The 42,087-nt window shown below is 69.5% G+C and carries 49 protein-coding genes and 1 rRNA gene; 29 read left to right on the top strand and 21 right to left on the bottom strand.

Annotated features, from left to right (window positions below):
- Positions 1–121 (bottom strand): 16S ribosomal RNA (locus tag ABZS51_RS32400); the annotation flags it as partial.
- Here ABZS51_RS32400 and ABZS51_RS32395 point away from each other — a divergent pair.
- Together ABZS51_RS32395 and ABZS51_RS32390 are read left to right on the top strand one after the other, a co-directional pair.
- Positions 113–358, top strand: a complete 246-nt coding sequence (locus ABZS51_RS32395; RefSeq protein ID WP_355449030.1) for a hypothetical protein — start codon at positions 113–115, stop codon at positions 356–358. The two genes, ABZS51_RS32400 and ABZS51_RS32395, sit on opposite strands and share 9 nt — an antisense overlap.
- Positions 359–453: 95 nt before the next feature.
- A complete protein-coding gene (locus ABZS51_RS32390; protein ID WP_355449027.1) occupies positions 454–1,338 on the top strand; it encodes a hypothetical protein in 885 nt (294 codons plus the stop codon).
- Between the two features lie 21 nt (positions 1,339–1,359).
- Here ABZS51_RS32390 and ABZS51_RS32385 read toward each other — a convergent pair whose 3' ends face one another.
- On the bottom strand, positions 1,360–2,334 hold the full coding sequence (locus ABZS51_RS32385; protein ID WP_355449024.1) for a WYL domain-containing protein: 975 nt from the start codon (positions 2,332–2,334) through the stop codon (positions 1,360–1,362).
- Between the two features lie 136 nt (positions 2,335–2,470).
- Between ABZS51_RS32385 and ABZS51_RS32380 the strand changes: the two genes are divergently transcribed.
- The 3 genes from ABZS51_RS32380 to ABZS51_RS32370 all read left to right on the top strand — a co-directional run bounded on the left by ABZS51_RS32380 (position 2,471) and on the right by ABZS51_RS32370 (position 4,728).
- Entirely contained in the window at positions 2,471–2,866 is a 396-nt protein-coding gene (locus ABZS51_RS32380; RefSeq protein ID WP_310711515.1) for a RidA family protein, read from the top strand.
- 125 nt (positions 2,867–2,991) lie between these two features.
- A complete protein-coding gene (locus ABZS51_RS32375) occupies positions 2,992–3,966 on the top strand; it encodes a helix-turn-helix domain-containing protein (protein ID WP_355449021.1) in 975 nt (324 codons plus the stop codon).
- 141 nt (positions 3,967–4,107) lie between these two features.
- On the top strand, positions 4,108–4,728 hold the full coding sequence (locus ABZS51_RS32370; RefSeq protein ID WP_355449019.1) for a cysteine hydrolase family protein: 621 nt from the start codon (positions 4,108–4,110) through the stop codon (positions 4,726–4,728).
- 92 nt (positions 4,729–4,820) lie between these two features.
- Here ABZS51_RS32370 and ABZS51_RS32365 read toward each other — a convergent pair whose 3' ends face one another.
- Positions 4,821–5,288, bottom strand: coding sequence for a cupin domain-containing protein (locus tag ABZS51_RS32365; protein ID WP_310711401.1), 468 nt, complete (start codon positions 5,286–5,288; stop codon positions 4,821–4,823).
- A gap of 61 nt (positions 5,289–5,349) precedes the next feature.
- On the opposite strand from ABZS51_RS32365, the gene ABZS51_RS32360 reads away from it, so the two are divergent.
- From ABZS51_RS32360 to ABZS51_RS32350, 3 genes are all read left to right on the top strand, one after another.
- Positions 5,350–5,868: a DinB family protein gene (locus ABZS51_RS32360; protein WP_355449016.1), complete on the top strand. Its 519-nt coding sequence runs from the start codon at positions 5,350–5,352 to the stop codon at positions 5,866–5,868.
- Positions 5,869–6,230: 362 nt separating this feature from the next.
- Positions 6,231–6,839: an NAD(P)H:quinone oxidoreductase gene (gene wrbA / locus ABZS51_RS32355; protein WP_355449013.1), complete on the top strand. Its 609-nt coding sequence runs from the start codon at positions 6,231–6,233 to the stop codon at positions 6,837–6,839.
- Positions 6,840–6,961: 122 nt separating this feature from the next.
- Positions 6,962–7,390, top strand: coding sequence for a nuclear transport factor 2 family protein (locus ABZS51_RS32350; RefSeq protein ID WP_355449010.1), 429 nt, complete (start codon positions 6,962–6,964; stop codon positions 7,388–7,390).
- 245 nt (positions 7,391–7,635) lie between these two features.
- Here ABZS51_RS32350 and bla read toward each other — a convergent pair whose 3' ends face one another.
- Positions 7,636–8,658: a class A beta-lactamase gene (gene bla, locus ABZS51_RS32345; protein ID WP_355449007.1), complete on the bottom strand. Its 1,023-nt coding sequence runs from the start codon at positions 8,656–8,658 to the stop codon at positions 7,636–7,638.
- A gap of 348 nt (positions 8,659–9,006) precedes the next feature.
- Here bla and ABZS51_RS32340 point away from each other — a divergent pair, with 348 nt between their 5' ends.
- A complete protein-coding gene (locus ABZS51_RS32340) occupies positions 9,007–10,362 on the top strand; it encodes an FAD-dependent oxidoreductase (protein ID WP_355449004.1) in 1,356 nt (451 codons plus the stop codon).
- Between the two features lie 33 nt (positions 10,363–10,395).
- On the opposite strand, the gene ABZS51_RS32335 is transcribed toward ABZS51_RS32340, so the two are convergent.
- On the bottom strand, positions 10,396–11,847 hold the full coding sequence (locus tag ABZS51_RS32335) for a PLP-dependent aminotransferase family protein (protein WP_355449002.1): 1,452 nt from the start codon (positions 11,845–11,847) through the stop codon (positions 10,396–10,398).
- 197 nt (positions 11,848–12,044) lie between these two features.
- Between ABZS51_RS32335 and ABZS51_RS32330 the strand changes: the two genes are divergently transcribed.
- Complete coding sequence (locus ABZS51_RS32330) at positions 12,045–12,197, top strand: hypothetical protein (RefSeq protein WP_355448999.1); 153 nt, start codon at positions 12,045–12,047, stop codon at positions 12,195–12,197.
- Entirely contained in the window at positions 12,169–12,363 is a 195-nt protein-coding gene (locus ABZS51_RS32325) for a dihydrofolate reductase family protein (protein WP_355448996.1), read from the top strand. The genes ABZS51_RS32330 and ABZS51_RS32325 overlap by 29 nt, the downstream gene beginning before the upstream one ends.
- Positions 12,364–12,586: 223 nt before the next feature.
- On the opposite strand, the gene ABZS51_RS32320 is transcribed toward ABZS51_RS32325, so the two are convergent.
- Positions 12,587–12,886, bottom strand: a complete 300-nt coding sequence (locus ABZS51_RS32320; protein WP_355448993.1) for a helix-turn-helix domain-containing protein — start codon at positions 12,884–12,886, stop codon at positions 12,587–12,589.
- Between the two features lie 120 nt (positions 12,887–13,006).
- Between ABZS51_RS32320 and ABZS51_RS32315 the strand changes: the two genes are divergently transcribed.
- Positions 13,007–13,615 (top strand): NAD(P)H-binding protein, encoded by a 609-nt coding sequence (locus tag ABZS51_RS32315; RefSeq protein ID WP_355448990.1) that lies wholly within the window; start codon positions 13,007–13,009, stop codon positions 13,613–13,615.
- Positions 13,616–13,768: 153 nt separating this feature from the next.
- Here ABZS51_RS32315 and ABZS51_RS32310 read toward each other — a convergent pair whose 3' ends face one another.
- Positions 13,769–13,897, bottom strand: coding sequence for a hypothetical protein (locus ABZS51_RS32310; protein WP_355448987.1), 129 nt, complete (start codon positions 13,895–13,897; stop codon positions 13,769–13,771).
- 244 nt (positions 13,898–14,141) lie between these two features.
- On the opposite strand from ABZS51_RS32310, the gene ABZS51_RS32305 reads away from it, so the two are divergent.
- On the top strand, positions 14,142–14,324 hold the full coding sequence (locus ABZS51_RS32305) for a hypothetical protein (protein ID WP_355448984.1): 183 nt from the start codon (positions 14,142–14,144) through the stop codon (positions 14,322–14,324).
- A gap of 202 nt (positions 14,325–14,526) precedes the next feature.
- The gene (locus ABZS51_RS32300; RefSeq protein WP_355448981.1) at positions 14,527–15,075 is read left to right on the top strand and encodes an Ig-like domain-containing protein; all 549 of its coding nucleotides are present in this window, start codon (positions 14,527–14,529) and stop codon (positions 15,073–15,075) included.
- 583 nt (positions 15,076–15,658) lie between these two features.
- Here the strand turns inward: ABZS51_RS32300 and ABZS51_RS32295 are convergent.
- Positions 15,659–16,987 carry an alpha/beta hydrolase gene (locus tag ABZS51_RS32295; RefSeq protein WP_355448978.1) on the bottom strand — a complete coding sequence of 443 codons (1,329 nt, stop codon included), beginning with the start codon at positions 16,985–16,987 and terminating at the stop codon, positions 15,659–15,661.
- Positions 16,988–17,053: 66 nt separating this feature from the next.
- On the opposite strand from ABZS51_RS32295, the gene ABZS51_RS32290 reads away from it, so the two are divergent.
- The 3 genes from ABZS51_RS32290 to ABZS51_RS32280 all read left to right on the top strand — a co-directional run bounded on the left by ABZS51_RS32290 (position 17,054) and on the right by ABZS51_RS32280 (position 18,280).
- Complete coding sequence (locus ABZS51_RS32290; RefSeq protein WP_355448975.1) at positions 17,054–17,629, top strand: TetR-like C-terminal domain-containing protein; 576 nt, start codon at positions 17,054–17,056, stop codon at positions 17,627–17,629.
- Between the two features lie 84 nt (positions 17,630–17,713).
- Complete coding sequence (locus ABZS51_RS32285; protein ID WP_355448973.1) at positions 17,714–18,106, top strand: FCD domain-containing protein; 393 nt, start codon at positions 17,714–17,716, stop codon at positions 18,104–18,106.
- 45 nt (positions 18,107–18,151) lie between these two features.
- Positions 18,152–18,280: a hypothetical protein gene (locus ABZS51_RS32280; protein WP_355448970.1), complete on the top strand. Its 129-nt coding sequence runs from the start codon at positions 18,152–18,154 to the stop codon at positions 18,278–18,280.
- A gap of 179 nt (positions 18,281–18,459) precedes the next feature.
- Here the strand turns inward: ABZS51_RS32280 and ABZS51_RS32275 are convergent, their stop codons facing one another.
- Complete coding sequence (locus ABZS51_RS32275; RefSeq protein WP_355448967.1) at positions 18,460–18,954, bottom strand: DUF418 domain-containing protein; 495 nt, start codon at positions 18,952–18,954, stop codon at positions 18,460–18,462.
- 386 nt (positions 18,955–19,340) lie between these two features.
- Here ABZS51_RS32275 and ABZS51_RS32270 point away from each other — a divergent pair, with 386 nt between their 5' ends.
- Positions 19,341–20,039 carry a hypothetical protein gene (locus ABZS51_RS32270; protein ID WP_355448964.1) on the top strand — a complete coding sequence of 233 codons (699 nt, stop codon included), beginning with the start codon at positions 19,341–19,343 and terminating at the stop codon, positions 20,037–20,039.
- A 184-nt stretch (positions 20,040–20,223) separates the two neighbouring features.
- Positions 20,224–20,664 (top strand): hypothetical protein, encoded by a 441-nt coding sequence (locus ABZS51_RS32265; protein WP_355448961.1) that lies wholly within the window; start codon positions 20,224–20,226, stop codon positions 20,662–20,664.
- 436 nt (positions 20,665–21,100) lie between these two features.
- Here ABZS51_RS32265 and ABZS51_RS32260 read toward each other — a convergent pair whose 3' ends face one another.
- Positions 21,101–21,463, bottom strand: coding sequence for a hypothetical protein (locus ABZS51_RS32260; protein WP_355448958.1), 363 nt, complete (start codon positions 21,461–21,463; stop codon positions 21,101–21,103).
- A 360-nt stretch (positions 21,464–21,823) separates the two neighbouring features.
- On the opposite strand from ABZS51_RS32260, the gene ABZS51_RS32255 reads away from it, so the two are divergent.
- From ABZS51_RS32255 to ABZS51_RS32235, 5 genes are all read left to right on the top strand, one after another.
- Positions 21,824–22,063 (top strand): hypothetical protein, encoded by a 240-nt coding sequence (locus tag ABZS51_RS32255; protein WP_355448955.1) that lies wholly within the window; start codon positions 21,824–21,826, stop codon positions 22,061–22,063.
- A 279-nt stretch (positions 22,064–22,342) separates the two neighbouring features.
- Positions 22,343–23,146 (top strand): carbon-nitrogen hydrolase family protein, encoded by an 804-nt coding sequence (locus tag ABZS51_RS32250; protein WP_355448952.1) that lies wholly within the window; start codon positions 22,343–22,345, stop codon positions 23,144–23,146.
- Complete coding sequence (locus ABZS51_RS32245) at positions 23,143–23,868, top strand: HAD family hydrolase (RefSeq protein WP_355448949.1); 726 nt, start codon at positions 23,143–23,145, stop codon at positions 23,866–23,868. The genes ABZS51_RS32250 and ABZS51_RS32245 overlap by 4 nt, the downstream gene beginning before the upstream one ends.
- Before the next feature lie 20 nt (positions 23,869–23,888).
- A complete protein-coding gene (locus ABZS51_RS32240) occupies positions 23,889–24,368 on the top strand; it encodes an NUDIX domain-containing protein (protein ID WP_355448946.1) in 480 nt (159 codons plus the stop codon).
- A 457-nt stretch (positions 24,369–24,825) separates the two neighbouring features.
- On the top strand, positions 24,826–25,587 hold the full coding sequence (locus ABZS51_RS32235) for a Tn3 family transposase (RefSeq protein WP_355449033.1): 762 nt from the start codon (positions 24,826–24,828) through the stop codon (positions 25,585–25,587).
- A gap of 73 nt (positions 25,588–25,660) precedes the next feature.
- On the opposite strand, the gene ABZS51_RS32230 is transcribed toward ABZS51_RS32235, so the two are convergent.
- Positions 25,661–27,157, bottom strand: coding sequence for an AMP-binding protein (locus ABZS51_RS32230; RefSeq protein WP_355448943.1), 1,497 nt, complete (start codon positions 27,155–27,157; stop codon positions 25,661–25,663).
- Between the two features lie 137 nt (positions 27,158–27,294).
- Between ABZS51_RS32230 and ABZS51_RS32225 the strand changes: the two genes are divergently transcribed.
- Positions 27,295–27,936, top strand: coding sequence for a TetR/AcrR family transcriptional regulator (locus tag ABZS51_RS32225; protein WP_355448940.1), 642 nt, complete (start codon positions 27,295–27,297; stop codon positions 27,934–27,936).
- Between the two features lie 217 nt (positions 27,937–28,153).
- On the top strand, positions 28,154–29,083 hold the full coding sequence (locus ABZS51_RS32220) for a recombinase family protein (RefSeq protein WP_355448936.1): 930 nt from the start codon (positions 28,154–28,156) through the stop codon (positions 29,081–29,083).
- 139 nt (positions 29,084–29,222) lie between these two features.
- On the opposite strand, the gene ABZS51_RS32215 is transcribed toward ABZS51_RS32220, so the two are convergent.
- The 3 genes from ABZS51_RS32215 to ABZS51_RS32205 form a co-directional block, all read right to left on the bottom strand.
- Entirely contained in the window at positions 29,223–29,771 is a 549-nt protein-coding gene (locus tag ABZS51_RS32215) for a hypothetical protein (protein ID WP_355448933.1), read from the bottom strand.
- Positions 29,772–30,127: 356 nt separating this feature from the next.
- Positions 30,128–30,541: a hypothetical protein gene (locus ABZS51_RS32210; RefSeq protein ID WP_355448930.1), complete on the bottom strand. Its 414-nt coding sequence runs from the start codon at positions 30,539–30,541 to the stop codon at positions 30,128–30,130.
- Positions 30,542–30,821: 280 nt separating this feature from the next.
- Entirely contained in the window at positions 30,822–31,442 is a 621-nt protein-coding gene (locus ABZS51_RS32205; protein ID WP_355448928.1) for a transcriptional regulator, read from the bottom strand.
- Between the two features lie 354 nt (positions 31,443–31,796).
- On the opposite strand from ABZS51_RS32205, the gene ABZS51_RS32200 reads away from it, so the two are divergent.
- Positions 31,797–32,837: an aldo/keto reductase gene (locus ABZS51_RS32200; protein ID WP_355448925.1), complete on the top strand. Its 1,041-nt coding sequence runs from the start codon at positions 31,797–31,799 to the stop codon at positions 32,835–32,837.
- Positions 32,838–32,850: 13 nt separating this feature from the next.
- On the top strand, positions 32,851–33,141 hold the full coding sequence (locus ABZS51_RS32195) for a putative quinol monooxygenase (RefSeq protein ID WP_355448922.1): 291 nt from the start codon (positions 32,851–32,853) through the stop codon (positions 33,139–33,141).
- Between the two features lie 398 nt (positions 33,142–33,539).
- On the opposite strand, the gene ABZS51_RS32190 is transcribed toward ABZS51_RS32195, so the two are convergent.
- The 5 genes from ABZS51_RS32190 to ABZS51_RS32170 form a co-directional block, all read right to left on the bottom strand.
- Positions 33,540–34,103, bottom strand: coding sequence for a DinB family protein (locus ABZS51_RS32190; protein ID WP_355448919.1), 564 nt, complete (start codon positions 34,101–34,103; stop codon positions 33,540–33,542).
- Positions 34,104–34,192: 89 nt separating this feature from the next.
- The gene (locus tag ABZS51_RS32185) at positions 34,193–35,797 is read right to left on the bottom strand and encodes a glycogen debranching protein (protein WP_355448916.1); all 1,605 of its coding nucleotides are present in this window, start codon (positions 35,795–35,797) and stop codon (positions 34,193–34,195) included.
- Complete coding sequence (locus ABZS51_RS32180; RefSeq protein WP_355448913.1) at positions 35,794–36,615, bottom strand: carbohydrate ABC transporter permease; 822 nt, start codon at positions 36,613–36,615, stop codon at positions 35,794–35,796. The genes ABZS51_RS32185 and ABZS51_RS32180 overlap by 4 nt, the downstream gene beginning before the upstream one ends.
- 10 nt (positions 36,616–36,625) lie before the next feature.
- Positions 36,626–37,555, bottom strand: a complete 930-nt coding sequence (locus tag ABZS51_RS32175; protein WP_355448910.1) for a sugar ABC transporter permease — start codon at positions 37,553–37,555, stop codon at positions 36,626–36,628.
- Between the two features lie 4 nt (positions 37,556–37,559).
- On the bottom strand, positions 37,560–38,843 hold the full coding sequence (locus tag ABZS51_RS32170; protein ID WP_355448907.1) for a sugar ABC transporter substrate-binding protein: 1,284 nt from the start codon (positions 38,841–38,843) through the stop codon (positions 37,560–37,562).
- A gap of 122 nt (positions 38,844–38,965) precedes the next feature.
- On the opposite strand from ABZS51_RS32170, the gene ABZS51_RS32165 reads away from it, so the two are divergent.
- Positions 38,966–40,168 carry an RNA-guided endonuclease TnpB family protein gene (locus ABZS51_RS32165; RefSeq protein WP_355448904.1) on the top strand — a complete coding sequence of 401 codons (1,203 nt, stop codon included), beginning with the start codon at positions 38,966–38,968 and terminating at the stop codon, positions 40,166–40,168.
- Positions 40,169–40,218: 50 nt separating this feature from the next.
- Here ABZS51_RS32165 and ABZS51_RS32160 read toward each other — a convergent pair whose 3' ends face one another.
- Both ABZS51_RS32160 and ABZS51_RS32155 read right to left on the bottom strand, forming a co-directional pair.
- A complete protein-coding gene (locus ABZS51_RS32160) occupies positions 40,219–40,980 on the bottom strand; it encodes an SDR family NAD(P)-dependent oxidoreductase (RefSeq protein WP_355448901.1) in 762 nt (253 codons plus the stop codon).
- The coding region (locus tag ABZS51_RS32155; RefSeq protein ID WP_355448898.1) for an NAD(+)/NADH kinase at positions 40,977–42,087 on the bottom strand (1,111 nt) is incomplete at its 5' end. The genes ABZS51_RS32155 and ABZS51_RS32160, both read right to left, overlap by 4 nt.

Below are 42,087 nucleotides of genomic sequence, written 5' to 3'. Positions count from 1 at the left end.
CCCAGCAAGCCGCCTTCGCCACCGGTGTTCCTCCTGATATCTGCGCATTTCACCGCTACACCAGGAATTCCACTTGCCCCTACCTACCTCTAGCCAGGCGACGGCGGGCCGCGTGCCCGGCGAAGGGCCGATCGTGCTGGCGGGCGGCGTGCTGACCGCCGACGGCCCGGTCCGCACGGCGGTCATGGCGCTGCTGGGCGAGCGCGAGGTGGTCACCGCGCGGGACGGGGCGGGCGGGGCGAGCTGGCTGGCCGCGCTCGACCGGCTGGGCGACCTCGGTACGCACGCGCGCTTCACCGGTCCTGGTCAACACGCGCAGAGTGCCCGGGGCCGGGCCGTGGGTCGCGCCTGCCGTTGATCACCCACCTGGGTATGGATGATGAACCGACCGAGCCGTGTTCTTCTCGAAGGCCGTCGCCGCGCCGGCAGTGAACCCGCCCCCGAAGGAGAGACATGACATCGTCGAGCATCGTCGAGCGCATCACCACCGTGGCGTCCTTCGACTTCGGCGCCGGTGAGACACCGGAGAACATCGTCGTCCTGACGGACGGCACCATCTGCACGACGCTGCTGACGGGCGGGACGGTCTGGCGTTCGACGACCGGTGCGGAGCATGTCGCCGGGCCGGGCGCGGGCGCGATGGCGGTGGGCATCGCCTCGGACGCCGATGATCGCCTCTACGTCGCCGTGCGCAGCGAGGACGCGAACGTGGCGGGGATCTGGAGGTGCGACGCCACCGGCCGCTGGGCCCGGTTCGCCGCCGCCGGCATCCGCACCGGGCTCAACGGGATCACCTTCGACGAGGCGGGCACCCTGTTCGCGGCGGATTCCGTCAACGGGGAGATCCTCTTCCTGCCGCCCGGCGACGACACACTGCGGCCCTGGCTGGACGACGACCGGATGAAACCGACGTCGCCGCACGACCCCGTCTCGTCGACGGGAGTGAACGGCCTGAAGGTCTGGGACGACGGCCTCTACGTGACGAACACGGCGCAGGCCACCGTGCTCCGCGTCGACATCCAGGACGGCCGGCCGGGCAGGGTCACCGAGGTGCATGCGAACATCCCGGTGGATGATCTCGCCTTCGACGCCGCCGGCACTCTCTATCTCGCTGTGCACCCGGAGAACACCGTGCGGCGCATCGCCCCCGACGGAACCACGACTGTCCTGGCGACGGCCGACGACGGACTCGACGGCCCCACGGCCATCGCCGTCGTCGAAGACGGACTTCTCGTGACGAACCTCGGCATGCTGGGGACTCGGCACACGCCCAGCCTGCTCCGGCTCACCATGGAAGTCGGCGCGCCCGCGCTGCCCAGGCCGGCGCTGCCCCTCTGACCGCCGGCGCGCTCACAGCTCTCAGGATGACGCTCCGTAGCGGGTGGCGATGGCGGCGGCGCGGTTGCGCAGGGAGGTGCGCAACCACTGCGGGGCGAGAGCTTCCGCGCTGGTGCTGAGCTGCCACAGCGCCCATTCGGCGTGTCTCGTGTCCTGGAAGGTCACCTCCAGCCGTAGCCAGCCGTCTGAGTCGGGTTCCTCGGCGAGGACGGCCAGCGCGGTGCCCACCAGGTCCTCCCGTCGTGCCGGGTGCAGCCGTACCAGCACGGTGACCTGGTCGCCGCCGGTCCGGAACCGCTTGCTGCGTTCCTGCCAGGCCCGGTCCAGATCGACCCGGTCCGGTCGCTGTGCGGGTTCGGGGAGTTCCTTGGCGGCCAGGACCCGGGACAGCCGGTAGGTGCGGTCCGCGCCGGACCTCGTGGCGAGCAGGTAGCCCCGGTCACGGATGGTGACCAGGCCGATCGGGTCCACCGTGCGCCACTTCGGGGGCTGATCCACAGCCGCGTAGTGGATCTGCAGTTTGTGTCCGGCGAACACCGCGCGCAGGATCTCGGCCGCTATGGCGTCGGGCACCTCCTCATCGACCAGCCGGCGCGAGAGCAGGTCGGTCTCCGGGTCGATGAGCAATCGCTCGGCCGCTCCGGCCGCGGTGGCCCGATAGCTGTCGGGCAGCGCGTCGACCACCTTGAGCATCGCCGAAGCGAGCGCCGAGCCGAGGCCGAAGGCCTGCGCGCCGCGCCGCGATCCGGCGACCAGCAGGGCAAGGGCCTCGTCGGCGTTCAGTCCGGTGAGCTCGGTCCGGAAACCGGGCAACAGCGCGAAACCGCCGTGCCGGCCCCGTTCGGCGTAGACCGGGACGCCGGCCGCGGACAGCGCCTCGATGTCGCGCAGCACGGTGCGGGTGGACACCTCCAGCTCGCGGGCCAGCGCGGCCGCGGACAGCCGACCGTGCCGCCGCAACAGCAGCACCAGCGAGACCAACCGGTCGGCGCGCACACGAAAACCCTATCGAAATACACGACACAGGATGTCGTGATTCGTTGGGAGGCTCGGCGACGCGACGTCGAAGATGGCGGCCACCGAGCCGATCGACGTACGTACTCCCAAGGAATCGAATGGAGCCGATATGGCGATGGAACGAACGGCGGTCAACCCGTGGGCGTGGTCGACGGAGCTGGGGTACAACCAGGGTGAGCTCGTCTCCGGGCACACCCGGACCTTGTACGTCTCCGGGCAGACCGCGATGAGCGGCGACGGCAAGCCCCAGCATGACGACGACATGGCGGCGCAGTTGGCGCTGAGCCTCGACAACCTGGAGGCCGTGCTCGGCGAGGCCGGCATGTCTCTCGCGCATCTCGTCCGGCTCAACGTCTACACCACCGACGTCGATCGGCTCTTCGAGCACTACGGCGTGCTGGCGTCGCGGTTGGGCGCCGCCGGGGTGGCACCGTCCACCACGATGCTCGGGGTGACCCGCCTGGCGATCCCCACCCTGATGGTCGAGCTTGAGGGAACCGCCGTCGCGTGATGCGACCTCGCCGCCTCCGGCAGGGCTGCCGGAGGCGGCACTCGCGCCGGCGGCCACCGGCGGTGTCCGGATCTGCCAGAAGACCGTCATGGCGGACATAAGGCGACACCGGGGACAATGAGCGCATGCCCGCTCCGCACCGTGTTGTTGTCGCCGTGTTCCCCGACGTCGATCTCCTTGATGTCACCGGGCCTGCGGAGGTGTTCGCGGTCGCGAACCGGGAGATGTCCGGACAGACGCCCTACCAGGTGCTCCTGGCGGGAGCCGACGGCGGCCAGGTGCGCACCAGTGCCGGGGTCCGGCTCGCCACCGACCTGCCGTTCGACCAGGTCGGCGAGCGAGTGGACACCCTCGTGGTGCCCGGTGCGGTCGACGCCCGCGGCATGCCGGTGATCGATCCGGCCCTGGTCGACTGGATCGCCGAGACATCCCGGCATGCCCGCCGGGTGGCCTCGGTGTGCGTCGGCGCGCACCTGCTGGCCGCCGCGGGGCTGCTGTCGGGCCGGACGGCGACCACGCACTGGGCCACCGCCGGCCTGCTGGCCGCCGAGCACCGCGACGTCACCGTGGACCCCGACCCGATCTACATCCGCTCGGGGAACGTGTGGACGGGCGCGGGCATCACCGCGTGCATGGACCTCGCGCTCGCTCTGGTCGCCGAGGACCACGGCGAACGGCTCGCCCTGGCGGTCGCCCGGCAACTGGTGATGTACCTCAAGCGGCCGGGCGGGCAGAGCCAGTTCAGCGTCCCGCTGTGGCAGGCCCCGACGGAGCGGCGTGACATCGACGAGCTGCGGGCGTGGATCGCCACGAACCTCCTCGCCGACCTGTCGGCGGCGGCGCTCGCCGAACGGATGTGCCTCAGCGAGCGGCACTTCGCCCGCGTCTTCCGTAAGGAGAGCGGCCTCACCCCGGCCGCCTACGTGGAGGCGGCACGGGTGGAGGCCGCGCGGCGGTTGCTGGAGGGCACCGACGAGCCGCTCGACCAGGTGGCCGCCGCGTGTGGCCTGGGCTCGGTGGAGACGCTCCACCGGGCGTTCCGCCGGCGGCTCGGCACCACCCCGGCGGCCTACCGGCGACGGTTCCGGACCGCCGCCTGACCTGACCTGTCTCCCCGTGTTCCGGCCTGCCCCGCGCGGCCGGTGACTCACCCTGCCGGCTTTGCCCGCGCCCGGCCGCAAACCCCGGGTCGGGCTCCTGGAAGCCCCGGCCGGATGCCCCGAAGATCCCAGGAGGATGAAATGACCACTGTTTCGACGACACCTGTTTCGACGACGCTGCGCGACGTGATCGGCCTGGACGGCGCGTTGCCTGCGCTGTCCACCGGCACCCTGATCATGATCGACTTCCAGAACACCTACCGCACCGGAGTGATGGCGCTCCCGGACGCCGCCCGTGCTCTGGACGCCGCCGCCCACCTGCTGAGCCGGGCCCGCGCTGCGGGGATCCCTGTGGTGCACGTCGTCAACGACGGTGGCGAAGGCAGCCCGTACGACATCCGCGCTGAGATCGGGCAGATCGCCGCGGAGGTCGCGCCGCGGGACGGCGAGCCGGTCGTGGTGAAGCGCTTCCCGAACTCCTTCCACGAGACCGAACTGCTGGAGACGTTGCGCCGGCTGGACGCGGGCCCGGACCTGGTGCTGGCCGGCTTCATGACCCACATGTGCGTCCAGTTCACCGCCCAGGGCGCGTTCAACCTCGGCTACCGGCCCACCGTCGTGGCCGAGGCGTGCGCGACCCGGCCCCTGGCGGGCCCGGACGGCACGCCGATCCCGGCTGACATGCTGCACGCCGCCGCGCTGACCGCGATCGGTGACTTGTTCGGCCGCATCGCCGCCCGCGTGGCCGACCTGCCCGCCTGACCCACCCCCGGGCCTGAGCCGTGCCACGCGCATCCGCCGCGGCCCGCGCGGGACCCTCAACGTCCTGCGCGGGCTTCGCCGGTCGGCACCGGCTAGAGGGAGGTCGTGCGGTGGCGGGCGCGGAACTCCGCCAGGAGCTCGTCGGTCACCTCCGCGCCGGCCGCCACGGCCGCATGCACCTCGCGGAAGTAGCCCTCGTACCCGGCCGGCGTGTAAAGGCACAAGGCGCGGACCGGCTCCGTCCCGGCGTTGCGGAAGCCGTGCGGGGTTCCGCGCACCGCGGCGAGCAGGTGCCCGGGGCCGACCGTCACCTCCCCGTCGCCGTGGTGCAGGCTCAGATCACCCTGCAGGACGTAGAAATACTCGTCGTGCCCGTGATGTATGTGCGGACGGGCCCCCACCATGCCCCCGGCCAGGGTGAACTCCTCGAACGCGAAGCGGCCGCCCGTGTGCTCACCCGTCAGGCGGAAGAAGTGGGCCACTCCCGCCACGTCGATCAGCTCGCCGTCCTCGGGACGGCGCAGTAGGGGGCGCGGCCCCGGCATCTGCTTGTCGATCATCTCGGCATTATCGATGCTCCGTCCTCACAACCCATCCCGCCGCCCGTGGGATCATGTCCGGATGACCTGGACCGCTCCCGAAGTGACCCGCCCCGAAGGGTCGCTCGTCGCACCCGAGGCCGAGCTGCTGCGCGGCCTGCTCGACTGGCATCGCTCGACCCTGCTGCACAAGTGCGCCGGACTCACCGGCGAGCAGCTCGCCGTCGCGCCCGTCCCCGGCTCCAACCTGTCGCTGCTGGGCCTCGTACGGCACCTGGCGAAGGTGGAGCGCATCTGGTTCCGACAGCACTTCCGCGGCGAGGACGTACCGAAGCTGTACTCCACGCCCGAGCGGCCCGACGCCGACTTCGAGGACCTCGACCCCGCCCGCGCCGAGGCCGACTACGCGCGGTTGCTGGAGGAGCAGGAGCTGGCCCGGCAGGCGTCGGCCGGGGCCTCGCTGGACACCACGTTCGAGGTGCCGAACTGGGGTGCGGTCTCGCTCCGTCTCGTGTTCAACCACATGATCGGCGAGTACGCCCGGCACAACGGCCACGCCGACCTGATCCGGCAGGGCGTGGACGGCGTCACCGGCGCCTGAGGGCCTTCGGGGAGGATCGAACCGGATCTTGGCGTTGTGCAGCCGCCCGAGGTCGGCCGGACCCGGTCAGGCTGGGTCCCTGCCCGGAGCGCGCGCTACGTGGGGCACTGGGCGCAGGCGACCGGGCGGCAGGAAGGCCGACCGGCCCAGGCCATCCTGGTCGGCTCGCTGCAGCGCGTGTACGACCCGAGCGGGCACCGGGGCCGCGCTGTTCGCGTTCTTCGCCGGGATCGCCGAGTCCGAACGCGCGTACATCCGGGAGAAGTCGCCGGCGGGCCAGGCATATCCGGACAGAGTGCCTGACATTCCGGAGAGCTGTGTCGTCGTACTGCCGAGACGGACCCTATGGAAGGCAGTCGATCATGGAACCCGTGAACGTCGCGATCATCTACTACAGTGCCACAGGCACCGTGCATGCCTTGGCGCAAGCCGCCGCCGAGGGCGCGGAAAAGGCCGGCGCGCACGTGCGACTGCGCAAGGTCGCCGAACTGGCCCCACCGGAGGCGATCAGCGCCAACCCGGCCTGGGTCCAGCACCGCCAGGACACCGCCGACGTCGCCGAGGCCGGCCACGACGACCTGGACTGGGCCGACGCGGTGCTGTTCGGGACCCCCACCCGCTTCGGCAACCCGGCCGGCGCGCTCAGGGCGTTCATCGACACCACCGGCCCCCTGTGGTTCCAGGGCAAGCTCGCCGACAAGGTGTACTCGGCCTTCGCCGCCTCCAACACCGCCCACGGCGGACAGGAATCCACCATCCTGGCGCTGGGGAACACGTTCTACCACTGGGGCGGCATCATCGTGCCTCCCGGCTACACCGATCCCGTCCAGTTCCGGTCGGGCAACCCCTACGGCACCTCCCACGTGGCCGGCGACGGCCCGCCCGGCGACGTGTCCTTGGAGGCGGCTCGCCACCAGGCCCGTCGCGTGGTTGAAACCACCGCCGCACTCAAGGCCGGCCGCGCCGCCTGAACGGCCGCTCCGAAGGCGGCCCCACCTCACATTCCAGGCGGCTGCGTCGTCGGAGCACTTAACCCACAGGGACCGTGGTCAGGCGAACTGGTTGCGGTCGAATTCTTGACCGGAGGGATGCGATGACTTCTAAGGATGCCGAAGTTGCAGCGTTCTTGAGCAGTCGAGTCGATGCCTGCCAGCAGAAGGACATTGATCGACTCATGTCCCATTACTCATCCGACATCGTCTATTACGATGCCGTTCCCCCTCTTCAGTTCGCGGGGCCCGAAGAAGTCCGTCGCAACTTCTTGCGATGGTTCGACGGATACGACGGCCCCATCGGCTTGGAGACGCACGACCTCAAGATCGCGACGAGCACCGACGTCGCGTTCGCTCACATGCTGCACCTGGACTCCGGAACGCGCAAGGACGGACTCCAGAGCGCGGTATGGGTGCGATCGACCGTTTGTTGCCGACGGTCGAACGGCAAGTGGTCGATCACGCACGAACATATCTCCATGCCGATCAACCCCGAGAACCTGCAAGCCTGGTTTCCACCGGAGCTGTAAGCCGGCCGGATCGGCCCATATTCCTGTCTGGGGTTGGAGGAGGAAGTCCGGCGCCTCGTCCAACCCCAGACGCGAAAACCGTCAGCAATGCGATCGGCCAACAGGTTCGGCTCCGGCCCGGCCGAGTGCTGCGCCCTCCGCCGGCAGCTCTCGTCAGGCAGAACGTCAGGAAGCCGGTGGCCAGGCCGGAGCCCACCGTGGCGATCGCCCGGACGAGGACGACCGCGTCTCGACCCGATGGCCCGTCACAACCTGCCGAGGGCCTTGGCCAGCGCAGCTGCGGTGGAGGCGATCACCTTGTCGTCGTTCGGCGTGTTGGTGTTGTTGCGGTTGGTGAACACCGACAGGATGATCGGCGCCTTCGATCCGGGTGTCCAGACGATCGCCAGGTCGTTGGCGGTGCCGTAGTTGCTCGCGCCGCCGCTGCCGGTCTTGTCGCCGATCGTCCAGTCCTTGGGGAGTCCCGCCCGGATCCGGTTGGCGCCGGTGCGGTTGGCCTTCAGCCAGCCGACCAGCAGCGCTCGGTCGAGGGTGTGAAGAGTCTTACCGGTGGTGAGCTTGGTGAAGGTCTGCGCGGCCGCCGCGGGAGTGGTGGTGTCGCGCTCCTCGCCGGGCTTCCACTCGATCAGCCCGGGCTCCGGTCGGTCCAGGCGACTCGTCCGATCACCGGTGGCGCGGAAGAACTCGGTCAGCCCGCGCGGCCCGCCGATCTGCTTCAGCAGCATGTTGCCCGCGAAGCCGTCGGACTTGGTGATCCCGGCGCGGCACAGCTGCGCAGGTGTCATGCCGGTGTCGGTGTATTCGGTGGTCTCCGGGGAGTTCGCGGTCAACTCGGCCATCTCAGCAGGCTGCCAGCGAATCACCCTGTCCATCAGTCCTGGGTCGTCGGTGCGCGCTTTGTGCAGTACTGCCGAGCACGCGAACACCTTGAACATGGAGTTGAACGGGAAGCGCTCGTCCGCCCGGTAGCCGACCGTTCTACCGGTCCCCAGGTCGATGCCCACCGCGCCGATGCGCCCGTCGTAGGACTTCTCGAGCTCCTGCAGCGTCTTGGTCAGGTCGGCGCCGGAGGGGGTGTCGCTTTCCATCCGGGCGGCGAGGCTGGAGGTGCTCGCCCCGCCGGTGGCGGCATCTGCCACGTAGGCGGGAGCGCCCAGCAGCGCGGAAGTGGTCAAGGTGATGACCGCTGAGCGCAGTCGGAGATGTCGTGTCATGCCGAAGAGAAGATCAGAAGTTGCGCAGAGATGTCCAATATCGATATGAACCATTCCTTCATATAGATATAGATATCGATAGCCGGCAGGGGATCACGCGTGAGAGCATCCCGGCCGGGAGGGGTCAGCGTCTCGCTCCGCCGGCGTGGCACGTCCCATCCCACGGGCGGCTCCGCCGTCTTGTCGATGCCTGCTTTTCGCGCCGCCGCCGCCCGCGCGCGTGGACGGCCTGGAACTCCTATGGCTACGGCCGGCCGCCACCCGGTGATCAACGAGTGCGGCGGCGAGGTGCCAAGACCTTGGTGACCTTGGCGATGGCTTCAACCCACCCTGAATTGGTCCTCAATTGGCCTACGGGATCGGACCATAAAGTGTGTACCGATTCCTGTCAGGCTGAGTGGCATGACAACCACAGCGACCCGCTTCGACGGCCAGGTGCTCACTCCTGGCGACGCCGGCTACGACACCGCCCGCACCGTCTGGAACGCCATGGTCGACCGGCGTCCTCGCATGATCGTCCGCGCGGCCGGCGTCGCCGATGTGGTCGCCGCCGTGCGGATGGCCCGCGAACTGGACCTGGAGATCGGCGTGCGCTGCGGCGGCCACAACGCCGCCGGCTTGGCCGTGCCTGACGGTGGTCTCATGATCGACCTGACGCCCATGGGTGGCGTGCGGATCGACCCGGCCCGTCGCCGCGCCCGGGTGCAGGGCGGCGCGCTGCTCGGCGCGTTGGACCGGGCGTCCCAGGCGTACGGCCTGGCCACCACCGCCGGCAACGTCTCCCACACCGGCGTCGGCGGGCTCACGCTCGGCGGTGGCATGGGCTGGCTGGCCCGCCAGTACGGCCTGGCCTGCGACAACGTCGTCTCCTGCACGATGGTCACCGCCGAGGGGACCGTGGTGACCGCGAGCCGTACCGACAACCCCGACCTGTTCTGGGGCCTGCGCGGCGGTGGCGGCAACTTCGGCGTCGTCACCGAGTTCGAGTTCCAGTTGCATCACACCGGCACGCGGACGCTGGTCGCCGAGTTCGACTTCCGAGCCGAGGACGCCGTGCCGGTCATCGAGGGCTGGCGCGACCTGAACGCCGTCGCGCCCCGGCAGGCGACGTTCACCGCCAGTGTCGGCAGCGCTCCCGCCGGGCCGATCGCCACGCTGGGGTTCGTGTGGGTCGGCGACCCGGCCGAGGGCCGCCGACTGCTGCCCGCGATGCGGGCGCTCGGGCGCCCCGTCGCCTCCCGCGTCACCACACCGTCCTACCTCGAACTGCAGCAACGCGAGGACTCCGCCGGCGGCCACGCCTACCGCCGCTATGCCAAGGGGCAATACCTGCGGAGCCTTCCCGCCGCGGCGATCGAGGCGTTCCTGCTGCGCGGCGGCACCGACCTGAGCGCGAGCCCGGACCTGCCGGGCGTCGGCCTGCAGGCGCACGGCGGCGCGATCGCCGACGTCCCGGAAACGGACGCGGCTTTCAGCCACCGCGGCACGATGTTCGAGTTCGGTGCCGGCTCGCGCTGGACCGACCCGGCCCAGGACAACGCCAGGATGGGCGCCGCCCGCGCCGCCGGCGCGTCGCTCGAGCCGTACGCGAGTGGTGTGTACGTCAACTCGTTGACGGCCGACGAACTGGCCGATGGGCAGCGCGGCGTGCGGCGGGCGTACTCTGCCGAGAAGCTGGCCAGGCTGACCGCGGTGAAGACCGCCTACGACCCGGCGAACGTGTTCCACCTGAACCAGAACATCCGCCCGGCGCGGTGATGCACGTGTCCTGGATGTGCCGACGGCGCGGGATCAGCGTCCCCGTACCTCCCGGATGGCCGTCGCCAGCAGCGCGACGCCCTCGGCGATGGCGCTCTCGCTGAGGCTGGCGTAGCCGAAGATCAGGCCACCGGGCCCGGCGCCGGCGATCCGGAACGGCCCGACGCCCTGGATGACGAGCCCGTGCCGGCCGGCCGCCGCCACCACCGCCTCCTCCTCCAGGCCGGGCGGGAGCCAGGCGAGCACGTGCTGCCCGGCGGCGATCCCGGCCGGTCGCAGATCCGGCAGATGAGTGCGCAGCGCGGCCAGCAGCGCGTCGCGGCGGCGCCGGTACACCGGACGCATCCGGCGCAGGTGACGGTCGAACTCGCCGCGGCCGAGAAAGTCGGCGAACGTCAGCTGGTCGATGACCGGCGAACCGCGGTCGGCGAGCAGCTTGGCCGCGACGACGTCGCTCACCAGATGGGCAGGCAGCACCATCCAGCCGAGCCGCAACCCCGGGGCGAGCGTCTTGCTGGCCGTACCGCAATAGACGACATGATCGGGCGCCAGGCCCTGCATGGCGCCCACCGGAGACCGGTCGTAGCGGTACTCCGCGTCGTAGTCGTCCTCGATCACGATCGCGCCGCGGCGTCCCGCCCAGCGGATCACCTCGGCCCTCGCCGCCGCCGGCAGCACCCCGCCGGTTGGCCACTGGTGCGACGGCGTGAGGACCAGCGCGTCGGCGTCGGCCAGGTCGAGGGCGCCGACCTGAACGCCGTCCGGACCCACCGGGATGCCGACCACGTCCAGTCCCGCGGCCCTGGCCAGCACCCGGGCATCGTCGTCGGACGACGGGTCCTCCAGGGCGATCCGTCTGGCGCCGCGCCGCGCGAGCACCTGGATCAGCAGCGAGATGGCCTGCCCGTAGCCGTTGCAGATGACCACGTTGCCGGGGACGGCCAGCGTGCCGCGTACCCGGTTGAGGTAGTCGCACAGGGCCTGGTGCAGTTCCGGCACGCCGCGCCCGTCGAGGTAGGCGAACCGGTCGTTGGGTGTGGTGGTGAGCACGGTACGAACCGAGCGCAGCCAGGCGGCCCGCGGGAACTGCGACACGTCGGTGCGCCCGTACCCGAAGTCGACCCTGAAGCCGACGCTGAGCGCAGCCGGCCGCGCCGTCGAAGCCGCCGAGCCCGCGCCGGCCGCAGCGGTGGCGGCAGCCGGCGGCATCGACGCGGCGACCTGGGTGTAACCGCCCGATCGGCTGGCAAGATAGCCCTCGGCCACGAGCTGCTGGTAGGCCTCCACGACCACCCCGCGGGAAACCCCCAGCCCGGCCGCGAGGGTGCGGGTGGGCGGCAGCGACGCACCCGCTCGCAACCGGCCGGCCCGGATGCTCGCGCGGATGGACCCCTCGATCTGCCGGTGCAGCGGCACGCCGGCGTCGCGGTCCAGCTCGATGAGCAAGTCCTCGGCCAGCCTGGAATTGGTCCTCAAACGGTCCACAGAATCGGACCTTACTGACGGGTACCAATTCCTGCCAAGCCGAGTGACCAACCGGGTTCACCAGCAGAACTGTTCACCGGGGCGGCACGGCGGCAAGGTGGACTTCATCGGAGACATCAAGATCCAGCCCTCCCAGGGTGCAGGGGTGCAAGGCCGCCAGCGGGCGGTTGCCCTGCGCCGGCAAGGAAGGAAACCGTATGGCGAAGTCCGTGCTGTACATGTCGATGTCGCTCGACGGGTTCATCGCCGGCCCGGGCAACGGCCCGGGCGACGGGCTCGGGATCGGCGGCATCCGGCTGCACGAGTGGCTGGGTTCACTACGTGCCCGACGTCGCAACGGCGATGCGTGAGGCCAAGGCGGCCGCCGGCGACAAGGACGTGATGGTGCACGGTGCCGGACTCGCGCAGTCGCTGCTGCGCGAGGGCCTGCTCGACGAGCTGGAGATCCACCTGGTCCCGGTCATGCTCGGTGACGGGCGGCGGCTGTTCGGCGCCGACCGCATCGAGCTGAGTTGACCCGGGTGCTCGACGCGCCCGGTGTCGCGCACCTGCGCTACCGGGTGAGCTCAAGTGCCGGCCGGTGACCACGGCGGCCAGCGCCATCGCCTCACACCGGACACCTACCGCGACGGACGGAGAATCGAGATGGACACCTCCAGCGTGGCCCTTCTCCCCATAACCATGCCCGAACTCCGCGTGGTCGATTGATTACCGATAGATGCGGGAAGCGCTCGTCGTGTCACCGCGGGGCGTCTCCGGAGCGTTCTAGGTCGAGGGCGACTGCTCGGACCGCATCCACGATCGGCAGCAGTTTTTCCCCGAATGGTGTCAGGGCGTAGACGGTCGACTGTTTGCCGCGTGACTCGACGGTCCGGCTGACGATGCCGGCCTCTTCCAGCTTCTTGAGTCGGCTGGTCAGCGTCACCGCGTTCACCCGTGGGATCGCCCGCTGCAGCTCGTTGAACCGCATCTCCGACTTCTGCAGCGTCATCACGACGGCAAGCGTCCACAGATCGCCGATGACGGACAGGATCTGCATGCACCGCGCTACCTGTGGATCACTCACTTGCTCCATGTTGACATCCATCCTAGACCGCTATAATTTCTTTACCACTAAAGATCATGTAGTAGTTGGTGCTTGGACGGACAGGAGAACACCTTGAGGATCACATTGTTCGGGGCCACCGGCCGGACGGGGCACTTGCTGGTACGCCAGGCTCTCGACGCCGGCCATACCATCACCGCCTACGCCCGCAACCCCGAACGGCTCACCATTGAGCACCCGAACCTGGCAGTCGTAGCCGGACAACTCGACAACGACGAGGCCATTCTCGCCGCCGTCCAGGACGCCGACGCGGTGATCGAAGGGGTCGGCGCGGTCAGCGACGGCACCCGCCGCATCATCGCAGCGATCGACAAGAGCGCTGTCCGGCGGCTCGTGGTCGTCTCCACGTGCAGCGTCCCGGACCCGCAGGACCTCCCCGACGCCAAGTTCAAAGCCCTCGTCCAGTTCGTCAAAACCGCCGCACCCACCGCCTACCAGGAGGTACGCCGTGCGGCCGAGATCGTACGCGCTTCCGACACGGACTGGACGCTTGTCCGCGTGGCCAAACTCAACAACAAGAACGCAACCGGCAAGATCAAGGTCGGGCACTACGGACACGGTATCGTCGGGCTGTCCATCACCCGCGCCGACATGGGCACCTTCCTGCTTGATCAGGTCGCGGACCTCACGTACCTGCGCCAGGCGCCCGCTATCAGCAACTGATGAGCAGCTCCAGCAGCGTGCTCTTCCTCGACGCCGTGACGATCGCCGCTGTTCGTCCCACGTCAAGATCGTTCGTCCTCGCTTCGTTGACCCGCTCCTTCCAGCGGCGCGGACCTGCTCGATCGGCAGACAGTTGAGGTCCGTGCAGAACGCTCACGCCAAGGCCATGGACAGATCTCTCGTGCCCTTGAAGCGGTCACGCGCGAGATCGAACGACGCGCCATGCTGCCAGAGCACAAGCGTGAGGCCGAGCAGGCCGTCCGGGTCGAACACCTTGAACATCAAGATCACGACGCGGCCCGTCGAGATGCTCCTCGAACAGGAGCTGATCGAGGCCACCAACGCAGTCGCTCTATAGCCCACCGACCAGCACCCGAACGTCACCGCGATGACCCCGATCGTGCCCGCGACACCAGCTGATCCGCACGCCTGCGGGCCGCGGGCACGGCGCTCAGCACGGCACCTCAGGTGGACGGAGCGGTAAGGGGGACGCCCAGCTCAGGCTGCACGCGTCGATCAGGCGGAGGTGCGGTTTGATGCACGCCTGGCGGCCCTGGCCGCCGAGCTCGGCGCCGACGCGCCACTGACCGCGCTGGAGGGCAAGGCCGGCGCCGACAGCCTGGCCACCTCGTTCACCGGCCGCTGGGGCGGCGCGGCTGCGGCCACCTTCAACGCCCGCCTGGACGCGCTCGGCTCCGCCTGCGCCTGATGGCGCGACCAGGACTGGCTGACTGGCGACCCGATCCGCCGCGCCCGCACTCCGGACCGCACCAAGGCCCTCGACCGCGCCCTCATCGAGGCCCTGCTCACCCGGCAGACCCCTGCAGCTGCGCGAGCGGACACTCTTTCGGCTGCTGTACGAATCGGCGGCCCGGGCCGAAGAGGTCCTCCGCTCGACGTTCCGCGGCAACGTGCTGGCCAACAACGCGGCCACGGTCGGCTCTGGCGCCGCGGTCACCGGCCGGGTCTTCGCCCTGACCAACAATGTCACCCTCCAGGGCACCACCTCGGGCCCGCACACCCGCGCCTCTCTACCGGATGCGCTGCCGTCGCAGACGACGCTGACCGTCTCTCCCTCCGGCTCCTCGATCGAAGGGCAGCAGGTCACGCTGTCCGCCACGGTCAGCGTGGAGCCTCCCCTGGTCGATCCGCAGGGGGAGGTCGCCTTCAAGGACGGCACCACGCTGCTCGGCACAGACTCCATCGACGAGAACGGCGGCGCCCAGCTCCAGACTTCAGCGCTGAGCGGCGGCAACCACCGGCTCACGGCCGTCTTCCTGGACGGCCAGGCCTTCGACAGCGAAGCCCTGGTGACACTCGCCCCCAGCACCTCACCCGGGGTGAACCATGTGGTCACCAACACCTTGTGGCCCAGCTCGGCGACCCCCGCAGTGCCAACCATCCCGACAACGACGCGGTCACGCTGGGCGTCAGGTTTAAATCATCCACATCCTGTATGAGTCCGGCGCGATGAGCTTGCGGGAGATCGCGGCCGAGACCGGTCTGAACCGGCGAACGGTCGCCGAGTACCTGTCGGGCCAGGTCCCGGTGGCACCGCCGAAGAGAGCGCCCCAACAATCGGCCGCCGCAGCGGGTGGTGGACGAGGTCGGGCCGTTGATCGACGCCATGTCGGGGTCGAGACCGAACATCTCCGCGCCGCGGATCGAGTCGAGATCCGTTGGAGACGCGTTCGCGTCCGAGGCCGCCACCCAGTCCGCGTCCTTAGGCTCCGAAGCCTCATGGTCGGGTTACTTTGTGCTTGGGGCCACCGCGCACAGATAGGTCGATTCGTCAGCAGTTGCGCGGTGAGCCTGACCTCGGTCAGATTCTCAGCCAGTGCGAAGGCAGCCCCAGTGCGAGCCGCTACATCTTCAGGGAAGAAGATCTTCCCGATTGGACGCCGCACTCGGCCACACCCAGGTACGGCTGGATGTGGCCACGCGCTACCGCTCGGCAGCGCCGTGAAGGCTTCAGAAGCGGGCAACCCGGCGTAGCTTCACGATCGGTGGCGGCCCTGAGGTCCGGTCGGCCCGCTGTGGACCTCACCTGTGGTCGCGGAGGAAGGCGGAGATGTCGGCGCGGGTCGGATAGCTCCGCAAAGGCGGCGGCTCGCCCTGGAGGAACGCCGTGATGACGGCGGCGGCGCGCTCGTTGTTGTCGTCGAGGCCGTTCCACATGTGGTGTCCGACACTGGGCATGTATTGGGTTCGCTCGATGGCGGGGTCGGCGGCGAGGACGGCGGTCGCCCATTGACGCACCTGTGAGGAGCATTCGGCGATCATCAGCATCGCGGGGGTGCGGGAGCGGCCCAGCTCGGGGGCGATGGAGGGTGAGTCCTTGATCGTCTGCTGGATGCGCAGGCTCGCGGCGGCGCTGAAGGAGAAGTTCTCCGCGGTGTCCTCGGCAGGGATGCGGCCGGCGTCCTGCGCGCAGTAGGCGGAGGCGGTGTCGCTGCCGAGATCGGCGGCCTTGAACGCGTTGACGCCTTCGGCCTGCGTGATCAGGCCCGTGTCGGGCGGGAGGAGCCCGAGTTGGATGAGGCCGAGCGCGACGGCGTACCGGGGGACGCGCGTCGCCTGCGGTCCGGTCGGGGCCGGCGCGAGACCGCGCGCGGACGGCCGTCCCTGTTGCCCGCTGATCAGCGCGGTCGGGCCGTCCATGGGGCCGGGCTCGGCGATGATCGCCCGGTGCACGCGGACGGCCACGCTCGGGGTGGTCAGGGCCCGGGTGAGCACGACCGCGCCAGCGGAGAATCCGAGGACGTCGACCGGACCCTTGTCCAGGCGATCGATGAAGGCGGCGAGGTCGCGTACGGACCTGGAGATCGTGTACTGCTCCATGGGCAGCAGGTCACTCCGTCCGCCGCCGGGCTGCTCGTAGGCGTACACGTCGTAGCCCTGCCCGGCCAGGAGCCGCAGGAATCGGTGGTCGAGCACGGAGATGCCGCGGACGGGCCCGCCGTGGAGGTACACCAACGGGGTGGGGCGCCGGGGGGCGCCGGCGGCGGGGGGATAGTGGTAGGTCGCGACCCGGCTTCCCGTGCTCAAGCTCCAGTGCCCCGTGGCCACGAACGGCAGGTCGGGCGGATACTGCCGGGTCGTGGGAACGGTGGGGACGCAGACCGACGCCGTGAGCGCCGCGGCGACGACCACCGGCGCGAACGGCCACAGCCGACCCGGCCACCTACGGCCACGGCCTCGCCACAGTGCGACGAGGATTCCGGCTCCGAGGGTGGTCAGCCAGGCGGCGAGCCCGGAGCGCGCGCCGTCCGTCAGGACGATCAGGGTGAGGAACAGCCCGGCCAGCCCCACAACGGCGAGCACGGCCAGGATCAGACGGCCGATGAGGCGGAGAGGAACGGGGAGAGACATAGTTTTTCCAAACGTTGTTTCAGAACAATGTTTGGATACAATAGCAGCTCGGCTAGGCTGGTCGTCGTGGGAAGGCCGAGAACGAACGACGACACCGTGAAGGACCGCCTCATCGAGTCCGCGACCGAGATGTTCGCGACCCGTCCACGGGAGTCGATCACCATCCGTGCCCTGGCCGCCGCCGCCGGGACCGCGACCGCCGCGGTCTACTCGCTGTTCGGCGGCAAGGACGGGCTGATCTCCGAAGTGCGCGACAGGGCGGTCGCCGGGCTGTTCCAGGACCTGTCGGCGGTACCGACCTCCGACGACCCCCTCGCCGACCTCTACGCGCTCGCGGTCGCGTACCGGCGATGGGGACGCGAGCACCGCCACCTCTACACGGTGCTGTTCGGCGGCGTGCAGAGCTTCGACCCGTCCGGCGAAGTGAGTGCCGCAGATCCCGTCAGGCCGCTCATCGAGGCGATTGACCGCGCTCGGTCGGCCTCCGCGCTCTCGGGCGACGCGACCTCCATCGCGCTCTCCCTCTGGGTGACCCTGCACGGTCTGGTGACTCTCGAATTGGCCGGGGCCCTCGACACCGCCACGGCCGAGACCACGTTCCGCTCGACGATCCCCGCCGCGCTGCGCGGCTGGGCGGCTTGACTTCGCAGCGTCAGCCTACGCAGCGCTCTCAGACTGTTACTCGCCTGACCGAGCTACGCGGGCGTCGCCCGGCGGGGACGATTCGTGGCGCTCGTTGATGAGGTCTTGGCCGCCATTACGCGGCCAAGACCCGGCGCCCTCGTTGCAAGAACTTTTGATCGCAGGAAATCGCTGGTCTGCTCGACCAGCCCAAGTAGCTCGGAGTACCAGCGGCTACTGTTCGCGTTCTCAGACATTGGGATAGCGAGCATTTCCCTTGCCGACGTAGTAGGCGATCAGGGGCAACGCTGTTGCTCCCTAAGCTGCGCCGCCAAGTCCAGCAGGTGGTTGTGCGCCGAACATGACCGGCTCTACGAGGCGATCGCATCCGGCGATCCGGCAGCAGCTGGTGCCGTCGCCGTCGAGCACGTCAACAACAGTCGAGCAACCGCGCTACGCGTGCTGTTCGACGACAACGCCGCAGCCGCCACCGAATAGGGCCTCCCGCTGTCCAAGAGATGAGGCGGTCAAGCGCTCGGGCCGGTGATCGCTGTGGTGGTGACCGCCGCCGGCGTGCACGACAGCGCCATCGGAGCGGTCCCGCTGGACAGGGTCGATGCCGACAACCCCAACGTGACCAAGGCGGGCTGGACACCGGGTTCAAGAACATGATCGCTGTGGACGGCACCGACGTGGAGGGGGTGCACCGCGACCTACGGACGACCGGATTCGTGCCGCTGCCCAAGCGCTGGGTGGCCGGGCAGGTTGAGGGAGGCGACGCACGATCTCGAGTCCTACAGGTCCGTACGGAGGCCTCTCGATTCAGCCGGCTCCTGGTCATCGTCCGATTGTCATGGGATGAGCTCAGCTCGTGGGATGCGCAGGGTGGGGCGGCGGGCCCAGGTGGCCCAGCGCCAGAGCCACTCCATGGGGCCCTGGCGATAGCGGCGCAGCCAGAGGGCGGAAAACAGCCACTGAGCCATGAGGATGACTCCCGCAGCCTGGAACGCGGCCGAGGACGACTGGCCGATCGGCAGGCCGAGGAGGTGACTGGCCGCCAGAACGAGGAGTGTGGCGGTCAGATAATTGGTCAGCGCCATCCGGCCCAGTGGCGCGAAGACGAACCGCAGCGCCGGTCGCAGCGGCGCTCTGAGCAGGACCAGCAGGGCGCACACGTAGATACCGGCGAGCAGCAGATCGGCCAGGGTGGTCGTGGCAGGCAGGTACGTCGTGGCCCCCACGGCCCGCATGCTGGCCTGAACCCAGAGGGCAGCGGCCAGCCCCGCCGCGAAGGCCAGGCCCAGCAGGAGCGGCCCTCGGGTGGAGCGCTCGATCTTCTCGATCACCCCGTAGCGGACCAGTGCCGAGCCCAGCAGGAACAGCCCGGCGATTGCGCGGCTTTTCCAGCGAGACGTACGTGCGGCGGGTGCGCGAGCGCCTGGCGGCCGACGCCCGGCTGGCGGTGCTGGCTTACGTCGTTCTCCCGGGCGCACAAGAGTGTCGTGGGACGTTGCATTCCGTGTGTTGACCTGGGGTTCTGCTACGCATCTCTGAGGCTGTCACTTTCTGTAGTGGCATGTTGCGTACGAGAGCGGAGTGGAACTTGCGGGTTTTCCCTGTTCGGCTACCGTCTGGGGTCGGGTACTGGACGGTGCTGGATGACGAGTTGGTGGTGGTGCCGGAGGCGGATGCTTTCCTTCGGCATGTACGGTTCGGCCGAGACCAGGCAGAGTTGACGACCCACGCGTACGCCGGGCACATCGCGTTGTACCTGCGCTGGTGCGTCCGGACGGGCCGGGACTGGCGTACGGCGGCCGCCGAGCTGGCGCTGTTCGTGACCTGGCTGAGGTACGGGTCGAAGGAGACCACGGGCATCGAGCCGCCGTCGGGGCTGGTGCTGGCCGGGCCCGGCGCCGAGCACGTCCGCGGGGCGGCCCGGATCGAGAACGTGCTGACCGGCGTACGGCAGTTCCTCTGCCATGGGATCACGAACAAGACCGTCCCGGGAGAAGTACTGGCCCAGCTGTATGAGGTGGCCGAGGGCAGGGACCTGCCGCTTGAGGCCCGCAGCGCGGGGATGGGGTATCGGATGAAGGCCCGGCACCGGGTCAAGGTGCCGCGCAAGCCCCGCGACCGCGCGAGCGACGCCGAGATCGTGGCGCTGTTCAGCGCGTGCCGGTCGGCCCGGGACCGGTTCATCGTGCTGCTGCTGGCCCGGGTGGGCCTGCGGCGGGGCGCGGCGGCCGGGCTGCGTCGCGAGGACCTGCACTTCATGCCGGACTCCACCGCGCTGGGCTGCGCCGTGGCGGGCTCGCACCTGCACGTCCTGCGGCGGGAAAACGTCAACGGGGGTGGGCCAAGCGCCAAGTGGGGGCGGGCCCGGGCAAGCCGGTCGACTTCCTCGTGGTCCAGGCCTACGACCAGTACGTGATCGAGCTGCGAACCGCCCCCTCCGGCAGCTACGGCGCGGAGATCAGCTTCCGAGGACTGCCGGACCTGGTCGTCGTGCAGTTGCTGTTCGGGCTGAAGGTCCGCTGAAGAAGGGCGCGCGGACCGATCTGGGCAATCTGCGGGCGCTGATCGACCGGACGATCCGGCCCACGGCCTTCGCCGGCGTGACCCGGCTGGAAGAGGTCCCCCAGCCCGAGCGCAACCAGGAGACCGTTCAACTGCTCAACGGCACCCGGGCCGCGGCCGTCCGGGCCTGTAAGACGCCCGAAAGCGAGTACGCCAACGACGTCTGGGACTTGGCGCCGTTCGGACACCGCGGCAACCTGACGTTCACCAAGATCGGCCAGCCTTGGCTGCGGGAAGCGGCCAAGCGGTGGGCCCACGACTACCTGTCCACGGTCCGCTCGCGCAGCACCAACTCCTACGTCCAGCAGCACCTGCACGGTCTGGCCATCTTGTCGAGCCGCCCACCATGGCAGGCGACCGGGGCCCGGCCGTCTCCCGTGCCTCGCTCCAAGCCGACCTGCTGGCCGCCGACGCCCGCAACGCCCGTCTCGCGGCACAGTCCGCCAACTGGAGAAACGCCTCAGCGAAGCCCTCGGTGAGCAGGTCTACCGCCAGGCCGGGATCGGCGGAGGCGACGACATCGACCAGCTCAAAGCCCGCATCACCACCCTGGAACAGCGCAACGTCGACCTGCAGCTCCAGCTCGCCGACCGCGACGACGAACTGGAAGCAGCCCGCGCGGCCAACCGCGAACTCATGGCCCAGCTCAACCGTGGCCGCGACACGCCTACCAGCTAAAACAGCAGGTCGATGGTTATCTGGGATTCTCAAGCGAACATGCTGGTCAGCCGCAGGAGGTCTGTCAGGCACGTCAGGCATGTAAATCCCAAAGCGCCGAGCATGGCCGGCCCGGCGCGAAGGTACGAGCGCGTGAAGAAGCGGTTGACCAGCGAACCAAGGTTCACTCAGGGTGAGTTCTGCATGTTCTGAGGGCCTATCAAGGACGTCAGCGTCCAGTGGGTTCGGGAGGGTAGTTCAGCCGACGGAGCCGCTAAGGCTACTGGTGCCGCCGCCGCTTGATCCTGAGCCTGCGGTCTGAGTGATGAACTGGCCGTCAACGTAGGCAACGGCACTCACCGAGCCGGCGCCCAGGTGCCGTATGGAAAGGCTCCAGGTGTCCTCGCCCTGTCCGGCGAGGGTGATGTCCTTCCTCCAGGGAGGCCTCACCTGGGGCTCGGTCGTGGAGCGGCCGTTAATGACGTACGTGATGGCGAAACTTCCTTCGCCCGTGACATCGAAGGTGAGCGTGTGCGGATCGTCAGAGGAGCAGGCGGGGGCGATCAGCACAGTGGCGGTGAGCGCCGCCAGCGAGCGTGTCCATCTGCCTGATGCGATCATCCGATAACTAAACCACAGCAGAACCCATGATCTAAGGCGGTCACGTCCCCCTCTGGGGCCGTGCTCGGCGGGCTCGGTGTGCTGCGCGGCGGCGGTGGCCTGCGGCCAGGAGCAGTGCGGCGGCGGTGAGGGGTCAGGTGGCGGATTATGACCGGCGAATCGGGCAACGCCGTGACCTGTCGGCCAGCTACGACGCCGTCGTGTTCGGGCCTCGACGCCCTGCCGGTGACCTGGTGATTCCGCGAGCACATCCCCGCGAATGCGACAGACGCAGCTCGGTCGGTCGGCCGAGCGTCGGCCACAGTCGGCAGCGACTCACACCACCGGACGGGGGCGGCTGTCCTATCCCGAGCCGAGTACTTGTTCAAGACCACCCCCACCGAGCTCGACCCGCACCACCAGGGATGGACGGGTCTACTGGTCCGGGCCGGTCACCGCGCGTTCTTGCAGGAGCTGAAGGAAGACCCGGGGCCGCTGCAGTTGGAGACGCTGCTGGCCGAGATCGTGAAGCTGGAGCGGGTCAAGGCGATCGGGCTGCCCGCCGCGTTGTTCGAGGGGGTCTCGGAGAAGGTCGTGGCGGGCTGGCGGGGGCGCCGTTGATCCGGACGTCGAGAACGGTGTCGGCCATCGTGTGGGCGAACACCCCCCGCCGACGCCGGCTCGGGCGTGGTAGCCCACGAACATCACCGCCTGGGGAACCTGCGGCCGCTGCGCGATGCGACGGCCGAAGACGACAAACAGGACTGACCGCGGCGGCGATCCAGGCCGCTGGCAGGAACAGCGCCCCAGTGGTGCTGGCGGCGGCCGCGACTAGACTACAGCGCGGCCAGGAGCAGCCCCGGAAGACGCGTTCCGAAGGCCGGTCGATAGCATGCCGCGGTGCCTTCAGAAACCTTGATCGTGGCGGTCGCCCAGATTTCCCCCGAGCCAGGGGATGTGCGGTCGAACGCCCGTTCGGCGGCGGCTTTGATGACCGGATCTGCTGAGGCTGGCGCGAAGCTGCTCATGTTCCCCCAGCTGTCACTTGTGGGCTACGACCTGGAGCTTTTCGCCGACCCGTCGGCTTGGGTGACCGAGGACGACCCGAGGCTCGACGTCATCCGCCAGGCCAGTGCGGAGTGCGGCGTGACCGCTGTGGTCGGCGCCGCGTACCGCAGGCCGGGCAACACGGCCTGGATCGCCTCGCTGGCGATCCGCCCCGACGGGGAGATCCAGGTCTACGGCAAGCAGCACCTGCACGGCGTGGAGCGCGACCTGTTTCAGCCCGGCGACAAGATCCAGTTCCTTGACATCGACGGTTGGCGCGTCGCGCTCGCCATCTGTTACGACGCCGCGGTGCCGGCGCACGCGGAGCAAGCGGCTCGCCAGGGCGCCGAGATCTACGCTGTGTCCGCCCTGTACACGCAGGAGCAGGCGCGACGCATCGACGTCCACGCCGCAGCCCGGGCCATGGACAACCGCATGTACTCGGTCGTCGCGAACCTCGCCGGCCGGGGACCGGGGTGGGAATCGTGCGGCGGCAGCGGCACCTGGCACCCGGACGGCACACGGCTGAGCCAGGCCGGGACCGATCAGGGTGTGTTCACCATGGCGTTGTCGCGCAGTGAGCTGCAGGCGTTGCGCGACAAGGACATGCTGGCTGGATACCCGCGGACCGCTCTCAGCGCAGAGGCACGGACGTGACGGCGCCCGCCCAGGCTGAGCCGCACGGCGGCTCCCTCACGGGACAGGTGCTGATCTTCGACGCGGATGACACGCTGTGGGAGAACAATGTCCTCTTCGAGCGCGCCGTCGACGACTTCGTGCGCTGGCTGGACCATCCGACCCTCGATGAGACCGCGATCCGCGCCGTCCTCAACAGCATCCAGGCGGCGAACGTGGCCGCACACGGATACGGCGGCAAGATGTTCTTGCGCAGCCTGAAGGAGTGCCTGGAGCGAATCCGCGAGCGTCCGGCAAGCGCAGCAGAGCTGCGCCATGTCGACGGGTTGGCGGCCGCCGTCCTGGAAGGACGCGTAGAACCCGTCCCGGGTGTCGTCGAGACACTCACAGTTCTCGGCGGCCGGCACGAGTTGCTCCTGCTCACCAAGGGTGATACCGAAGAGCAGCAGCGCAAACTGAATCTGTCCGGGCTCGCGCACCACTTTCGCGGCATCCATATCGTGGCCGAGAAGGACGTCGACACCTACCGGCGGCTCACTCGCGACCTCGACCTGGCGCCGGCGACGACCTGGATGATCGGCAACTCACCGAAGTCGGACATCATGCCCGCCCGGCAGGCGGGCATGAACGCTGTCTTCATTCCGAACGACAACACCTGGGTGCTTGAGCACAGTGAGCTCGATGACGACGATGAAGGAGTGCTGCGGCTACGGGCGTTCTCCGAGCTACAGCATCACTTCTGAAAGTGAAAAGGAATCTGCCGTTGAGCAACGACCCGATTGCGAACTTTCTGGCCGGGCCGCTCCAGCCGGTCGCCGAACAGGTGCGTAGGACTCCCAGCGTCTCGTGCGTGTTCATCTGCCACGACGGCGACGGCCGGGTGTTGCTGGCCCGACGCGGCGCCGGTGCACGTGACGAGCCTGGCACCTGGGATTGTGGGGCCGGAGCGCTGGAGTACGGGGAGTCGTTCGAGACGGCTGTCGCTCGGGAGGTCGGTGAGGAATACACGACCCGGCCGCTGACGATCGAGACCATCGGTGTTCGCAACGTCCTGCGGGAGGAGCCGGCCTCTCACTGGGTCGCGGTGATCTTCGCGGTCAGGGTCGATCCCGCCGAAGCCGCTATCGGCGAGCCTCACAAGTTCGACGAGTTGGGCTGGTTCTCCCTGGACTCGCTGCCGTACCCGATGCACTCGCAACTCGCCGAGAGCATCAGGTTGTTCCGTGCATGGCAAGGGGTGTAACGCGAACACCACCGCTTCATCGCCACACCAGAGGGGACCATTCTGTGGACCTCCGGAGCGCTGACCCCGACCTCGGTGATGACGCCGGCTTGCTGTAAGGAGTTGGCCTACCGGTAGGAGTGGAACGGTGAACCGGGTTTGGCGTCACATCTGTTGACACTGTGCGGGATGATGATCGGCGGCGGCCCCGTCGTGATCTCTGGCGGGAGCCACTGACCAGCCGATATCTCTACAGGAGAGGTGCCTGATGGCCCTGTCGGCGATGGAGCGGCGTGCGTTGGCGAAGGCGGCCGAGGCGCGTACGGCGCGTCGGGCGCTGCTGGCGTAGGTGGCCTCCGGCGCGGTGAGTGTGGCGGAGGTGTTCGAGCGCAGCGGGCAGGATCTGGTCGGCAGGACCCGGGTGGTTCAGGTCCTACGGGCCGTTGCCGGGTATGGGCCGGCCAGGGTCGCGGCGGTGATGGCCACCTGCGGGATGGCGACTATCGGAGCTCCGCGTCCGGGTGAGGTTGGCACTGCAGGCGATGGCGAAGTTCGGCCTCGACCACCTGCTGGGCATGCAGTATCGCCCCGCGCTGGCCGATATCCCCGATCAGAAGGGCTGGCGCATCCAGGACGCCGACTACGGCAGCCTATCTCGGTTCGTCCGCGGAAGATCGACCTGGAAAAGATCAAGCGGCATTGGAGTGACATCCTGCGCGTCGTGGCGTCGATCTACACCGGTGAGATCCGCGCCTACGACGTGATGCGCATGATCCAGAGGGACGGCAACCCGACCCCGTTCGCAGACGCGATCGCCCACTACGGGCGGATTTTCAAGATCCTCACCTACGCCGTTGAGGAGCCTCACCGGCGTGACATCAAGGGCGTGCGCAACCTGCAAGAATCCCGCCATGCGCTGGCGGGAAAATCTTCCACGGCCGGAAAGGCGAGATCTACCAGCGCTTACTACAAGGGCATGGAAGACCAGCTCGGCGCGCTCGGCCTGGTGCTCAACTGCGTCACGCTGTGGAACACCTTCTACATGGACAAGGCTTTGGACCAGCTCCAGGCCGAGAGCTACCCACTGGCGGAGAAGGACGTCGCGCGGCTGTCGCCCTTCGTCCGCCAGCACATCAACGTGATCGGCACCTACTCTTTCGCCCAGCCCGACCTGGGTCCTGCCGGCGTCCGGCAGCTCCGCAATCCCGATGAGCCACATTGGGAAGAGGACATTTTCTAGCCTCTCGAGGGGGTGTCGGCGTACGGCTACCAGTGCGCGTCATGACCGTGGGCGTCTGCACCCACGCCTGCTGTTACCTGTGCGGGATAGCGCTGCGCAGCTTTGTTGCTTGTTCCCGCAGGGCCTTCTTGTCGGGTTTGCCCTGTGGGGTGGTCGGAATGGCGTTGATGAAGGTGAACGTGGCAGGGACCGCCTCCGGGGTGAGTCGGTCCTCGGCCCATGCTCGTAGCTGGGCAGCGTTGACGGCTTGGGCGACGACGAACGCGTGGATCGCTTCGCCCGTGCGGTCGTCAGGGCATCCGACGACCGCTACTTCCCGGACTGCTGGGTGGCTGGCCAGGGTGTCTTCTATCGGGCCGGCGTAGTGGTTGTAGCCGTTGACGATGATGATGTCCTTGAGCCGGCCCACGAGGTAGAGGTAGCCGTCGGTGTCGAAGCGACCGAGGTCGCCGGTGTGCAGCCAGCCGTCGCGTAGCGTGGCGGCCGTCAACTCCGGTTGGTTCCAGTAACCGGGCATGACCGAGGCGGCGTTCACGCACACCTCGCCGACGTCGCCGACGGAAACCGGGGTGTCGTCGTCCGCGCGAAGTTCGACGGTGACTCCCGGCAGAGGCTTGCCCACCGAGGCCAGCAGTTCGGGTCGATCACTCATCGCGGCGGCGTGATCGGAAACGTCGAGTATCGCGATGGCGGGCGCCTCGGTGGTCGCGTAGGTCTGCATCAGTCGCGGGCCGAACCGTTCCAGCGCTTGACGCAGCCGGGCGGGTGTGATCGGGGAGCTTCCGTAGCTGAGGAACTGCAGTGCGCTGAGATCGGCATCGGTGTGATCGAGCAACCGGTAGAGCCAGGACGGGTAGAGGTAGGTCACCGCTGCTGGGGATCGCGCAATCGCCGCAGCGAAGTCGACGGTGTCGAAGCCGTCGAAGATCTCAACCGTGGCGCCGAACCGGAGCATGTTCACCGCCGCGTCGCCAGAGCCGTGGGCAAATGGTGTGACGAGCAGGAACCGCGTGCCCGCCGGCATGTCGACGGCGCCGGATCCCCACGAGCGGGTGGACGCCCCCAGCGCCGCGTAGCTGCTCGGCACGCCCTTGGGCCGGCCTGTGGTGCCGCTGGTGTAGAGCACCCGCGCGATGTCCTGCTCTCGCGCGGCCACCGGCAGCGGGTCGTCCGGTTCGGCCTGTGCCGCCGCGGTCACTTCGTCGAGCGTCAGCGCCAGTTGGACATCGGCGTCTTCCGGGGCCGCGCCGATCAGTGCGGCGGCACCCGAGTCGTCGGCCACGTAGCGCAGGTCCGTCAGCCCGGGCACCAACGGGGTGAGGCGCAACCCGAGCAGGAACGCCGCGAACCGGATTGTGAACGCCTCGGGACGGTTGCCGGCGACGATCAGCAAGCCGTCGCCGCGTCGCAGGCCGAACCGGCGCAGCGCCCGCGCAGTCCGGTACACGGCCGCGAGCAGCTCGGAATAGCCCAGGTCACGACCGTGGTAGGACAGCGCGATCTTTCCCTCATGCGCCTCCAGCGCCTCGATTGCGCTGCTGACGTACCAGGCGGGAACGTTTTCCGGCATCTTCACTCCTCCATAATCTAATGCCATTAGATTAATGCTAGAGCATAAGATCGCGGTGACGCTCACAAGGAGGTGTGATGCCGCCCCGTCGAGGCCGGCCACCGGCCACGGAACCCAAGCTGCGGCCGGATGCCATCATGGCCGCAGCCCTGGCCACGTTGCAGGCCGAGGGACTGGACGGGCTCACCATGGGACGGGTCGCCGAACGTCTCGAGGTTCGCACGCCCTCGCTGTACTGGCACGTCCGCAACAAGGAGGAACTGCTCGACCTGCTCGTCGACGCGATCGCCGCGGCACAGGATCTGTCCCAGTACGCCGATCCGGACGACTGGCGGGCCGGCCTCGTCGCGATCATGCGCGCGATGCGGCGGCACATGCTCAGCTACCGCGACTCGTCCCGGCTTTTCGCCGGGCGCTTCACCACCGGCCCCGGCCAGTTGCGCACGATTGAGACGATCCTCGGCGTGCTGTGCGGCGCCGGGCTGTCCAACCGCGATGCCGCCTACATGGCGTTCCTGCTGTGGACCTTCCTGATCGGGTTCGTCGGCGGGGAGCAGTCTCCGCTGTCAGCGGCGGTCGGTGCCGGCCATTCTGCACGGTCCTACCTGGATGAACTCGGTGGCCGCCTGGCGGCCCTGCCTGCCGAATCCTTTCCGCACATCGTCGAACTGGCCCCGGATCTGATCTCGCCGAACCTGGACAGCCGGTTCGAGTTCGCTCTCAGCCGTCTGCTGGACGGTGTCGAGGCCCTCAGAGGTGGCGGGCCCTTGACCGGATGAGGCGGAGGGATGCCTGTCGAATGACAGAGGGGGCTGAGTCGGTCGATTGCGCCCCACAGGCGGATCCAATCAGAACTCCGTGTCCGACCTGGCGAAACAGGCCGTCGATCCAATCGGATCCGATCCCAGCTTCCGCCTCCCCTTTTCGCCCCCTAAGATGGCCGCCAGAGCCGCCTAACGGCCGCCCCGGCGGCCTGGGGAAGGGACCTGATCGGGCATGGCCGACCGCGTCTATCTGCGGCACTCCACCGACAAGCAGATCGACGCCCGCCAGCGCCACGCCCTGGCCGCCCTGCTCGCCGCCGGAGCCCCCGCCTATGAGGACCCTGCCACCTCCAGCCGCCAGCTCTCCCTGGACCGCGCCGGATTCACCCGGTTGCTTCACGAGGCCGCCGTCGGCGACACCATCCGCATCGCCGACGCCGCCCGCCTGTTCCGCTCGGTCGCCGACATCCTCGCCCTGCGCCCGGTACTCATCCGCCGGGGCCTGCACCTGCGCGTCGAGTCCGGCCTGCTGTCGGGGATCGACCTGGCCAGCGACGACCCCGGAACCAAGATGATGGTCTCCGTCCTGGCCGCCGTGCTGGAGTTCCAGCGCGACATGATCAGCGAGAACACCCGCGAGGGTGTCGCTGCCGCCGGGGCGGCCGGCAAGACCCTGGGCCGCCCCGCCGCCCTCGACCCGAGCACGGCGACCGCCATCGTGGCGGCCTACCGCCAGGGCGCCGCCGTCAAGGCCCTGGCCCGGCAGCACCGCGTCGCCCCCAAGACCATCCGCCGCGTTCTCGACGCCGCCGGCGCCCGCTACCTTTCTGGCCCGCTCGACATGCCCCCAATCGGCCCCGACGAGTTGGACGATGTGCTCGCCCCACAAGTGGACGTGGCCCTCGACGTGCCCGGACGACTCGCCGATCTCCTGCGCATCGCTGGAGACGAGGTCGTCCGCCTGGCCCTCGTCTCAGGACGGAACATCCGCCGCGGCCCCGGCTATTCGGTCCGCATAGTGGCCCCGCTTGCACTTCACCGCGCCATGCTGGAGCAAAGTGCTGCCACCGCCGACAGCGCCGGCCCGGCTGAGCGCAAGGCGCACCGGGTGTACGCCGCTCGCGTTGCAGCCGTCGAGGCCACCCAGCCACATAGGCCGTGACCTCGGAAAACCCTTCGGCAAAACACATCCGAACGGAAAGTCACGGCAAGCCGCTCAACTCCGCTCTGCAAACGGGACTTTTCGTTCGGATGCTCGTCATGCCCCATCCTGCCCGCGGCGCTCGAACACCTCCGCCACACTAACCGCACCGGAGGACACCTCCGCCAACAGCGCCCGACGCGCCGTTCGCGCCTCGGCCGCCCTCTCCAACGCTTTCGCACGCTGCTCCGCCGTCATCGCCGGCAGGGCCATCAGGCAGTTCCCGGGTGGGCGCGTCGTCGGCCAGCCCGACCAGCGCGTGCACGCCGGCCAGCCGCACCGCGGGCGAGTCGTGGCCGAGCTGGCCGGCCGCGGTGGCGAAGCGGTCGTTGTGCAACTTGGTGGCCTCGCGTGCCTCGGCCCGGTGGGCACGCTCTTCGCCCTGCCGGGCCAGGACGTGCGTGGCCTCGGCGAGCTTCTGCGCCGCCTTGGCGACCTTCTGCCGCCGGTAGGTCACCACCAGCGCCACCAGACCGCCCAGCCCGGCCACCACCGCAAAAGCGATCTTCAGCAGGTCGAACAGGGTGGCCGCGCTGACCTGCGCCTCCGGCTTCAGCCCTTCCGCGCCCAGCAGTACCAGCCCGCCGACGATCACGGTCGTGAGCAGTACCACCGCGGCGCCGGCCACCAGGGCGAGCGCGGGGCCCACCGGCATCAACCTCAGCCCCGGGAGATCCTCCCCCGTCTCTCGCCGTGGCGCCGGCTTCCCGCTCCCATCCGGCTTCTCCATTTCTCCCACATAGGACCATATATGCAGGTAGACAGGCCGTTACGCCCGCCAGGTTCTTGTCAGCGGCACGGGGCCGAGATCCGATCCCCACGCTGTCCTGTCCCTGCTGCCTGAGTCCGCCGCTTCCATACGGTTCCTTCGCGGGGGTCAGCCTTGCTGCTGCCACGCGTCACCGCCGTCATGGCACGAGGCACCCGGTGACGGCTCGGCAGTGCGCACGAAGAATCCAGGCGGCAGCCCACCAGGCCCTCGAATGATGCTCAACACCAAGTCGTTCAGAGGGGTGACCATCCGCCGAAGCCGACCTCGGCGTGGTAAGCCTCCACGAACGCTGCCGGGTCGCCGTTGAGCAGGTGCACGGTCTGGCAGAGCCGACCGGTGCGGTCGGCCAGTTCCCCGACGCGGTGCATGACCTCACGCTGGCACTGTTCCAGCGTGGAGCCGAGGACGAGCGCCGCCGGCTCAGTGATCTCCTCATCGAGGATCACCTCGGCCTTCCACCCGGTCGCGGTGCGCGTGTAAGCCGCCTGGATCTCCAGAACCCGAGCCGGGCTACGGCCTCGGTCCGCCGTCTTGTCGCCTTCTCGGGCGCGCCGCGCCTTGATTCTCTTCCCCTTGCCCATTGCCCCGACCTCCGAAGCGATCATGCGCCAGGCCCCAGGGGTTCGGATCCCGGTCACGGTCGCCATGGTGGCGCACGATGAGCGTCACTGACACGAGTTTTCGCCCAAGCGTGCAGGTCGAGGTCGTCGACGTACAGGCCTCAGACTTCGGCGGCGCGGCGCAGACGTAGAGGGGCCGCGCAGCCGGTCACCGACGCCGTGATCATTAAGCAATTGACGATCGGTTCCTCTGAGCTGATGCGAGGCCAGATGCGGCATCACCGCACCTGCGCCCCGACGTGCACTTCAAACCCAGCCGCGCCGAGCTCAGCCAGGCCGTACGCGCCGGGCTGGACCAGTTGGCAGCCTACGGGTCTTGCCGGATCAGGATGCGGAGTGCTTCCTGGGAGGGGGATCCCTCCTCGGCGGTGTGGACGACCATGGCGAGATCGGGGTGGCCTGGCAGGCGGAGGGTCTCGTAGGTCAATTCGAGCTCGCCGACCAGCGGATGCCTGTAGAGGTGGCTTCCGCGCTCCGGGGCCTTGATGTGGTGCTCCGCCCAGATCTGGCGGAACTCCGGGCTGGCGGACGACAGCTCCTCGATCAGAGCCTGCGTGGCCGGGGAGACGGGCGGGCGCGCCGCGTCCAGCCGGAGGAAGGCCACCACGTCGCGGGCTCGCGCCCACCAGTCGACGTACAGGTCGCGCACGCCGTCGTCGAGGAAGACCAGCCTGGTCATGTTGCGCTCCGCGACGGGGAGCTCGCCGAAGTCGATGAAGAACGCCGCGGCGAGCCGGTTCCATGCCCGCACGTCGGTCCTGCGGTCGACCACGTAGGCAGGGGCCCCGCTGATCGCCGAGAGCAGGCTGTGTACGCCGGGACGCAGCGGCGGGCTGTCCGTGTGCTCCTCGGCCGCTGCCGGAGCGGGGCGCGCCAGCCGGTGCAGATGCTCGCGTTCCGCCGGGTCCAGACGCAGAGCCCTGGCCACCGCGTCCAGGACCTCCGCCGAGAAGAGCAGGCTGCGCCCCTGCTCAAGGCGGACGTAGTGATCGATGCTGATCCGGCCAGTTGCGCCAGTTCTTCGCGGCGCAGCCCCGGAACCCGGCGCTGCCGTCCGTAAGAGGTCAGGCCGACCTCCTCGGGACGAAGCCTGGCGCGTCGCGATCGGAGGAATTCACCCAGCTCGGCACGCCGATCGAAGACCATATGTCACATTATTGCGGTTTTGGGTGGTCATCGCGTGCCTAGGGAGCGCCCGGCCCTGCCTGAACTCGCGTGAAACGCCGAGAGTTGGTCCCGCCGGAACGGTTCCGGCTTTCCGATTCACAGGAGCAAATCACTCATGACTGTCACGCTTGGCCGTACCGGCATGGAGATCACCCGGTTGGGGTTCGGTTCGTGGGCGGTGTCGGGCTCGGGCTGGCGCTTCGGCTGGGGCGCCACCGACGACGCCGAGTCGGTCGCCGCGATCCGCCACGCGCTCGACGAGGGCGTCAACTGGATCGACACCGCCGCGGTATACGGCCTGGGCCACTCGGAGGAACTGGTCGGCAAGGCCATCGCCGACCTGCCCCAAGCCGACCGCCCGTACATCTTCACCAAGGTCGGCCTGGTCTGGGACCCGGACAATCCGTCGGCCTCGCCTCGGAGGATCATGAACCCCGCCAGCGTGCGCCGCGAGCTCGAAGACTCGCTGCGGCGGCTGGGCGTCGACCACATCGACCTGTACCAGGTGCACTACCCCGACACCGGCGAGTCGCTGGAGTACGCCGGCGGCGGCTTCGGCGCCGTGTCGCCCAACGCCACCCCGCTGGAGGAGTACTGGCAGGTCATGGCCGACCTGAAGGCCGAGGGCAAGGTTCGGGCCATCGGGCTGTCCAATCACACGCCCGACCTGCTCGAGGCCGCCGAGCAGATCGCCCACGTCGACGCCATCCAGCCCCCGTTCTCGGCGATCAACCGGTCGTCGGCCGCCGAGATCGCCTGGGCCCACGCCCACGACACCGGTGTGATCGTCTACTCGCCGCTGCAGTCCGGGCTGCTCACCGGAGCCTTCTCCGCCGAGCGCGTGGCCGGCCTGCCCGCCGACGACTGGCGCCGGGCCCACGTCGACTTCACCACCGGCCTGGCCGCCAACCTCCAGCTCGCCCAGGCTCTGCGGCCGATCGCCGAACGTCATGGCCGCACCGTGGCCGAGGTGGCCATCGCCTGGGTGCTGGCCTGGCCCGGCATCACCGGCGCGATCGTGGGCGCGCGCAAGGCCGCCCAGGTGGACGGCTGGATCGGTGCGAGCTCGCTGGAGCTGACCCCTGCCGACATCGAAGAGGTGGCCACCGCGATCACAGTGTCCGGTGCGGGCAGCGGCCCCGCCCGCCACTCGTGAAGGAGACCGGGTCATGTCCCTCTTCGTCATCGCCGAGTTCCTCGCCGCACCTGGCCAGCATGATCGGCTCCGCACAGCGCTGGAAGCCCTGATCGAGCCGACGCTGGACGAACCCGGCTGCCTCGCCTACCGGGCTTACGCCGACCCCAACGACCCCGCCCGCATGGTGATCGTGGAGCGGTGGGAGAACCGGCAGGCCTTCGACGAGCACTTCACTACCCCTCACCTGCGTCACGCCCAGCGGGTCCTTGACCGAATACTCGCCCGGCCACTGACCCTTCGCACCTTGGTCGAGGCGCCATAGCGATCAGTCCGGCCGTTCCCCCCAACGGGAACGGCCGGCCGCACTCGGCGTCGTCCTGCTCACCGCGCGCCTCGTCGTCCCTGTTGGCCGGCTGATCAGCCGCTGCCGGCGGGAGCGGGCGAGAGCCAGCGCACCGATCGCCAGGCGGTCAGCCCGACCAGTGCGGCCACGATGGCTCCGAGCCGCCCGGCGCCCAGATAGGAGATACCGGGGACGTCGGGCTGTGCGAGTAGATCAGCTGCGGCGGTGGCACACGGCGGCCCGAATGACCGCCTTCGTGATGGACCTGGCCTCATGCCAGGACCTACTACCTGCGCAGAACGGCGGTTGAAGATCGTGAGGCCCCTCGGCGGCAGCAGCCACGGATCTCCGACCCTCGATTGCCGGTTGCCGAAATGTCATATTCGGCGCGGTACGGCTCCGTCCTGCCAGCGGTAGAGGTCGCGCAGCAGGGAAATCTCGGCGCCGTGATGGATCAGCTCCCTGTTGACGTGCAGGACGATGCCCTCCATGGGAAACCGCTCGGGACCCACCGTGGGCGGATTCTCCAGGTCAGCGTCCGACAGTTCGCGGACCCCCGCGTTCCATCTCCCATACATCTCATCGAGCTGCTTCAGCGCCTCGTCAGCGGTCCCCGCGTAGGCGAAAGTCTGGGAGTCCATGTCCTGGCCGCCGAAGTGCCATCCGACCCGATAGCCCAGGCACGAGACGATGATGTGTGCAAGCCGCCAGGCAATCGTGGTCACCGGCGCCGGCACCGGGTCAGGGGACGCGAAGTCCACCGTCCACTCCCCCGAACCTGCCGACATCGGTTCGGCCGACGTGCCACGTGGGCGGATGCTCCAGCAGTCGCGCACCGGCTCCCAGAAGTACTCCTCATCGGTAAGACCATCCAGCCGCGGCCGCAGGTTCTTGCGCCAGTGCCGGTCCAGCTGCTCCGCGAGCCGCTCGCTTCTGGTCATTTCCGCACACTACAGACAACGTAGAACCCTCGCGGAGGCCGTCGTGGGCCGTGGGCCGCGAGAGCGTACCGCACCGGGAGATGACGCCGTCACCCCTCCCGGTCCGCGGAGTCGGTGAAAGTCTCGTGGGCGAGGTCCAGGAACAGGGCGGCCGACCAGCCGAACCCGCTCGTCGCCCGGCCCGCCCGGCGGCCCGTCAGCGGGTTCCAGTACTCGTACAGGCCGCCGCCGTCGCGCACCATCGCCAGCGTGCGATCGCGCAGCTCGCGGGCCGTCTCAGGATGGCCGGACCGGCGCAGGCCCTCGATGAGCAGGTAGTTGACGTTGAGCCAGACCGGTCCGCGCCACATGGCGTCCGGGTCGAAGTGGGGGTCGTCGAACGCGACCGTGGGCACCGGCCGTTCGCCCCAGAAGCTCGGCGAGCACAGGTCGGCCACGAGCCGGTCGGCGACGTCGGCGGGCAGCCGCCCGGTGAGCAGCGGCAGCAGCTCCAGCGGGGTGCGGACGTCCGCCTCCCGCCCGCCGACCAGGGTGACGAAGCGGGCGCCGGTCCACCGCCTCGCCACCATGCGGTCCACGAGCGCCTGGGCCCTGGCCCGCCACTCCCCCGGGTCGCGGCCGAGCGCGGCGGCGATGTCGCCCAGTCGGTCGTACTGCAGGGCGAGGTAGGAGTTGAGGTCGGGGGGCTCGGCGCGCGGCCCGCCGTCCCAGATCGGGCTGTCGTCCAGACCCGAGGAGTACGGGTGCAGGTACTCGGCCAGGCCGTCGCCGTCGGGGTCGGAGCGGGTGAACCACCATTCCTGCGCCCGGACCAGCGGCTCGTACACCTCGGCGAGGAAGCCCGGGTCGGGGTCGGCCTGGTGGATCTTCCACACGGCCCACGCGGTGAGCGGCGGCTTGGTGACCGGCACGGCCTCGCGGACGGGCGGCCCGCCGACGTGCTGGGCCAGCCGGGCCAGGTCGGAGCGGGGCAGGTCGGTGGTCTCGGCCAGCACCCCGTGGTCGTGGACCACATCCGGGATCAGCCCGTCGGGGCGCTGGTGGTCGAGCAGGATGCGGATCTGCTCCCTGGCCAGGCCCGGGTCGGCGTGCCGCAGGGCGATGGCGTGGAAGTAGGAGTCCCAGTTCCACAGGCCGACGTAGCCGTACTTGGAGGGAACCAGCGACTGCCGGCCCTGGATCGGCACGAGGTTGACCGCGAGCGTCCACCACGCCTGCTCGGCCCGTTCCCGCAGGCCGGAGGGGACGGCGGGCATGCGGGCGAACCAGTCGCGCCAGCGCGCGGCGGCCGCCTCCAGCACCGCCCGGCCGTCGGGCGGCGGACCGCCGGGGGCGGCCACGTGCGCGCCGTCCCGGCCGGGTCCCACCAGGACGAGGCCGCCGCCGGCGGGCGCCCGGCCGCCGTCCCACACGGCATGCACGCCTTCACCGCCGTCGCCGGTCAGCACGAGCGTGTCGGGGCCGGCGAAGGCCAGGGCCGCGCCGCCTTCGAACTCCACCCGGTCCGGCAGCGCCCGCCGTACGGGCAGCTCCCGGTCGCCGGCGAGGATCCGCAGGCCGGTCAGGACGGCCGTCTCGCGCAGCGGCGTCTCGTAGCGGGCGGCGGCCACCCACAGGGAGCCGTCGTCGGCCGCCATCACCAGCAGCCGCGACCCGCGGTCGGTGAAGGGTCGTTCGCGCAGGTCCAGCATCATCGCCCGCCCAGTCCGGAGGCCGCCATCGAATTGATGATCTTCCGCTGACCGATCAGGAAAGCGATCAGCGTGGGCACCACCGCGATCGCCGACCCGGCCAGGATGAGCCCGTAGTCGACCGCGGTGTGCTGCCCGGAGAACTGGCTGAGCAGCAGCGGCACGGTGGCCAGCTCGGGCGAGTTCAGGAAGATCAGGGGGAAGAAGAACGAGTTCCACGAGGCCAGGAAGGCGATGATGCCCAGAGCGCCCAGGCCCGGGCGGATGTTGGGCAGCACGACGTTCCAGAAGCAGCGCCAGCGGCCCGCCCCGTCGATGCGGGCCGCCTCCTCCAGCTCCACCGGCACGGCCCTGATGAACTGGCGCAGCAGGAACACCGCGAAGGGGTTGGCCACCGAGGGCAGGATCAGCGACAGGTGGGAGTCGATCCAGCCGAACCGGGCCAGCATGAGGTACAGCGGCACGATCGTCACCTGCGCCGGCACCATCTGGGTGGCCAGGAACACCACGAACAGCACGCCCGAGCCGCGGAAGCGGATCCGGGCGAAGGCGTAGGCCGCCATGGCGGAGGTGAACAGGGTGAGCGTGACGTTGAGCGCGGCGATGTAGAAGCTGTTCCAGTACGCGGTGCCGAACGGCATCGCCGCCAGCGCGTCGGGGTAGTTCTGCCAGTGCCAGGGCTGGGGCAGCCAGTCGAGCGGGTTGTTCAGCATCTGCCGCACGCCCTTGAACGACGTCAGCAGCATCCAGGCGAACGGGAACACCATGGCCAGCCCGCCGGCTGTGAGCGCGGCGTGCAGGGCCGCCTGCCGGAGTCGCATCAGCTCTCCCTCACGAGTCGTAGTGGACCAGGCGCTTCTGCGCGGCGAACTGGACGAGCGTCACGAGCAACGTCAGGGCCAGCAGGATGAGCGCGGCGGCGCTGCTCATGCCGAACTCGAAGTCCTTGAAGCCCAGCTCGTAGACCTGGTAGACGATCGTGCGGGCGCCCTCGTTGTCCTCCGGCCGCACCAGCACGTAGATCTGGTCGAACGCCTGGAACGAGCTGATCACGGCGACCACGGTGGAGAAGAAGATCGTGGGCGAGAGCAGCGGCAGGGTGACCGAGCGGAAGATCCGCACGCTGCCCGCGCCGTCCATCCGGGCGGCCTCGACGATCTGCGGCGGGATGGTCTGCAGCCCCGCCAGGAAGATCACCACGTTGAGGCCGAGCGACGACCAGATCGTCACGACGGCGATGGCCACGATCACCCAGCCGGTGTCGCCGAGCCAGTCGGGCGGGGTGAGGCCGAACCAGCTCCGCAGCGAGTTGTTGAGCACGCCGTTCTCGTCGCCGGCCAGGATGATCTGCCACATCAGCGCGACGGCCACCGAGCTGGTGACCACCGGCATGAAGTAGAGCACCCGGTAGAAGGAGCCGCCGCGCACGTTGTTCAGGGCGATCGCGATGAGCAGCGCGAGGGCGAGGCCGACGGGCACGGTGAGCAGCGCGAGCTTGACCGTGTTCCACACCGCCAGCCCGAAGTCGGGATCGGAGAGCTGGGCGGCGAAGTTGTCCAGGCCCGCCCACTCCTTGCGGCCGAGGCCGTCCCAGCGCATGAACGCCAGCACGACGGCGAAGCCGAGCGGGAAGACCAGGAACACGGCCAGGGCCGTGACCTGCGGGGCGAGGAAGAACGCCGCCCACCAGCCGTCCCGGTTGCGCACGCCGGGGGCCTGACGCCGGCCCGCCCGGGGGCGGGCACGGGTGAGAACAGCCACGGCCTCAGCCCAGCTTGCTCTGGACGAGCTGCTGGAGCTCGGTCATGCCCTGGTCGAAGCCGACCTTGCCGTTCCACATCTTCATGAGGTGCTCGTTGATGGCGGCGGTGAGGCCCGGCACCGCGACCTCCTCGGGGTAGTTGGCGAAGCCGGTGTCGCGCACGTCGATGAAGGTCTGGGCGTGCTTGGGGTAGCCGTCCGCGAGGACGACCTGCTCGGCGCCCTTGACGGACGGCACGGCGCCGCCACCCTTGAGCCGCAGCGTCTGGCCCTCCTTGCCGACGAACTCGGTGAGGAACGTGAACGCCTCCTTGGGCAGCTTCGTGTCCTTGTTGAGCGCCAGGTAGGAGGCGGCCACCGCGCCCGGCATGGGGTCGCCGGTCGGTGAGGGGAACGGCACGATGTCGTAGTCATCGAGCTCGCCGCCCTTGCGCAGGGAGTCGATGACCCAGCGGCCGCCCGCGTAGAAGCCGGCCTTGTGCTTGAGGAACTGGGTGCTCGGGCCGTTGCTGGCGGGCAGCGTGTCGGCGCTGAGGAACGTCTTGTCCTGGTAGCCCTTGGCGAGCGTGCTCAGCGCCTCGCGGGCCTTGGGGTCGGTGGTGGCGACGAACTTGCCGCCGTCCCAGACCTTGCCGCCGAAGCCGTTGATCACCGAGTACGTGGAGCCGTACCAGTTCCAGAAGATGGAGCCGGCCTTGCCCGCGGCCTTGAGCTTGGCGTTCATGTCCAGATATTTCGGCATGGTCCACTGGCCGGTCTCGTTGAGGGTGGCCGGGTCCTCGGTGATGCCGGCGTCCTTGAGCGCCTTCTTGTCGTACCAGAGCACCTCGGGGTTGGTGTCGTTGGGGACGGCGTAGATCTTGCCGTCGCGTTTCGCGCCGCCGTACACGCCGTCGAAGAAGTCCTCGGGGCGGCTCTTGGAGTCGGGGCCGGCGAGCTTGTCGTCGAGCGGCGTGAGCACGCCCGCGGAGACGAACTTGCCGATGTTGTCATCGCCCACGAAGAACACGTCGGGCGCGGTCTTGCTGGTGAGCTGGGTGAGCAGCTTGGGGTGATAGTCCTCGTACTTCGCCACCGACTCCAGCTTGAGCCGGATGCCGGGGTGGCGCCGCTGGAAGTCCTCGGTGAACTTCTCGTAGAGTTTCACGTCCTCGGCCGATCCCCAGGTGGACCAGCGCGCGGTCACCGGGCCCTGGCCGGTGACCGCGCCGGGAACGTTCCCGCCGCTTCCGCTGCACGCGGTGGTGGCGAGGGCGAGGACGCCCAGGACGGTCAGCGCACACTTCATCGAGACTCCTTGAGGCTGGAGACCCCAGGCTTCGGCCCTGGGGAGGAAAAGCTGGACACCACCCGCGTGTGCTTCATGCGAAGTGGGTGACCCATGAGTCGGTGATTCGTCAGAATGGACCTGTGAGGACGGCGTACAAGTGCCGGGCGTACCCGACGCCCGAGCAGGCCGGCGTGCTGAATCGCACGTTCGGCTGCGTACGCGTCGTCTGGAACCGCACCCTGGCCTGGCGGCACGACCGCTACCGCACCGAGCGGGCGAAAACCGGCTTCGCCCAGGCCAACGCCTACCTCACCGCCATGAAGGCCACCGACGAACTGGCATGGCTGAACGAGGTGTCCTCGGTGCCGTTGCAGCAGGCGATCCGGCACCAGCAGGCAGCGTTCACGAACTTCTTCGCCGGCCACGCCAGGCACCCCCGCTACAAGTCCCGCACCGGACGGCAGTCGGCCGAGTACACCCGTTCCGGATTCCGCTACCGTGACGGGCGGCGGCTGTTGCTGGCGAAGATGGACGCGCCCCTGGCGTTCGCCTGGTCCTGGCCCGAGGTGGACCCGGCGGCGATCGACCCGAGCACGGTGACCGTCTCCCGGGATCCGTGCGGGCGGTGGGACGTCTCCTTCGCCGTCGACGTCGCCGCCCCCGACCGGCTGCCGACGACAGGAGGCGTGGTCGCCGTGGATCTCGGGGTGACGGACTTCGCCGTCACCTCCGACGGCGAGAGAATCCCCAATCCGCGTCATCTGGCCAAGCGGGAACGCAACCTGGCCCGCTACCAGCGCCGCCAAGCGCGCAAGACCCGCGGGTCGAGCAATCACCAGAAGGCGAGGGCCAAGGTCGCCCGCGCCCACCGCAAGGTACGCGCGGCCCGCACGGACTTCCTGCACAAGACCAGCACACGGCTGGTCCGCGACCACGACGTGATCGTGATCGAGGACCTGGCCGTGACGAACATGGTCCGCAACCGCAGGCTGGCCAAGGCCATCTCCGACTGCGGGTGGGGCACCTTCCGCCGCATGCTCGAATACAAGACCGCCAGGTCCGGGCGTCACCTGGTCGTGGTCGACCGCTGGCTGCCCAGCTCCAAGACCTGTTCGGCCTGCGCGCACCTGCTCGCGCACCTTCGGCTCGGCACCCGGGCATGGCAGTGCCCGTCCTGCGGCACCCGGCACGACCGGGACATCAACGCCGCAAAGAACATCCTGGCGGCAGGTCTTGCCGTGCCCGCCTGTGGAGGCGACGTCAGACGCTCCGGGTCCCCCGTGGTGCAGCCGCCCGCGAAGCAGGAACCCCGACCTGTGAAGGTTGGACTCCCTCGCCTCTAGGCATGGGGAGAAAGTCAAGGTGGCTCCTTCGATCTTTCTTGCGGGGGGTGTCAGGCGAGTCCGCCGCCGTCGACGACGAGGGCGGATCCGGTGACGTAGCTGGAGGCGTCGCCCGCCAGGAACAGCACGGCGCGGGCGATCTCCTCCGGGGTTCCGGCGCGGCCCATCGGCCGGTCGGCGGCGTCGCTCGCGAACGCGGTCCAGTCCTCGCCGAGCTGGCGGGCCTCGTCGCGCAGCATGGGCGTGTCGGTGTCGCCGGGGTTGACGGAGTTGACCCGGATCCCGGCGCGGGCATGGTCGATGGCCAGGGCCCGGGTCATGTTGACCACGGCCGCCTTGGAGGCGCAGTAGGACAGGGCGTTGCCGCCGCCCTTGAGGCCCCAGCCCGACCCGGTGTTGACGATCGAGCCGCCCTCGGTCATCGCCGGGACGGCGTACTTGCACATGAGGAAGACGGAGCGGACGTTGACCGCCATGACGCGGTCCCAGTCCTCGACGTCGAGGTGCAGGGCCGTGGTGCGGCGGATGATGCCGGCGTTGTTGAACAGGACGTGCAGCCCGCCGAAGGTCCGGGTGGCGGTGTCCACGACGAGCCGGCAGTCGTCTGGGGCGGACACGTCGGCGCGCACCGCCACCGCGGCCCCGGGCCGGGCGTCGTTGATCCGCGCGACGGTCGTCTCGGCTCCCGGGCCGTCGATGTCGGCGACGACCACCCGGGCGCCCTCCTCGGCGAAGAGCTGCGCGGTGGCGCGCCCGATGCCGGAGGCACCGCCGGTGACGATCGCGACCTTGCCCTCGAGCTGGGCGTTCATTCGTTCGACTCCTCACTTGCCGCACTGAGGCGGTAGATCGTGCTTTCGTGATAACCGGTGATCACCTGGACGTGCCCGGCGAGCATCCGGTCGAGGTCCTCGTCGCCGCTGTCGGCGAGCAGCGGGCGCCCGCCGAGCGCGGCCAGCTTCTGCTGGGTGGCCAGGACGAGCAGCCGCCCGGTTCGCGCGCCCGCCGCGTCCCCGGGCGCGTCCCCGAGGACGGCGCGCAGCACGCGCGGCGACACCTGCTGGTTGCCGCGGCCGAGCACGAAGCCCTGCCCGCCGATCACCGACAGCACGAGGACCGTCTCCCGGCCGCCGACCAGCCCGGACAGCTCCGCCTCCGAGACGTCGGCCGCCACCAGCCGGCCACCGGCGCCGTCGCGTTCGACGACGTCCACGCCGAGCAGGGTGGTGGCGAGGCCGAGCTCGCGGCCGACGGCCCGCGTGGTCGCGCCGGGTCCGAGGACGTGGCGGACGCCGGGCCGCATGCGGGAGACGACCTCCCGGGCGATGCCCTCGACCGTGCCGGGCGCCGTCCCGGAGGAGCCGGCCTTGCGGCCCGACAGCGCGGCGGGGGCGGCGGGAACCGGCAGGGCGCCGTAGAGGACCGGGCTCACCAGCCCCTGCCGGTAGCGGTCCTCGTCGAGGTCCACCACCTCTGCCTCGGCGAGCGCCGCCCGCCCCGGCTCGCGGCCCGACGTCCCGGAGATTCCGGACGCCCCGGATCCTGCCGATGCCCCGGAGACGTACGCGGCGGCGAGCAGCCCGGCCGCGGCCGGGCTGACGGCGAAGCATCCCGAATACACCTTCACCCCGGCCGGGATCCCCAGCACGGGCGGGACGCGGTCGCCGCGCTCGCGCAGCTCGCGGACCGCGTCGAGCACGTCACGCGCCGTCCCGTCGCCGCCCGCGAACAGCAGCAGGTCCACCCCTGCCATCGCGAGGACGGCCTCCCGGGTGTCCCGCGCCGACGTGGCGCCGGACGGTCCCGGCTCCGCCGAACGGCTGGAACGTACCGGGTCGTGGGGGGCGCCGGCGGCGCGGGCGCTGTGCTCGCCCATCGGGCCCGGCGCCGTGACCAGGCGCGTGCCGGGACGGCGCGAC

The organism is Nonomuraea sp. NPDC005501 (assembly GCF_040605905.1).
Classification (GTDB): Bacteria; Actinomycetota; Actinomycetes; order Streptosporangiales; family Streptosporangiaceae; genus Nonomuraea.
The sequence above is the reverse complement of the archived record's forward strand: the minus strand, read 5'-3'. Positions and strand labels throughout refer to the sequence as shown.

Bases quoted from the DNA above. Each gene is read 5' to 3' on its own strand.
- ABZS51_RS32160 (WP_355448901.1), bottom strand. From the start codon at position 40,980: ATGAACGCCCAGCTCGAGGGCAAGGTCGCGATCGTCACCGGCGGTGCC.
- ABZS51_RS32365 (WP_310711401.1), bottom strand. From the start codon at position 5,288: ATGATCGACAAGCAGATGCCGGGGCCGCGCCCCCTACTGCGCCGTCCC.
- ABZS51_RS32200 (WP_355448925.1), top strand. From the start codon at position 31,797: ATGACTGTCACGCTTGGCCGTACCGGCATGGAGATCACCCGGTTGGGG.
- ABZS51_RS32340 (WP_355449004.1), top strand. From the start codon at position 9,007: ATGACAACCACAGCGACCCGCTTCGACGGCCAGGTGCTCACTCCTGGC.
- ABZS51_RS32360 (WP_355449016.1), top strand. From the start codon at position 5,350: ATGACCTGGACCGCTCCCGAAGTGACCCGCCCCGAAGGGTCGCTCGTC.
- ABZS51_RS32380 (WP_310711515.1), top strand. From the start codon at position 2,471: ATGGAACGAACGGCGGTCAACCCGTGGGCGTGGTCGACGGAGCTGGGG.
- ABZS51_RS32230 (WP_355448943.1), bottom strand. From the start codon at position 27,157: ATGCCGGAAAACGTTCCCGCCTGGTACGTCAGCAGCGCAATCGAGGCG.
- ABZS51_RS32220 (WP_355448936.1), top strand. From the start codon at position 28,154: ATGGCCGACCGCGTCTATCTGCGGCACTCCACCGACAAGCAGATCGAC.
- ABZS51_RS32170 (WP_355448907.1), bottom strand. From the start codon at position 38,843: ATGAAGTGTGCGCTGACCGTCCTGGGCGTCCTCGCCCTCGCCACCACC.
- ABZS51_RS32235 (WP_355449033.1), top strand. From the start codon at position 24,826: ATGGCCACCTGCGGGATGGCGACTATCGGAGCTCCGCGTCCGGGTGAG.
- ABZS51_RS32225 (WP_355448940.1), top strand. From the start codon at position 27,295: ATGGCCGCAGCCCTGGCCACGTTGCAGGCCGAGGGACTGGACGGGCTC.
- ABZS51_RS32180 (WP_355448913.1), bottom strand. From the start codon at position 36,615: ATGCGACTCCGGCAGGCGGCCCTGCACGCCGCGCTCACAGCCGGCGGG.
- ABZS51_RS32320 (WP_355448993.1), bottom strand. From the start codon at position 12,886: ATGCAGATCCTGTCCGTCATCGGCGATCTGTGGACGCTTGCCGTCGTG.
- ABZS51_RS32310 (WP_355448987.1), bottom strand. From the start codon at position 13,897: ATGTTCAAGGTGTTCGACCCGGACGGCCTGCTCGGCCTCACGCTTGTG.
- ABZS51_RS32295 (WP_355448978.1), bottom strand. From the start codon at position 16,987: ATGTCTCTCCCCGTTCCTCTCCGCCTCATCGGCCGTCTGATCCTGGCC.
- ABZS51_RS32260 (WP_355448958.1), bottom strand. From the start codon at position 21,463: ATGATCGCATCAGGCAGATGGACACGCTCGCTGGCGGCGCTCACCGCC.
- ABZS51_RS32185 (WP_355448916.1), bottom strand. From the start codon at position 35,797: ATGATGCTGGACCTGCGCGAACGACCCTTCACCGACCGCGGGTCGCGG.
- ABZS51_RS32330 (WP_355448999.1), top strand. From the start codon at position 12,045: ATGGCGAAGTCCGTGCTGTACATGTCGATGTCGCTCGACGGGTTCATC.
- ABZS51_RS32375 (WP_355449021.1), top strand. From the start codon at position 2,992: ATGCCCGCTCCGCACCGTGTTGTTGTCGCCGTGTTCCCCGACGTCGAT.
- wrbA (WP_355449013.1), top strand. From the start codon at position 6,231: ATGGAACCCGTGAACGTCGCGATCATCTACTACAGTGCCACAGGCACC.
- ABZS51_RS32210 (WP_355448930.1), bottom strand. From the start codon at position 30,541: ATGGCGACCGTGACCGGGATCCGAACCCCTGGGGCCTGGCGCATGATC.
- ABZS51_RS32390 (WP_355449027.1), top strand. From the start codon at position 454: ATGACATCGTCGAGCATCGTCGAGCGCATCACCACCGTGGCGTCCTTC.
- ABZS51_RS32195 (WP_355448922.1), top strand. From the start codon at position 32,851: ATGTCCCTCTTCGTCATCGCCGAGTTCCTCGCCGCACCTGGCCAGCAT.
- bla (WP_355449007.1), bottom strand. From the start codon at position 8,658: ATGGTTCATATCGATATTGGACATCTCTGCGCAACTTCTGATCTTCTC.
- ABZS51_RS32190 (WP_355448919.1), bottom strand. From the start codon at position 34,103: ATGACCAGAAGCGAGCGGCTCGCGGAGCAGCTGGACCGGCACTGGCGC.
- ABZS51_RS32370 (WP_355449019.1), top strand. From the start codon at position 4,108: ATGACCACTGTTTCGACGACACCTGTTTCGACGACGCTGCGCGACGTG.
- ABZS51_RS32350 (WP_355449010.1), top strand. From the start codon at position 6,962: ATGACTTCTAAGGATGCCGAAGTTGCAGCGTTCTTGAGCAGTCGAGTC.